Genomic DNA, 46011 nt, shown 5'->3' on the forward strand with positions numbered 1-46011 from the left:
CACGACGACACGGCGGGCGGCGCCCGCCGGCGCACCGGCGCCAGGTATCGACCCGGTCGCGGTGCTCGAAGCACTGCGCAACGACCCGTCGCTGCGATTCACCGAAAGCGGCCGCGGCCTGCTGCGCTGGCTCGGCCTGCACGTCCTGGACGACCGCGTCGTCACCGTACTCATCGAATCGCTCCCGTCGCACTGCGCGGGCGCCGTGGCCGCCATTGCCAGGCACAACACGCGGTTCTGGAGCCTGTTCGGTGACCGGCTCGCCGAGTTGGCCGGTGACCAGGACGCCAGAGGGGATGCCGGCACAGCGAGGGGCACGGCATGCGCCTGCGCGGCGACCCGGTTCTGATCACCGGCGGCTGCGGGTTCATCGGCACCCACCTCGCGGGCCGGCTCGCGGCGCGCGGGATGACGGTGGTCGTCGCCGACCGGGCGGGCTGGACCGGCGCCGACCAGAGGGTGCGCGCGGTGCGGCTGGACGTCGCCGACGCCGACGGTTGCCGCGAACTCGTGCGGTCGGTGCGACCCGCCGTCGTGTACCACCTTGCCGCCGCCGCCACGATCGACGCCGCGTTCGCCGACCCGCACGGCTCGCTGCGGACCAACGTCTGCGGCACCGTCGCCATGCTGGAGGCGACACGGGTGGCGGCACCGGAGGCCCGGTTCGTGCTCGCGTCGACCGACAAGGTCTACGGCGAGCTGCACGGCGACGCGTACACCGAGAGCTCCCCGCTCGCCGCGTGCGGTGTCTACGACGTGGGTAAGCAGTCGGCGGACACGATCACCCGGCTCTACGGCGCCGAACTCGGCCTCTCGGTGGCGATCCTGCGGCTGTGCAATGTCTTCGGCCCCGGAGACCCGCACACGACCAGCCGGGTGGTGCCCCGGTCACTCGACCGGATCTTCGATCCCGGCGGGCCGCTGCCGCCGCTGGTCTACGCGGGGGCGCTCGGCCACGGTCGCGACTACGTGTTCGTCGACGACGTGGTGGCTGCGCTGGCCGCCGTCGGGTTCGACGCGCGTGCCGACGGCGAGGTGTTCAACATGGCCGCCGCCGCGCACCGCACCACCCGCGCGCTGGTCGAGGAGATCGTCGCGCGCAGCAGTGCCGCCTGCCGGGCCACCGACCCGGATCGTGCCGCGGCGATCACCGCCAACGGCTACACGGTCGTCGCCGGCTCGCCCGCCAGAGCGCTGGACCGGCAGCACTGCGACGCCGGCCTGCTGCGCGCCCGGCTCGGCTTCCGGCCCGGCGTCCCACTCGGCGTCGGCCTCGACCGCACGATCGCCGAGGTGATGGCCGCGAGGGCACCCTCGAACGGCGCCGCCCATGGCTACCGTCGGGCCGCCCACACCTGAAAGGAGGCGCGCGTGGACATCGTCGCGGTACGAAGCCGGGCGGAGAAGGCGGCCGACCGAGGGCTCGTCCACCTGTGGGACCGGCAGCGGGAGAACGGGTCCTGGGTGGACCGGCTGTCCTCGTCGACCGTGGCCACCGCGCTCGGCGCGCTGTCGCTGCACCGCGCCGACCAGGAAGGGCACCGGGACCGGATCGCCGCCGCCGTCCGGTGGCTGCACGCCAACCAGCGGGCCGACGGCGGCTGGAGCATGGCCGACGCGGAGCCGCCGAGCAGCCCTGGCATGACGGCGTTCGGCATCGCCGCGCTGCACGAGATCGACCCGGATGGTTCCCGCGCCGCACTGGCTCGCGGCTGGGCGTTCCTCGACGCCAACGACGCCGAGAACGTGATCCCAGGCCTGCGGGGGGAAGCACCCAGGACGTGGCCTGCCGCGCTGCCGACGATCTGGGGGCTGGTCGGGCTGCGCGACCCGCGCGAGCAGCCCGACCAACCGGTCGAGACGGTGCTGCTGCCGCCCCGGCTGCGCAACAAGGTGTCCATCGCGCTGCCGGTGATCCTCGCGCTCGGCGTCATGCAGGCGCGCACGCTGCCGCGTGGACCGCTGCGGCGGCTCACCGGCCGCGTCGCGGAACCGAAGGCGCTCGACTGGCTGCGCGCGGTGTCCGGTGCCAACGGCGGCATCGAGGAGTGCCCGATGATCGCCGGGTTCGTCTACCTCGGACTGGACGCGGCCGGTGTCGGGCGCGACCTGCGGCTCACGTCGCTGCGCTACCTGCTCGGCACTCAGCGCCCCGACGGGTCGTGGGCCATCGACCGCGACCTCGAGATCTCCGTGACCGCCTACGCGGTCATGGCACTCGCCGAGTTCACCGACGTCGCCGAGGTGCCCCAGCTGCACCGCACCCGCGACTGGCTGCTCGACGCCCAGTGGAACCGGCCGTTCACCCCGCTCGGCCTGCCAGCGGGTGGCTGGGCGTGGGCGAACCCGTCGGGCTGGCCGGACACCGAGGACACCGCCGTCGTGCTCGGTGTGCTCGCCGATCTCGGTGTGCCGCGCGGTCATCCCGCCGTCGAGCTCGGCCTCCGGTGGCTGCTGGGCAGGCAGAACCGGGACGGCTCGTGGTCGGAATGGGTACGCGACAGCGCGATCATGAACGACCGGCCGTGCGCCGGGGTCACCGCCCATGCCATCCTCGCACTGCGCCGCTTCGGGGTGTCGGCCTCGCGAGGTTCCGCGATCGCACGTGGACTGTCCTATTTGGACGATCATCGGCAGGTGGACGGCTCGATCGCGTCGGTGTGGTTCCGGGACAACTCCCACGGCACCGCCAGGCTGGTCGAGGCGTTCACCGCGACCGGCAACGCCGAGGAGCCCGCCGCCCGCGCCGCCCTCGGCTGGCTGCTCGCCGCGCAAGCGGACGACGGGGGCTGGCCGCGACACCACGAGCTCCCGCCTGCGGGGACGACGGCCGAGGAGACCGCGTGGGCGTTGTTCGCCCTGCTGCACGCCGGGCACGACCCGGCAGATCCGGCGATCCTGCGCGCGGTCGACTGGCTGGCCGACCGGCAGGACGACCAGGGCACCTGGCGGCCGGGCAACGTCGGCCTGTACTTCGACGACCTCTGCTACACCGACGATCTCATCGCGCACACGTTCGCCCTGCGCGCGCTCGGGCGCTTCCTGCGGGTCACCGACCCGGCCGGTGCGCGATGACCGGCACCACCTCCCGCCGCCGGTCGTGGCGTGCCACGCGCGCCGCCGGGTTGCCACCCGGCCCGCGCTGGCCCGCGCTGGTGCAGACCCTGGTGTGGGTGCTGGCGCCGGTCGAGTTCGGCCGGTTCTGCCTGCGCCGCTACGGGCCGTTGTTCACCGCGCGCATCGTCGGCTACGGCCCCGTGGTGCACGTGTGCGCGCCGGACACCGTGCACCGGGTGCTGAGGACCGAGGCGGACCGCTTCGACGCGACCAAGGCGAACGAGGTCATCCGCTTCGTCGTGGGCGGGCACTCGCTGCTGTTGTCCGCAGGCGCGGCGCACACCGCGCGCCGGCGTGTCCTCATGGGACCGTTGCACGGCGCCAACGTCGCACGCTACGTGGCGCTCATGGAGTCGATCGTCGAGCGCGAGGTGCGTGGCTGGCGGGTCGGTGAGACCGTGCGGCTGCTCGAGTGCTGTCAGCGGATCACCCTCGAGGTGATGATGCGCGCGGTGTTCGGTATCACCGACTCCGCCCGGCTCGCGCGCCTGCGCTTGCTCGTGCCCCGGCTGCTCGACATCAGCCCGCTGGTGATCCTCATGCCCGCCGCGCGGCGACACTTCGGTGGCCACGGCCCGTGGGCGCGGCTGCACGCGCTGATCACCGAGGTCGACGGGATCATCCATGCCGAGCTGGCCGAGCGCAGGGCGACACCGCGCGGCGGCCCCGACGTCGTGTCTGTGCTGCTCTCCAGCGGAGAACCGGTGACCGACGCCGAGCTGCGCGACCATCTGGTGACGTTGCTGGCCGTCGGGCAGGAAACCACCGCCACCCAGCTCGCCTGGCTGTTCGAACGGCTGCTGCGGTGTCCCGGCGCGCTGGGCGCGGTCACCTCGGCCACGCACCGCGGCGACCGGGAGGTCATCGACGCGGCCATCAACGAGGCGGTCAGGGCCAGGCCGACCACGATGGACGTCGGCCGGGTCGCGCTCGAACCGTGGGAGGCCAACGGTTACCGGGTCCCGGCGGGCACACTGTTCGCCGTCTCCCTCGGGTTGCTGCACCGCTCGCCGAGCGCCTACCCCGACCCGGAGCGCTACGACCTCGACCGCTGCCCCGTGCGCGGCCCCGGCTTCCTGCCGTTCGGCGCGGGCAGCCACCGCTGCCTCGGCGCGTCGCTCGCCATGACCGAGATGCGCACGATCGTCGCCGCCGTGCTGCGATCGGTGCGCCTCGAACCGGACCGGCCTGCCGCCGAGTGGGCCCGGCCAAAGGGCCCCATGCTGCTGCCGCACCGTGGTGCCTCGGCCAGGGTCGTCGCCAACCATCTGCTCGACGGGGTGGCGCGGTCGTGCTGACGTTCCCCTTCCCGCCCGCGCCCGCCCTCGACCTCGAGCCGGAGTACCTCCGCCTGCAGCGGGACGAGCCGGTCTGCCGGGTTAGCTTCCCCTACGGCGAACCAGCCTGGCTCGTCACCCGGCACGCCGACGCGCGGACCGTGCTCGCCGACCCGCGGTTCTCCAGGGCCGAGTCACTGGGACGGGACGTACCCCGGGTCACGGAGGTCGACTTCTCGGGCGGCATCGTCGCCATGGACCCGCCGGAGCACACCCGGCTGCGTGCGGCCTGCCTGCACGCGTTCACCGCGCGGGCGGTCGCCAGGCTGCACGACCGTGCGACGGCACTCGCGCGTGAGCTGGTCACCGAGGCCGCCGACCGGGGGACCTTCGACGCCGTCGCCGACCTCGCCGTCCCGTACACGCTGCGGATGATCTGCGCGCTGCTCGGCGTGCCCTACGCCGACAGCGACCGGTTCCGGGGGTGGGCGGCCGCGGGCCTCGCCACGACCGCCATCACCGAGGCCGAACGGCTCGACGCCACCGGGCAGATGTGGGAGTACGTCGCCGACCTGATCGCGCGGCGCAGGGCGGAGCCCGCCGCCGACCTGATCTCGGCCATGCTGGCCGCCGGGGAGCGCGGCCCCCGGGACGACGAGCTCGTGATCATCGTGATGACCGCGCTCGTCGCGGGCTACGAGACCACCTCGACGGAGCTGCCGAACTTCCTCTACGTGCTGCTGTCGGAGCGGGCCAGGTGGGAGGAACTCGTCGCTCGCCCGGAACTCGTCGGCACGGCGGTCGAGGAACTGCTTCGGTTCGCACCGCTGGAGGCCAACGGCGCGTCGCCGCGCTACGCCACGGTCGACGTCGTGCTGAGCGGAACCCGCATCCCCGCCGGCGCACCGGTGGTCGCGGCGACGGTGGCGGCCAACCGGGACCACCGGGTGTTCGCCGAACCGTGGCGGCTCGACCTCGCCCGTGACCCCAACCCGCACCTCGGGCTCGGCCACGGCCCGCACTTCTGCCTCGGCGCACCACTGGCCCGCCTGGAGCTGCGGGTCGCACTCGACGTGCTCGTCGCGACCCTGCCAGGACTGCGGCTCGGCGCCGAGGGCCTTCGGTGGAAGACCGGCATGCTCGTGCGGGGTCCGGCGACCCTTCCGCTGGACGCGGGGAGGCGCCATGACGTCGCGTGAACCCCCGCCGGTGGAACGGTTCCGGCCAACCGATCTCGACCGCGACTGGCCCGCCATGCGCGCCGGGTGCCCGGTGTCGCGGACGGGCGCGGGCGCCTGGCTCGTCAGCCGCTACGCCGATGTCCGCGCGGTCCTCGGGAGCCCGGTGTTCAGCGTGTCACCCGTCGACGGCACGGCCGAGCCGAACGAGTCGATCTTCCAGGACCCGCCGGAGCACACCCGGCTGCGTGGCCTCGTCACCGCGCCGTTCGCCGCCGGCCGGGTCGACCGGTACGCGCGGTCGGTACGGGCCAGGGCCGACACGCTGCTCGCCACGATGATGCGTGCGACCGAGCCGGTCGACGTCATGTCCGCGTTCGCCAAGCCCCTCACCATGAACGTGATCGCGGGCATCGTCGGCATCCCCGAGCCGGACCGGCCGATGGCTCAGCGGCTTTCGGACCAACTGCTGGTGCCACTATCCGATGAACAGGGCGCGGTGGCGCTCGCCGGGTGGCGCCGGTTCAACGACTACGTGCTGGCGCTCGTCGCGGAGCGGCGTGCTCGGCCGGGGCAGGAGGACGACCTCATCGCCCACCTGATCGGTGCCCAGCGCGACGGTGCGGCGCTCACCGACGTCGAACTGGTCACCATGGTGCTCGGTCTGCCGGTCGCGGGGTACGTCAGCACCGCCAACGCCATCGCCGTCGCGTTCCGGCACCTGCTCGACGGTGGCTGGCTCGCCCGGCTCCGCTCCGGTGACGGCGAACCCGTTGCCATCGTCGACCGGTTCGTCGAGGAGGTGCTGCGGGTCCAGTCCGGCGACAACGGCGAGTCGATGCCCCGCTTCGCGACCCGCGACGTGCTGATCGGCGGGCAGATCATCGGCAAGGGGGACATGGTCGTCGCGCCTCTCGTGGCGGCCAACAGGGACACCGACCTGTTCACCGACCCCGACGCGTTCGACCCGGACCGCCTCGACCTCGGCAGGCACCTCGCGTTCGGGTTCGGCATCCACCGGTGTCCCGGCGCGAACCTCGCCCGGCTGGAGCTGCGCTGTGCGGTCGCCGCGATCGTCGGGTCCGGGCTGCGCGCCGCCATGGTCGAGGGCTGGGACGAGGTGCCGTGGCGGGAGAACATGCTCGGCGACCGGTTCCCAGAGCGGCTGCTGATCGCGATCGAGGACGGTGCCGCGTGAACGTGCTGTACGCGTCGATTCCCGCCTGGGGGCACACCTACCCGGTACTGCCCGGCCTCGCGGAACTGAGGAGGCGCGGCCACCGGGTCCGCGTGCTCGCCTCGACGAGCTTCGCGCGGGAGATCGCCCGTTGCGCCGAACCGGTGGGGTACGACTCGCCGATGGACACCCCGGACCATCCCGCCGACCTCGCCGACATGGGCAGGGTCCTGCCGCTCCTGCTCGCCGAGGCGCGGGCGGCGTTCGCGGCGCTGACCGGGGTGGAGCGGCCGAGCGTGGTCGTCGCGGACGTGTTGTCGATGGCGGGCTGGCTGCTCGCCGAGGCCACCGGGCTGCCGCTCGTGCGGGTGTGGCCGGTGTTCGCCTCCAACAGCGAGTTCTCCCTGCACACCGACTACGCGTCGCGGACCGACGACGCCGTCTCGACCGCCGCCTTCCTCGCGGCCGTCACGGACTTCCTTGCCGACGTGGGGTTGCCGTCGGTGTCGCCGGAACGGTTCTTCGACAACGAGGCCGACCACAACATCGCCCTCTACCCACGCGAACTGCAGCCGCACGGGGACAGCTTCGACGAGCGCTTCACGTTCGTCCGGCCGTGCATCCGGCCGCCGGAGGGGTCGGCCGAGCTCGCGTGGCTGCGCGGTGACGGGCCGCTCGCCGCCGTCACCCTCGGGACCGTCTTCACCGGCAACACCGCGTTCTTCCGCACCTGCGTCGCGGGCGTCGACAAGCTCGGCTGGCGTGCCGCGGTGGCCGTCGGACCGACGCTGTCCACTTCGGACCTCGGGCCGGTGTCGGCACGGGTCGTGCTGCGCAGGCGCCTGCCGATGATCGACACCCTGCGCCACGCCAGCGTGCTGGTCTCCCACGGCGGGTTGACCAGCACGGTCGAGGCGCTCGCCCACGGGGTACCGGTGGTCGTCGCGCCGCAGATCGGCGAGCAGTGTGCCGTGGCCGATCAGGTCGAGGCCCTCGGCGTCGGCGTGCGGCTGCGGGAACCGTTCACCCCCGCGGTCGTCGCCGAACAACTGCGGGCGGTCGCGGCCGACCCGCTGCTCGCCACCAGGGTGGCGGAGCTGCGGTCCCGGCTCACCGGCGGCCGCCCCGGTACCGAGTTCGCCGACGCCGTCGAACACGCAGTGACCTGAAGGAGTGCGATGACGACCGAGCAGGCAACCCTGCTGTACTACCCGTTCCTCAGAACGGCCACCCTCGACCCGCCACCCGAGCTCGCCGAGCTGCGGGCCGCGGGGCCCATCCATCGGGTGCGCACGGCGGCCGGTCCGGCGTGGCTCGTGACCCGGCAGGCCGACGTCCGGAATCTGCTGTCCTCACCCGCGTTCGGCACCGGGTACCCCGGCTCGCTGCCGACTGGCGCGGACGACCTGGCCACCGGTTTCATGTTCCTGCACGACCCACCTGAGCACACCCGGCTGCGGCGCAGCGTCGCCCGCGCGTTCACCACCAGGCGGGTCGCCGAGCTGGGGGAGCGGGCGAGGGTGATCGCCGCCGAGCTGGTCGCGGCGATGCGCGATCACGGCCCGGTGCTCGACCTGCAGGCGGAGTTCGCGTTCCCCCTGCCGATCGCGGTCACCGCTGAGCTGCTCGGCATCCCGGAGCCGGACCGGGTCCGGTTCCGCGACTGGGCCGACATCGTGCTGCGTCCCGCCTGCGCCGTCGGTGAGCGTGGTGCCGCCTTCGTCGACCTGCAGCGGTTCGTCGTGGATCTGGTCGACGCCAAACCGGACGGGGCCGACCTGTTGAGCGACCTGGTCCGCGAACCGGACGGCCTGAACCGGTTGGAGATCGCGGCCATGGCGCTCGGCCTGCTGATGGCAGGCTACGTCACCACGGCGTCGGCCATCGTGCACGGGATGCTGCGCCTGTTCACCACGCCCGGCGCGATCCCCGCACTGCGGTCCGGCACCGTCCACACCGGACACGTCGTGGAGGAGCTGCTTCGGCTGCAGGACGAGGAGATCGGCGTCAACCGGGTCGCCCGGTCCGATGTGGACCTGTGCGGCGTGCGGGTCATGGCGGGGGAGACGGTGATCGCGGCTCGCTCCGGCGCGAACCGGGACCCGGCCGTCTACCGCGCCCCGGACGAGTTCGACCCGACCGAGGCACGGGTGCCCCATCTCGCGTTCGGGCACGGCATCCACCACTGTCTCGGCGCCGCCCTCGCCCGCATGGAGCTCGCCGTCGCCATCGACGCGCTGCTCGCCGGGCTGCCCGGCCTGCACCTCGCCGTCCCGCCCGAGGAGGTGCGCTGGAGCGCGCAGGGCATGGACGTCGTCATCGAAACCCTGCCCGTCGCCTGGTGAGAGGAACACCCATGGGATCGACCGTGCCACGACTCGAACAACCCTACGACGCCCGTGAACTGGACGCCGTCGTCAGCGAACGAGGAGTGGTCGTCCTCGCCGGGGCCTACCCGCCCGACCTGTGTGCGACCTTCCTCGCCCAGGTCGAGAGCTACCTCCAGGCGCACCCCGAGGAGACCGAGTACGCCGCCAGGTCGGTGCTCGGCGGCTTCCAGGGCGACACGACGACCACCCTGCACGCCCTGGTCGGCGCCATCGACTGCGCGCCGGACCTGGTGCTGCAACGCGACATCATCGACAGCGCCCGGCGGGTGCTCGCCCCGCTGTCGGACACGATCCTGCTCACGATCGCCGAGTACATGGCCCGCCACCCCGGCGCACCACGCCAGGAGCTGCACCGCGACACGTTCTCCTGGCGGCACGTCCCCGGTGGCAGGCACCCGATCGCGCTCACCGTCATGGCCGCGATGTCGGAGTTCACCGCCGACAACGGCGCGACCTGGGTCGTCCCGGACAGTCACGGCGGCCCGGCCGACGAGCCCGCGCCGGACTGGTCGGCGGCCGTGCAGGTCGAGCTGGACCGAGGGGACGCCCTGCTGTTCCGTGCCGACACCTTCCACGCGGGCGGCGCCAACACCACCGCCGACACGACCCGGCACATCTTCTCGATGGGCTTCCAGGTCGCGTGGCTGCGTCAGGTGGAGAACGGGACGCTCAGCGTCCCACCCGCGGGCGCCGCGGGTCTCGACCCCGAGCTGCTCGAACTGCTTGGCTACTCACACGAGCTCGTGCTCGGGCTCTACAAGGGCGGCCATCCGCGTCATGCCCTGGCCGGCTCGTAGCGGCGCCGCATCAGACCGCGAGCGACCAGCGTCGCCGCGAGGGAGGGGCCGCCGACCAGCAGTGCGACGTCCAGCCTGCCGACGGCAGCCGGGAGGAACGTGCCGAGCACGATCCGCTCCGCGACGACGATCTCGTGCGCGCGCAGGCAGACGGCGCGCGGGATTGGCCGGGACGCGCGGGCCACGAGCGAGACCGCCGCCCAGCTCGCGAGCGCCGCGACGGCGAGGCCCGCGGTGTAGACCGGCGGCGAGATCGAGCCGCCGGCGCCGGGCACCAGCGGCCACAGCGCGGCGAGTGCCACCCAGCACACTCCGAAGCTGACGAGACCACGCACGGTGGCCTCGTCACCGCGGCACACCGGGTAGGTGCGGTAGCCGCCGCGCCGGTCGCCGTCCCGGTCGCCGAGCGCGCCGAGGAGGTTGGAACCCGAGTCGTGCAGCCAGAAGGCCACGGCGAGCGGCACGAGCCGGGGCTCCGGCAGTGGTTGCACGACCATCGAGCCCCACAGCAGGGTGAGCGCGGTCGGCAGCCCCCGCACGACGTTGCCCCACAGGCCGCGTCCCTTGAGGACACTCGCGTAGGCGATGCCGACCAGGCAGGCCACCGCGGCCAGTCCCGCCGTGAGCGGGTTCACCAGCGCGGCGACCAGCCCCCCGAAGCCGATGCCGGCCACCATGATCGCGCGGGCGGTCCCCGCCCCGAGCCGGCCGGACGGGATCGGCCGGTGCGGCTTGGTGAGCCGGTCCAGGTCGCGGTCGAAGTAGTCGCCGCCGTAGATCGAGGCGATCCACGCGAGTGTGGGCACCAGCCAGGCCAGCAGGAGCAGCCGCAGCGGAGTGTCCACATCGGTCAGTACGGCGCCCGACACCCCGACGGTGCCCGCGTAGAACAGGGTGTCCGGCCTGCACGCCTCCATGTGCACCTGGAAGCGGCTCCACAACCACGGCATGTGCGCACGGTAACCCGGTGTGTGCCACCGGCTCGCTGTTCGCGTTCCGAAGGGCCATGCTTGCCCGGTGTCGAGTGTCCACAGTGTCCACAACGCTCGCGCGGGTGGACGGTCGTGATCCACGTCGTCGGTGCGGGTATCGCCGGTCTCGCGAGCGCGCTCGCGCTGCGCGGCGCCGGTCTGCCGGTGCGGGTCGTCGAACGAGCCGCCGGGCCGGGTGTCCGTGGCGGCGGGATCGGTCTGACCCCCAACGGGATGCACGCCCTGCACCGGCTCGGTGTCGGTGCCGAGGTGTGCGGGCGGTCGGTGGTGCAGACCGAGGGCGGGGTGCGAACCCCGAGCGGCCGCTGGCTGGCCCGCAGCGACCTCGGGTTCGTGCGCCGCCGCTACGGCGAGCACGTGCGGGCGCTGCTGCGCCGTGACCTGGTCGCCGTCCTCACGGCGGCCCTGCCGCCCGGAACCGTCCGCTATGGACTCACCGCCGAACTCGTCGCGATCGGCCACGGGGCCTTTCCCGCGTTGCTGCGTGTCGGTACCGACGTCGTACCGAGTGGCCTCGTCGTCGTGGCGGACGGGATCCGCTCCGCGACCCGCGGCACCCTGTTCCCGGACCATCCCGGCCTGCGCGACTGCGGCTCGGCGAGCTGGCGAGCCGTCGTACCTGCGGACGACCTGACCCTGGCCCCCGCCGAAACCTGGGGTGCGGGCCTGCGCCTCTCGATACTGCCCCTGCCCGCCGGGCGCACGCACTTCTCCGCGCTGGCAACGGATGCCGCCCGCGCGGGCGCCCAGCTCGACACCCTGTTCGGCCGCTGGCACGACCCCATCCCGGAACTGCTGGCCCGTGCCGCCGGGGCCGAGGTGCACCTGGACCGCATCGAGGAGCTGGCCGCCCCGCTGCCAGCTCTCCACCGTGGCCGGGTGGTCCTGGTCGGCGACGCGGCGCATCCCATGGCGCCCAACGTGGGCCTCGCCAATGTGGCGCTGGAGGACGCCGTCGAACTGGCACACCGCGTCGACCACACCGCAGACTTCGCGGCTCTGCGCGCGGCACTCGCCGACTACGACCGGGTGCGCCGCCCTCGCGTCGACCGGCTGGCCAGGATCTCCCGCTGGACCGGCCGCGTCGTCGAGTCGGCAGGGCCGGTCGCGGTCGCCGCCCGCAACGCGGGCACCTGGCTCGGCGGGCTGCTGCCCGAGGCGGTGTCCCGCCGGTCGCTCGACACCATGGTCGGCTGGTCACCGCCGGAACCGGTGGGCGTTCGACCCCGCTGACTTGCCCCGCGACGGGGCGGCGGCGTTTCCTGAATGTCCACACCGGACCGCCGATGCCACGGGACGTCAATGGACACCAGGGAACTCGAGCTACGCATAGGCCAGACGATCATCGACGGCTACCGCACCGACACCGGTCGGCCCGCCGTGTTCGAGCTGCTCGGCCGCCAGTGGGATCTGCTGGACGACGTGTGGCCGCCCGCCTACTCGCCGGGCGGTGAGCTGCACGCCGAGCTGATCCCCTTCCCGGCGATGACCTCGTTCCTCGAGATGGGCAGCGGCACGGGGATCATGTCCGTGCTCGCCGCGCTGGCCGGCTGCCCGCGGGTCCTCGCGCTCGACCTCAACCCGGCCGCGGTCGACAACACCATGCGCAACGCCCGCCGGCACGGCGTCGACGACCGGGTCGAGGCCAGGGTCAGCGACCTCTACGCCGCCGTCCCGCCGGGTGAGCGGTTCGACGGGATCTACTGGAACCCGCCGTTCCTCGACGCACCCGCCGAGCGCCTCGACGGCTCGCTGTGGCACGAGACGATGTTCGATCCCGAGTACGCCAAGCTGCGCCGCTTCCTGGTCGGGGGTGCCGGGCTCCTCACCCCGGCCGGGCGCGTCTACCTGTGGTTCGGCGAGGCACTCGGCAATCCGGCCCTGATCGACGAGCTCGCGGCGGTGGCGGGCCTCACGGTGCGCGAACTGCACCGGATGACCATGACCGAGGTGCCATCGGCCCTCGCTCGCGCGCTGCCACCCGAGGTCACCACCGGCGACCAGTACGAGCAATGGCACCTGCATCTGCTGGAGCTCGGGGTCCCGGCATGATCGGGTTGCCCGCCGCCGCCGAGGTGATCGTCGACGAGGTGCTGTTCCCGGCCGCCGCCGAGGTCGACCGCACCGGTCGCGTCCCCGAGAGCCACTTCGCGTTGCTCGCCGCAGAGGGCTTCTACGGGCTCTTCGCCCCTCGCGAGGCAGGCGGGCCGGGTCTCGAGTTCACCGAGGCGCTGCGTGTCGTCGAGACACTGGCCGGCGGCTGCCTCACCACGACGTTCACCTGGCTGCAGCACCACGGGATCGTGATGGGGCTGCTCATGACGCCCAACGAGGACCTGCGTGCCCGGCTGCTCGGCCTGGCCGTGCGGGGCGAGGTGCGGGGTGGCGGTGCGTTCTCCGGGGTCGTGCACACCACGCCTCGGGTGCACGCCACCCGTCGTCCCGGGGGCTGGTCGATCAGCGGCCGGGTGCCCTTCGTCAGTGGCTGGGGCATCGTCGACCTGCTGCACGTGTCCGCCTACGACGAGACCACCGGTGAGGTGGTGAGCGGTCTCGTCGACGTGCACCCCGGTCAGGGGATCGTCGCCGTCGACCCGCTGACGCTGGTGGCAGGCCAGGGCACCAACACCGTCTCGCTGGTTCTGCGCGACATGGTGCTGCCCGACGAGCACGTGACCACCCGGACCGAGCGGTCCGCCTTCCTCGCCGGCCTCGCGGTCGGGCAGCGGGTCGACAGCGCGCTCGCTCTCGGCCTCACCGGCCGGGCCGTGCGCCTGCTGGCCGACGTGGAGCCGTCGGTGGCCGACCTCTTCCTCGGTGAGCAGGACGATCTGCGTGACCGCCTCGACGCCGCCATCGCCGAGCCGGACCGGCTGCCTGCCCTGCGGGCCGCCTGCTCAGCACTCGCCCAGCGCGCCTGTACCGCCCTCGTGGTCGCCGGTGGTGGCGCCGCGCTGCTCGACGGCCATCCGGCACAGCGCCTCGCGCGGGAGGCGCTGTTCACGCTGGTCGTGGCGAGCCGCCCCGAGGTGCGGGCCGCGCTGCTCGGCGAGCTCACCGGACGAGCCGAGCCGGTTCTCGCCTCCCTCGGCGGCCACCGATGAACCGGGTGGACCTCGCCGACGGGCACCTCGCCTACGACGACATCGGCAGCGGCCAACCCGTGGTGCTGCTTCACGACGGCACCCTGGACCGCAGGGTGTGGGGACCGCAGCTGTCCGGCTTGTCCGGCTACCGGCTACTGGTGCTCGACGCACGCGGGCACGGGGACTCCGGCACGCCGACGCTGCCCTACCAGCGGGCCGACGACGTGATCGCCCTGCTCGACCACCTCGAACTGCCCACCGCGTTCCTCGTCGGGCAGTCGATGGGTGGCACCACCGCGCTGGACACCGCCCTCGACCACCCGGACCGGGTGGCGGGAATCGTGGCCAGCGGCTCCGGTACCTCCCAGCAGTACTGGCGCGGCGCGTTCATCGTCGCGCTGCTGCGCGGCCAGTTCGAGGCGGCCATGCGCAGGGACACGGCCGAGTACGTCGAGCTGTTCCTGCGCATGTGGGTCGACGGACCGACCAGGCGGCCGGACGAGACACCCGCCGGGATCAGGGGACTCTGCCGGACCATGGCCATGTCCACCGCCACCCGGCACGCCCGGCCGGATCCCGTCCTGCCCGGCCGCGCCACCGACTCGTGGGCACGCCTGCCCGGCCTCACCGTCCCGCTCCTCCTGCTCACCGGCGAGCTGGACTGCCAGGACATCCACGAGATGGCCGAGCGCGTCGCCATGGCGGTGCCCCACGCCGAGTCCCGCCGCGTGGCGGGGGCAGGCCACATGCTCAACCTCGAACAGCCGGACACGTTCACCGCCGCCGTGCGGCGTTTCCTCGACACCGTTCGGGTGGGATAGCCATGGACCTCGACTCGATCTCGCTGCCCTACGAGCGGCCGTCGCCCTACGCCCCGCCGCCCGCGTTCGCCGATCTGCGCAAGGACGGCCCGCTGGTCCGCACGGTCGACGGTGCGGGCCGCCCGGTGTGGCTGGTGCTCGGCGCCGACCTCGCCCAGCAGGTGCTCACCGACGCCCGCTTCAGCGTGGTCGGGCCGGGCGAGCAGGCCGACGCCAGCTCGCTGCTCTGCGACGGTGCCGCGCACGCCAGGTTGCGCGGGCCGATCTCCCGTGGGTTCGGCGCGCGGGCCATCGACCGGTTGCGCCCACGGATCCGCGACCTCGCCGACGAGCACGTCGCCGACCTCGCCGCCGCCGGGCCACCGGCCGACCTGGTGGCCATCGTCGCCCTGCCACTCGCCCGCGCCGTGATCGCCGACGTGCTCGGGGTCGACATCGCCGACCGGGATCGGTTCGCGGCCTGGGCACAGGCCATCTCCACGGTCGTCGCCGAGCAGGACAGCGCGGCGATCGCGGGCTGGACCGACCTGCTCGCCTTCCTCACCGAGCTCGTCGCCGCCCGCCGCGCCGAACCAAGGGCCGACCTGCTGAGCGGGCTCATCGAGGAAGGCTTCAGCGAGCAGGAACTCGTCTTCGCGGGCGCCGCACTGCTCGCCGGTGGCCAGCTCACCAGCGCCAACGCCCTGTCCATCGGCATGGTCAAGCTGCTCACCACCGGCGGGCTTCGTGGTCTTGACGACCAGACCGCGGCCGACACCGCCGCCGAGGAGATCCTGCGTCACCAGGCGGGCGTGAGCGGGGAGCCGTACCCGCGCTGGGCACTGTCCGATGTGGACATTTCGGAACAGCGTATCGCGGCGGGCGACCGGGTGATCGTCCGGCTGGAGGCGGCCAACAGGGACCCGGCCCGCTTCGCCGATCCCGACCGGTTCGACCGCACCCGCGACCCCAACCGGCACCTGCGGTTCGGTTATGGGCCGCATCATTGCGTCGGCGCCGCGGTCGCCAGGACTCAGCTCGTCGCCGCGATCACCGCACTCGCCACCCGGCTGCCCGGCCTCGCTCTCGCCTGCGCGCCGGAGGACGTGCGGTGGACCGGGGCGCCGTTCGACGACGGACCGGCCGCACTGCCGGTTACGTGGTGACCGCGACCGGAGGAGAGGCGATGCGACGGCAGCCGTTGCGGGTGTGGCTGGTGCAGCAGGGAATCTGGGCCATGTCACTGGAGTCCATGCCACTCGCCGCCGGCTACCTCAAGGCGACCGCGCTCGCCGACCCGCTGATCGCGGCGCGGTCCGAGATCTTCATCCACAACTTCGACGGCGAGGCCACCCTGTTCGGGATGGCCAACGCGCTGTTCGGCGACGGCGCGCCGGACGTGCTGGCGTTCTCGGTACTGGGCTGGAACTACCGGGAGTTCACGGCCATCGCCGAGACGTTCAAACAGCTCAACCCGGCCGGCTGGGTGCTGTTCGGCGGCAACCACGTCTCCGGCCAGGGGGACCGGGTGCTCACCGCCAACCCGGCCGTCGACGTGGTGGTGAACGGCGAGGGGGAGCTCACCTTCCGTGAGTTGCTGCGTGCCAGGCTCGCCGGTGTCGGCCCGCGTGAGCTGCACGAAACGGCGGGCATCACCTTTCGCGGCACGGCAGGCGACATCGTGTCCACAGTGGATCGGCCGAGGATCGAGAACCTCGACGAGATCCCGTCGCCGTTTCTCTCCGGGGTCATCCCCATGACCGACGCGCACGGCCGTTTCCCCTACGACGTCGCGTTGCTGGAGACCAACCGCGGCTGCCCGTACAAGTGCTCGTTCTGCTACTGGGGCGGTGCCGTCGGGCAGAAGGTCCGCGCGTTCTCCCGCGCGCGACTGCGCGCGGAGGTCGAGCTGTTCGCAAGGCACCGGGTGCACACGCTCGTGTTGTGCGACGCCAACTTCGGGATGCTGCCGGGGGACAGGGACTTCGTCGCCGACGTCGTCGCCATTCGCGAGCAGTACGGTTTCCCGCGCAGCATCGAGGCGTCCTGGGCGAAGAACAAGTCCTCGGTGTTCTTCGACATCGTGAAGACCATGAAGGATGTCGGGCTGCACAGCTCGTTCACCCTGGCGCTGCAGACCCTCGACGATGGCACGCTCGACCTCATGAACCGGCGCAACATGAAGGTCAACGACTGGGAGGAACTGGCCGCCTGGCTCAGTTTCGAGGGCCTCGACTGCTACGCGGAGCTCATCTGGGGCGCGCCGGGGGAGACCGTCGAGTCGTTCATGAAGGGTTACGACCGGCTGAGCCAGCACGTCTCCCGGGTCGCCGTCTACCCGATGCTGATACTGCCCAACACCACCTACCACCAGGACAGGTCGAGGTTCGGCATGGTGACAGTGCGCGGCAACACCGACGACTTCGAGCACCTGATCTCGCACGACACGATGTCGCCGGGCGACAACCAGTACATGCACCGGTTCATCTTCGTGTCGAGGCTGGTGGCCGAGAACCCGGTGTTCCGGTACCTGTGGACGCCGCTGCGCGTGCTCGGCGGCATCTCCCAGTCCAGCGCGATCCGCTCGCTCATGGACTGGTTCGCCCAGGACGACGACCAGGCGTGCGAACCGTTCCGCACCGGCATGGTCAACTCGTTCACCGACTCCGACGTGCTGGCCCCGGTGCTCGTCCACGTCTACGGCACCGACGAGGCGAAGGACCTGCTGCGCCGGTGGTGGACCACCTCGCTGCGACCGCTCGTCCCGCCCCGCCATCGCGAGGTGCTCGACGCGGTCGTCGACTACGACCTGCTCACCCTGCCCGCCTACACCGCACCGGTCCGGGCGCCGTCGCGCCGTTACGCGGGCGAGTACCTGCCGGTCGTCGACGTCGACGGCGAGGCGTACCACGTGCTGCGTGACGTGCGGTTCGCGTGCGACGTGCCTGCCATCGTCCGTGCGCTGCGCAGGGGTGAGTCGCACGAACCCGCCGTGCGACCCGTGACCGTCGACCTCTACTACAAGGCAGGCGCGGACCACTTCCTGCCGTCGACCAACCACGAGGAGGTCCTCTACTACATGGGCAGGACCGAGCGGCAGGTCCGGCGGCTGCCCGACCGCGCCATCCCCCAGACGAGGAGCCGAAGCGATGTCCGTTCAGGCGAACGAGGAAGCCCCGTCGGGTGAGGCAGAGCTAGCCGGTCTGATCGCCGACAGCCAGGAACTGACCGGGCTCATCGGCGAGGTGCGGTCCCGGCTCGCCGGGCGATGGGCCGGTGAGCCGTCGCTGTTGGCCAGGATGTGCGCACACGCGCTCACCCCACCCGGCAAGCTGTTCCGGCCGATCCTGCTGCTCGAGTCGGCCCTCGCGGTCGGCGGCGATCCGCGCTGGGCGCTGCCCGCCGCGGTCGGCGCGGAGTCCGGGCACGTCGCGAGCCTGGTGCACGACGACATCATCGACGGCGACGACACCCGCAGAGGGCGGCCCGCCGTGCACGCCGCGTTCGGCGTCGGCGACGCGATCGTCGCGGCCGACGCCCTGATCTTCGATCTGTTCGCCGGGCTGGCCGAGTGCCATGCCGAGGGCGCACCGGCCGAGCGGGTCGTCGCCGCGCTCGCCGTCGTGTCACGCTGCGGCGTCGACCTGTGCCGCGGGCAGAGCCTCGAGACCGAGTTCTGCGCCGGTGGCCGGTTCGATCACGAGACCTACCTGCACATGGTGCGGCTGAAGACGGCGGCGCTGTTCCGCGCGGCATGCGAGTGCGGCGCGCTGCTGGCAGGCGGCGACCTCCGGCACGTCCGCGCGCTCGGCCGCTACGCGGAGCATCTCGGTGTCGCGTTCCAGATCCGCGACGACCTGTTGCCCTACACCGGCTCGGCCGCCGAGGTTGGCAAGCCGGACACGAGCGACGTGCGCAACGGCAGGCTCACCCTGCCGGTGATCATCGCCCACCAGGCGAGCGGCGCCGCCGGCCGCGCGGTGATCGAGGCGGCGCTGTCCGGCAGCGGCGATCCGGCCACGGCACGGGCCGACCTGCTCGACGTACTGCGCGGCACCGGCGCCCTCACCGCGACGGCCGACTGGGCGCGGCGCTACCTGCGGTTCGCGCTCACGGCGTTGCACGCGCTCCCGATCAGCGCCAGCCGCGCGCGGCTGGGTGGATACGCCGAGGCCGCCATCGGCAGGGACCGCTGACGCATCGGTCACTCGAACAGGTGACTCCGGTTTCTGCCGTGCCACGCCTTTGGTAGGAGTTGACGTCTGTCCACGTGGACCGCACGTCTTCCGGGTCGAGGAGTGAGCGCCAATGGCGGCAAGTCCGAACGGTGCGGAACCGGCATGCCGGGACGACGGCGTGATCACCCGCACGGAGTTCGCCCGGCTGCTGTCGGCGGTCGGCAGGCCGTGCGGTGACGTCGACGCCGCGTTCGACGCTCTCGATTCGGACCGAGACGGTCGGATCTCCCGCGCCGAGTACGTTGCCGCGTGGGAGGACTACCTGGTCAGCGACAACCCGGACTCGGCGGGAGCACGGGTGTTCGCCGGCCTGTGACGACCGCCCCTGAGCCTCTCGACCGGCACGCGACCTGGCTCGCGCGACCTCATCGGCACGCGGGTTTCCTGAGCGTTGTCACGCCGGTCAGAACAGCGTCGCGGGCTCGGCCGGTGTCGGCTCGGGCAGTGCGTCGAGGCCGGGCACCAGTGCGCGCACGTCGTCGTGGAACCGGCGGGCGAGTGCCGGTGCTTCGTCGTTGTCGGGGGTGTGCACGAAGACCGTCGGCGACCGGCCCTCGCGCAGCCAGCCTGCGACCACCTCGGTCCACGGCCGCCACCCCGTCACCGTCTCCTCGACCGAGTCCCGGCCAAGGTAGCGGACGATCGGCCGGTCGGTCAGCGCCCGCGTCCGCCTCGGCAGCCTTGGCTTCTTGGTCCAGGCGTCCTGCGCGGCCTCGCTGGCAGGCGGGCTCTGGAAGAAGACCGTGGTGTCGAACGGCACCCACTCGGCGTCCGCGTCGGCGAGTGTCCGCTCCAGCAGCGAGGTCGACCCGGCGTCAGTGAAGAACCCGGGATGGCGCACCTCCACGGCGCGTCGGCGGTCGGCGGGGAGCCTGCGCAGGAAGCGGCCGAGGGCCTCGACGTCCGAGGGGCCGAACGACCCGGGCAACTGGGTCCACAGGACCGCCCGTTCGCCGAGGGGCTCGATCGCGTCGAGGAACGCTCGCATCTGCGCCTCGACACCGGCGAACCGGCGCTCGTGCGTGACGACCTTGGGCAGCTTGACCACGAACCGGAAGCCGGGGCCGGTCTGCCGCGCCCAGGTCGCGACGGTGTCCCGGGCCGGGGTCGCGTAGAAGGTGGTATTGCCCTCGACCGCGTTGCACCAGCCCGCGTAGGCCCGCAGCCGGTCCCTGGCAGGCAGCGGCTGCGGCAGGAACCGGCCGGGCCACGCCTTGTGGGTCCACATCGCGCAGCCGACATGAAGACGTACCACTCCGCCCAGCTCCCTTCCGTCGGAGTGAAACTACTACCCCGGCGGCAGGTCACTCACGGCCCCAGGGGCGGCATCACCGGCCCGGCGGATTTCCACAGCGGGCTTCTGCCCATATTCTGCCGATATGATGCCCAGAAAGTTGTTCGCGACGCTGGCCGCCGCCGCGGCCGGTCTTGTGATTACCTCGGGTCCCGCCGACGCCGCCTCGCCTTACCCGTGCGACAGCATCATCTACAACGCCTGCTTCTATCCCGAGCCCGCGTTCCATGGGGCTGAATACCGGACCGTGATCTATTCGCCCGGTTGCTTCACGCTGCCGCCGTCCCGCTCGTACCACACCAATGTGACCGCGACCGTGTACTCGGCGGACGACTGCACCGGGCAGCACACGGAAATAAGCGGGTACTTCGGTTTCGACATCGGTTTCAGCGCCCTGAGTTACCGCTACCCGGCGGAGTGACGCGGTCCGCCGCCGAGCAGATCCGCCTCGATGAGCCTCGGCGGGGGACGGGTCACGGAATCCTGTTCGTGACCTGCTGGTCGCGTTCGTACCGGGCGATCGAGCGGTAGTCGCCGAACGAGGGGATCGGTTCCCAGTTGGTGTCGACCGGCACGTCGTTGTACTCGACGGTTTCCTGGAAATGCTCGACCTTGTTCTTGATGATCCGTTTCACATAGCCGTCCTCGCGATAGTGGACGGTTTCGTGGGACGAGGAGTCGGAAAGCCGCAGTCCTGGTTCATCATTCGGATACGTCCACAGGTGGACTCGCGTCAGGAAGAGACTTTCCTCGGTTTTCTTCATGAAGGTGTATTCGGTGGCCTTGCGGCCGGAATCGTCCAGAAAAGTCACCACGACGACGCCCGTCTTCCACACCGGGGTGACCAGGACCGGGGATTTCGTTCCCGTCCTTGGCGGCATGACGGCCGTGTACTCCTCGCCGGCGCCGTCCTTGACCTGCGCTTCCTCCTCGGTCAACGACACGCCGGGAACGCCGTCCGCGTAGTTCCATTTGAAGCAGTAGTCGACCATTTCTCCGTACTCACGGTTGTTGGTGCTAGTACGTGTGACCGTTCTCGTCGCGGATTATGATACCCAGGCGCCTGGCCTCGGCAAGTACAGCGGGCGGCACGCCGTTTTGCTGTACCGGTACCTCGAGGACCATGTCCCCGTCCATCGGCAGCCCGATCGCGTCGTCACCGAGATCGCGGCGGTTGGTCGGGGTGTCCGCGACAATGGTGCCCGGTCCGTAGGTATTGGCGAGCTCACGCAGATAGCCGACCGCGGTGCCCTCCTGCACCTCCGACAACTGTGTGTGCTTCCGGCTGACGATTTCCTCGCCGGGCACGTAGGAGTCGACGCGCGGGTACTGGCCCTTGTCGGACCTCGGCTCGACGTGCACCTCGTTCGCGCCGCCCTGCTCCTCGTAGTAGGGCTCGCGGCGCCGGTTGAACTCGTTGCCCTCCTCGATCCGTTGCCGCAGCCACTCCGGACGGCTCGACTGCGTGCCGGAACCCGGGTCGCCGGGCTGTCCCGGCGTGCCGTTGCCCGCGCCGCCCGGCCTGCCCCTGGTGGCGATGTCGGTGGTCGTCCGCTGGGCCGTGGAGACGCTGGACGACGCGTCGACGTTGCCGGACCGCTGGGACGGTCGCCTGCCCGGGCCGTCACCGCCGTCGCCGCCGCCCCCCGGGCGCCTTGGTCGTGGAGTCATGTCGGTGCTATCCGTCCAGCAGCAGGGAGAGGTTGGTGATGCTGTCGACCAGCGACGTCGTGTAGTTGAGGACGCGTCCCGACCACTTGAGCACCGCGGCGGCGATCTGCGACGCGATGACCGGGATGGTCACCACGAGCAGTGCCTCGACGGCCCACACGATCACCCTGGCCACGAGGTCGGCGATCAGGTCGCGGACGAGCTCACGGGTCATCTCGACCAGGCCCCCGGCACCCTCGGTCGCCGCCGCCATCCCGGCCGAGATCGCACCGAGGCCGCCGATCGCGTCCACGTTGTTGACCATCAGGCCGTGATAGGCGTCGGCGGCGCCGCCGGTCCACGCCGGCAGGTCGTCGTTGAGGTGCTTGCCGAGGTCCTGGGACATGGACTGCAACTCGGTGGCCATGTTGGTCCAGGTCGCCGCATGCGACCGGACGACGTCCGGGATACCGGTCAGTTCGTCCAGCGCCTGCCGCAGGGGCTCGAAGTACTCCATGGCCCAGCCAAGACCGTTGGACAGCAAGGCGCTGAACGGGTCCATCACCGTGGCCGCGCCCTCGACCGCCAGCCCGGCCCCCGCGAGCGCGCCGCTGACCCAGTTCTCGCTCTTGATCGAGGTGACCAGATCCTCGATGCCGTCGGCAAGGCTGGACCCGGTCCACGGGTCGCGGGTCGACTCCACCGGTGCGACGAGTGATCCGTCGGTCACAGCTCCACCACTCCGATCTTGGTGATGCGGTCGGCGGCGTCGTTGTCCATGGTGTCGTAGGCGTCCGCGGTCAGCTCAAGCTCCTGGGTGACCATGTCGAGGCTCTCCGCCACGTAGGCGAGCAGCTCGTCCTGTTTCTGGTGCCTGCCCTCCAGCACCCCGGAGATCCACCCGCACAGCAACCCGTACGCCTTGTCGTCCTGCGCGACGTGCGAGCTGGCGCTCTGGACGGCGTCGAAGCGCTGCCGGACCGCCTGCACGTTCTGCGCATGGGTCCGCAGTTGCTGGATGTCGACGTGGAAATGATCTGCCATGCTTCACTCCCGGAACTGGGAATTGATGTCGTAGGCGTCCTCGTCGTCGACCTCGTCCGCCCCCTTGCGGCTCCGCACCGGCGGAGCTTCCGTGGTCTCCTCGGTGAAATCCCGGCGCAGGTGGCGGTCGACGCTCTCCGCGATCGCCCGCCCAGCTGGCGACTCGGTGCCGACGGTGTCGGCGATGATCTCCTTGGACCGGTCGGCGAGCTGGTTCCGCGCCTCACCGAGCGTCGCCATGATCGCCGCCGAGACGACCTCCGGCGCCACCCGCCCGATCCGCTCGGTGAGCTGGAGCCCGACCAGCGCACCGGTCGAGTCGACCGACACCTCCGCCAACCCGTTCGGATCGTTCGCCGTCACCTGCAGTTCCTGCAGGCGCCCACGCATGGCCTCGGTGTTCTCGGCCATCTTCTCGATCCGGCCCTTCCACGCCGCCAGGTGCTCGCGCGCCCCGTCCGGGTCGAGGATTCTGCCGTCCATGACCCAGCAGCCTAGGTGACGGCGGGTGGCCGGTGAGGGGAAATCGGGCCCGCCGACATTTTGTTCACCTTCGAAAACTCGGCCGCCGGGGGAGGCGGTGCCAAGGCGGGACGTTCTTCACCGCCACATTCGACCGGGGACTGGGCCATTGGGCCGCATGCAATCGACCGGTCGCCCCGCCCGCCACCCGCCTCCTGGCCACATTCTTACGGGATTGTCCTTTCGTGACGAGTGAATTCACGGCGCATCCGTAACGACCCGTGTGGACAGCCCCGTCACCACCGTGCGTGCAGGTTTCCGTCCGAGCCGATGACACAGGCCGCGCTGGCGCGGTCGGAGTTCACGAACTCCGTGACGCATCTGCCCAGCTGCCGGTGGCCTCGGGCGTTGGGGTGGAAGGACTCCTGCACCAGGTGCGGTCCGAAGTCGACGCCGATCAGTGACTCCGGGGAGACCGTCAGACGGTTCTGCCATTCCGTTGACGGCCGGTCGCCGCCGCTGCAGGCCTCGCGGCCCTCGGTGGCCCTGGAGAGGTCCAGGAACCTTACGCCGGTGCGGCCCGCCACGTCGCGAAGCGCGGCCGAGAGCTGGGGAACGGCGACGGTGCGGGCGAAGCGGGCGTCCGCCGGTTCGACCGGGCACTCGACCGTGGTGTCCATTCGTTCGGTCAGGGGAGACGCGTAGGACATCAGGACGAGGCTGTAGTCGTCCTTCGCGTAACCGGCCTCGGACATCGCGGTCGCCACGTCGTTGACGGCGTTCTCGACCTTGGGTGCCATCGCGGACAGGCGTCCCGGCCACTCGGCTTCGAGGTCGTCCCGGCAACCCTGGCCGAACGGGATCAGCCATTCGAGGACGCAGGTGATCATCGACTCGGCGAACGCCGGGTCGTCGTCCGCGCCGACCTGGACGACGACCGTCGTGACCCGGTACCGGCCTGCCACGTCGACCAGGCGGCGGGCCTGGGACCGTTCCGTGTGGTGCGTGGTGTCGGCCAGCGAGACGTTGACCGCATCGGCGCCGGAACAGGCCAGGTTGACCTTCCGGTCGGCCACCGAGGTGTGATGGACCAGCGCGTTGGCCGACCGGTGACACCAGTTGCCGTTCTCGCCCCGCGTGCCGGGCTCGTAGTCGCCCGCGCCCTCCCCGGCGGCGGCGCTGTCGCCGAGGGTGACGATCGCGGTCGCGCGGTCGTCCTGTCGCGAGTCCGAGAAGTGCGCGCCGACCGCGAGGATGGCGCCGATCAGTACCGCGGCGAGCGCGAGACCGATGATCCCCGTTCGTCGCATGTCCGTGCCCCCCATCGGATGCCTACTCGCGTTCGGACAGGTCGGTGCTCACCCGGGCGAGGATCGGCCGGGTCGTCCGGTCCGCGAGCAGCAGTGCGAGCACGCCGACCGCGATGAGGCCACCGAAGATGCCGAGGCTGTAGGGATTGAGCAGGCTGGCCGCGCCGAGCGTCAGGCCGCTCGCGAGCCCGGCGACCGCTGCCGTCCCACCGAGCATGGCGGTCGGCAGGACCATCTCGCGACGTTGCGCCGCGATCAGGACCGTCTGCGGGGTGCCTGCCAGGTTGAGGGCGATCAGGGTCTCCCGCTGGTCGAAGATTCGCGCGATCGCACCGATGACCATGGAGGTGAGCGCGACCAGTGCCGCGATCGGCAGCACGAGGAAGCCGATGACGACGCCGTCTCGTACGAGCCACATGGTGGGCAGGTCCTCTGCCATCCTCATCTCCGGGCCCCAGAGACCGGCCTCGGTCATGGCGGTGCGTGCGCGGTCCTGCTCGGTGGGATCGGGCGTGACCAGCGAAAGGGTGGCCCACTTGTCGTCGAGCCACTCCGGCGGCGGGGTCGTCTCGACGTCCGCCCTCACCTCCTCGGCCGCCAGCACCGTGCCTGCCTCGCGGGCGGTGGCGTCGAGGGAGCCGGCGGGCACGACGACCTCGAGCCGGTCCGCGCTCGCCGCGTACTGTCCGACGTTGCCGAGCCCGACCGGGAGGCCCGCGGCGGCGAAGCCGGCGATGAAGGCCGCCAGCGCCATGCCGCCGACCGTCCGCCATGCGCTCCTCGGGTTTTCCGACAGGCGCCGGCCGGCAAGGAACGTCGCGGGCCCGGAGGCACGTCTGGCGATGAACCTGCCGAGCCAGGCGACGAGCCATGGGCCGGTCGACAGGAGGCCCCAGCCCAGGATCACCACGGCGGTGAACCCGGCACTCACGAAGGCGTTGGTGCTCCTGAGCCAGAAGAGGCCCACCGCCGCGCCGATGAAGACGAGGCTCCACCAGCGCGTACGCGCAGGCTCGCGACGGGCCTGGCGGTAGGTGCCCAGCGGGTCGCGCACCGCGGGCAGGAGCCCGGTCAGCGCGCCGAGGGTCATCACGCCCACCACCGCGGCCACCGTGACGACGGTGAGCAGCACGCCGGGCCGCACGTCCGACGGGAACCAGCCACCGCCCTTGATCTGCACCTGGGACGCCAGCGGCACGAGGACACGATGGAGCACGGCACCGCACACCGCCCCGACACCCGTGAGCGTCGCCAGTTCGATGACGGTCAGCCGGGCCACCTGCGACGTGGTGGCGCCGAGCAGCCGAAGGGTGGCGAGCCTCCGCTGCCTGCGTCCCGCCATCAGCCGGGAGGCGAGGCCGCCGAGACCGGCGAGGGGAAGGGCCGTCATGACGACGACGAGCAGAGCCATGTCCCGGTACGTGGTCTGGTAGACATCCGGCGTGGCCGACCAGCCGTCGATCCTCGTCGGTGTCACCGACGCGGTCGCGTTCCACTGGTGGGGTTGGCGGTCCTCGGTCATCGCGGGATCGTCGGGACTCCGGCCGACCACCGCGACGAGCTCGTCGGGACTCTCCAGGGCCGCCTGGCCGAGTTCGGCGGTGACGGGGCCGGGGAACCGGTCGGCGAGCTGGTCCTCTGGCCGGTCCGCGATCAGGTCGGCGAGGGCGGGGGAGACCCACACATCGCCCGGCGCGGGGAACCTGCCCATGCCCGGCACGGCGGGCGGGTTCCCGGTCAGCGCGGCGAGCTCGACGACCGCCAGCGGCCGTTCCTCGAAGTAGCCGGTGAATCCGCCCTGGATCGCCGTCGGCTCGCCGGCCGCCGCGTCCGGGGTGCGCCACGCCGTCCGCTCCGCCCGGTTGTCCAGCCCCTGCTGCAGGCCAAGCAGGAGCAGCAGGACGAAGGTGATGACAACGCCGGCCACGAGGGGCAGACCGACCTCGAGCCGGGCGGATCGCCCGCCGCCGCGCAGCAGGCGCAACCACAGCCCGCGCATCAGGACACACTCCTCGAGTCGGACGCCGTCCGGCCGTCGACCACGCGGACGGTCCGGTCACAGCGGCTCGCGACCCGCTCGTCGTGGGTGACGAGGACCAGCGACGCCTGCCGGTCCCGCACGGTCGACACCAGCAGGGTCATGACGTCCTCGCCGGTCTCCGTGTCGAGTGCGCCGGTCGGTTCGTCGGCGAACACCACCGCGGGTTCGAGGATCAGTGCGCGAGCTATCGCGACCCGCTGTGCCTGACCTCCGGACAGCTCGCCGGGGCGCCGGCCCTCGAGACCGTCGAGGCCGAGTGCGGGGAACAGCTCCCGCGCCCGCGAGATCGCACCGCGGCGGCTGGTGCCCGCGAGCATCAGCGGAAGCGCCACGTTCTCGTCGGCGAGCAGCTCCGGGAGCAGCCCAGGGAACTGGAAGACGAAGCCGAAGTCGGACCGCCGCAGCTCGGCTCGCCGGGCGTCCGGGAGCGTGCTGACACAGACATCGTTGAAGAACACGTCCCCGCTGTCGGGTGTCATGACGCCCGACAGGCAGTAGAGCAGCGTTGACTTACCCGACCCACTCGGTCCCATGACGGCGACCGACTCGCCGCGACCGACCGTGATCGAGGCTTCGTGCAGGACGGTGTTGTGGCCGTAGTCCTTCGTGAGCCCCGCGCCGGACAACACGGGCCGACGGTGCGGCACATCCTGATCGATTAGCGACATAGGGCAAACTTAGTCGCCATGCAACTAAGCGACAATCCGGGAAAACCCTGATTCACCCTCAGGCACCACATCAGGGTCGGCGGAGAACAACGGCGGTCTGGAAGCCGCCGAAGCCGCTGCCCACGCTCAGCACGACCTCCATTTCGTGGTTCCGCGCGGTCACCGGCACGTAGTCCAGGTCGCATTCGGGGTCGGCGTTGTGCAGGTTCGCGGTCGGGGGCACGATCTGACGATCAAGGGCGAGGGCACACGCGGCTATCTCGAGCGAGCCGATCGCGCCGAGGGAATGGCCGACCATGGATTTGATCGAGCTGACCGGAATCTCGTAGGCACGTGCACCGAGGCCGCGTTTGAACGCCGCCGTCTCGTGCCGGTCGTTCTGCTTCGTGCCCGATCCGTGCGCATTGATGTAGTCGATATCCGATGGCACCACCTCCGCCCGCCTCATGGCGACCGTGATCGCCTCGGCCATCTCCCTGCCGTCCGGTTTCAGGCCGGTCATGTGAAAGGCATTGCTGCGGCTCGCGAAGCCGGCGATCTCGGCATAGATCCGCGCGCCGCGGCGGCGTGCCGAGGTGGCTTCCTCCAGCACCATCACCGCGGCGCCTTCCCCGAGCACGAACCCGTCGCGGTCGGCGTCGAACGGCCGGGACGCGTGCGCGGGATCGTCGTTGTTCGGTGACGTGGCCTTGATCGCGTCGAAGCAGGCGGAGGAGATCGGTGAGATGGGTGCGTCGGTGGCACCCGCGAGCACCACATCCGCCGAGCCGTCCCTGATGAGCGCCGCTCCGTGCCCGATCGCGTCCAGCCCGGACGTGCAGCCGGTGGAGATCAACGCCGTCGGTCCCTCCGCGGCGACCTCCCAGGCCACCTCGACCGCCAGCGTGCTCGGCACCATGTAGCCGTACAGGTGCGGTACCCCGTAGGTGTGGTCGACGAGCCAGCGCCGTCCATCGTCGGCGAGCACGGTGTACTCCTCCTCGAGGCCCATGGTGCATCCCACGGCACTGCCGATGCTCACGGCCACCCGCTCCGGGTCATGCGAAGCGGGGTCGAGTCCGCTGTCGGCGACGGCCTCCCTTGCACCGACGACGGCGAACTGGGCGGCCCGGTCCATCCGCCGGATCTGTTGTGCGGAAAGCCCTTCGGCCCCCGGGTCGAAGTCGACCTCCGCGGCGATCCGCGAGCGGAACCCGCTCGGGTCGAACAAGGTGATCCGCCGGGTCGCGGTGCGGCCCTCGGTGAGCGTCGCCCAGAACGACTCCCTGCCGACCCCGCCAGGGGCCACCACGCCGATCCCCGTGATGACGGCACTTCTGCTCACCGAGCGCTCCCGACGTCCGGGTTCGGGGCGCCGGGTTCGGCCGGTTGCTCGGTGTCGACGTGACCGAGGTCCGGCCGGGGCGCGAGCGGGGACAGATGGAACACCACGTGCGCGCGCTCGTTCCCGATGTTGACCAGGCGGTGACGTACACCGATCGGCACGATCAGGGAGTCGTCCGGTGCGAGCCGGACCGGCACGCCGTCCATGGTCATCTCCAGCTCGCCCGCGATGACGTGGAGGAACTCCTCGGAGTACGGGTGGTAGTGCTCGGTGACCACCTCGCCGGGTGCCAGCCACAGCACACCACCGAAGCCGGAGGTCGAGCCGACGGTCCTGGGACTGAGCGTGACCCGGATGTCCCCGCCACGGCGGCGGTTGGGCTCGACGTCCGAGGCGTTCACCTTGCTCCGCGCCGTCGTGGTCATCGCACCCGTCCTTCCTCGGCGGTCCACACGTAGAACGGTGTGGCCATGGCGTCCTTGGGTTCGGACCAGTCGGGGTCGTACGGCGAGACCAGCTCGGCCAGCCTGGCATTCAGTTCCTGGTACAGGGGATGGCTGCGTGCCTGGTAGAGGCTCGGTGAGATGTCCTGGTCGGCTTCGACAAGATGGAAATACAGGTCGTGGAAGCCGAACAGGGTGCGCCGCGAAACGCCGATCATGCGCGGCAGCTCCGTTTCATCGGACTTCGCGAAGGCGTCGGCGATATCGGCCGGAGTGTCCGTGGCCAGTTTCGCGACGATCAGGGTGCGATGCACTGTCGAGCCTCCCGTGTTCGGTCGCTACAGGGTTTCGACATACTCACCACGCTCGATGGGAACTCACTCGAAGAGGGGTCAGAGTTCCTCCTGCCCGGAACGCCAGGAGATCTCGAGCATGCCTCGGTACTGACACGGGTATGGAAGACGTCATCAGTCTGCGCGGTATGCCCCGCTGGTATGTGACGCTGTTCTTCAGCGACGCGCTGGAAAGGTTCGGCTTCTACGGGCTGCAGGCGATTCTCGTGTTGTACGCGTCGGCGCCGGAGTCCCTCGGCGGCCTCGGCCTGCCCACCATGGACGCGGCTTCTCTCTTCGGCGCGTGGATCGGTTTCATGTTCGTGCTTTCACTCGCCGGCGGCTGGGTGGGCGACCGCGTGCTGGGGAACCGGCGAGCACTGATGGTGGGTTGTCTGGTGAGCGCCGCCGGATATCTGTGTCTCACGGTGTCCTCTGGCTGGGCGGCCGCCGTCGGGTTGGTGCTGCTGGCCGTGGGCGGAGCGGTGTTCAAGCCGAACCATCAGACGATGATCAACAGGATGTTCGGCGGGAGCGCGGCCCGCGAGACGGGGATCTCGCTGATGTACGTCGCGACGCAGGTGTCCGCGCTGCTCGCTCCGCTGGTGGTCGGGTACCTGGGGGAGCGGGTCAGCTGGGCGCTCGCTTTCGCCGTGGCCGCAACGGTCATGGTCCTCACCGGGGTACAGCTCGGGTTGACCTCGGGGCAGTTCGGCGGCGTCGGGGACCGGCCCGTCCACCCGCTGACTCCCGCGCAACGCCGGTCCGCGACACGGAGGACGGGGTTCGCGGCCGCCGTGGCGGTCGCGCTGATCGTGTTGGGGCTGAACGGTTTCCTTGGTGCGCGGACCACGATCATGCTGGTCGGGATCCTCACCGTGCTCACCCCGATCGTCTGTTACGTCCTGCTGTATCGCAACGCCGCACTCGGCGACGGCGACCGGCGACGGCTGCGGGCCTATCTCGTGGTGTGTCTGGCCGCGGCGTTGTTCTGGATGGTCATCGCGCACGCGGCCTCTCTGCTGAACCTGTTCGCGAGGGATCACGTTGACCGGCAGGTGTTCGGCATGGTGATCCCGGCCAGCTGGCTGCAGGCCGCGACTCCCGTGTTCATCCTCGCGCTGGCGCCGGTGATCGCCTTCGTGCTGCCTGCGGTGAGCGGGCGCCACCACGTCGCGGTGCAGCTCGCCACCGGTCTTCTGCTGGTGGGTAGCGGTTTCCTGGTCATGTCCGTGGCCGCAGAGCTCGCCGGGAGCGGGGCGAAGATCTCCCCGCTGTGGCTGGTGGTGGTCTACCTGACCCACGCCAGCGGGGAGGTGATCGTCGCCGCGGTCACGATCTCGGCCGCCGCCGAGATCCTCCCTCCCGGTTTCATGGGACGCACGCTCGGCATGTTGTGGTTGTTCGCTGGGCTCGGCGGGGGCCTTGGCAGCGGCGTGGTGCGGCTCGCCGACGTGGTCCCGGAACCCGTCTACTACCTGGGGCTGGGTTCGGTCGCCGCCCTGTGTGGCCTTGTCCTGTTTGCCGGACGCGGCGCGTTGACAAGAGGTCTGACCGTCGTTCCCGAGATGAAAGTGGACCATCGATAGTGGACACCGAACTGGCTAGGGATGTTGGCGTCGCGGGCCCTGTGGTGACCGGGATCGGGATCGTGGCGCCGACCGGCGTCGGGATCGAGCAGCACTGGCAGGCCGTGCTGGCGGGAAAGTCGGGAATCAGCCGGATCAGCCGGTTCGATCCATCCGGTTACCCGGTGCGGTTCGCGGGCCAGGTGTCCGGGTTCGACGTCGGGGAGCGGGTGCCGAGCAGGCTGATCCCGCAGACGGATCACTGGACCCACATGGGTTTGGCCGCGACGGAGGCGGCACTGGCCGACGCGGGGGTGCGACCGGCCGAACTGCCGGAGTACGGGATGGGGGTCGTCACCGCGAGCTCGTCCGGTGGGACCGAGTTCGGCCAGCACGAGATGGAACGCCTGTACCTCAACGGGCCGTCCTGGGTCGGTGCGTACCAGTCGATTGCCTGGTTCTACGCCGCGACAACGGGTCAGGTGTCGATCAGGCACGGCATGCGTGGTCCCTGCGGCGTGCTGTGCAGTGAGCAGGCAGGCGGGCTGGACGCACTCGGCCAGGCACGCAGGCTGATCCGCCAGGGCACGCGACTGGTGATCAGCGGCGGCACCGACGCGTCCCTGTGTCCCTACGGCCTGGTGGCGCAGCTGTCCAGTCATCTTCTGTCCACATCGGACGACAAGGACAGGGCGTACCTCCCGTTCGACGTGGCCGCCTCCGGTTATCTTCCCGGCGAAGGCGGTGCCATGCTGGTCGTGGAGGACGCCGGTGCGGCGCGAGGGCGTGGTTACGGGTCCATCGCCGGCTACGCGGCGGGTTTCGACCCGCCACCGGGCTCGTCCCGCCCGCCCGCGCTGCGCCGCACCATCGAGCGCGCTCTCGCCGACGCGGACGTTCGTCCGTCCGATGTGGACGTCGTGTTCGCGGACGCTTCCGGGGTACCGGAACACGATCTGGCCGAGGCCGAGGCGATCAGTGCCGTGTTCGGGCCGGGGGCGGTGCCGGTGACCGCGCCGAAGACGTTGACCGGGCGGCTCTACGGCGGTGGCGCGGCGCTCGATGTCGCCACCGCGTTGCTGGCCATGCGGGACGGCGTGCTGCCACCGACCGCCGGGCCGATCCGGCTGGCGCCCGGCTGCGACATAGATCTGGTGCTGGGACAACCGCGCGACGGCGTGCTGGCGACGGCGGTCGTGCTTGCCAGGGGATATCAGGGCTTCAACGCCGCGCTCGTCCTCCAACGATCCGTTGCCGAATGACAGAAACTGGAGAGTGACGATGAGTTTCACCGTGAAGGGCAAGAAGGCACTGGTGACCGGCGGTACCCGAGGTGTGGGCCGGGGGATCGTGCTGGCGCTCGCGCGCGAGGGCGTCGACGTGATCACGTGCTACCGGCAGGACGGCGAACTGGCCGGCTCGCTCGAACGTGAGCTGAAGGAGATCGGCGGGCAGCACGCGGTGGTGCGTGCCGACCTGACCGACAGCGAACAGGTCACCGCACTGCTCGGTGAGTGCGAGAGCCGGTTCGGCCGGCTCGACCTCGTGGTGAACAACGCGGCCGCGATCAGCCACATCCCGTACGGCGAGTTGCCGATCGAGGAGTGGCGCCGGGTCGTGGACACGAACCTGACCTCGGTGCACCTGGTGATCCAGGGGGCACTGCCGCTGCTCGGTGCCGGCAGTTCGGTGGTGAGTATCAGTTCGAAGTCCATCGAGGTCGGGATTCCGCTGCGGGCGCACTACACGGCGACCAAAGCCGCTCTGCTCGGTCTGAACAAGTCACTGGCCAAGGAGTTCGGGGCCCGCGGCATCCGGTTCAACGTGCTGTCCCTCGGCATGATCTACACCGAGGCCTTCGACGCGATGCCTGCCAAGCAGCGGGAGCAGATGGTCGAGCGGTACAGCGGGATGATCTCACTCGGGCGGCTGGGCAGTCCGGACGAGGTGGCGGGCGCGGTGCTGTGGCTCGCCGGTGACCTGTCCCGCTACGTCACCGGAGCCGTGGTGCCGGTGGACGGCGGTATCTCGTGATGGCGCGGGACAGCGGCGCCGTGTTCCGGGTGATGCTGCGGATGCTGATCAAGCCGGGGATGGCCGCCGAGTTCGAGCGGGTGTGGCTGGAGATCGGCGACTCGATCACCTCCCACCCGGCCAACCTCGGGCAGTGGCTGGCCCGCGCCTCGAACGAGGACGGGGCCGAAGACCGGGTCTACTACATCGTCAGCGACTGGGTGAACGAGTCGAGGTTCCGCGAGTTCGAGACCAGCGACCGTCATCTGGAGCACCGGAAGAAGCTGCACCCGTACCGGTCGGGAGGCTCGATGAGCACCATGCGTGTCATCGCGCACCTGCCGGGTGTCGCGAGCCCGGCGACCCACCGGCAGTGGGAGGAGGCCAGATGACCGGCGTGCGCGTGCTCCTCTACCACACGACCGACGACGTGGCAGGCATCGAGGCGGCGTACCACCGCGCGAGCGAGCACCTGGCCGGGGTGCCCGGCCTGCTCGGGAACGAGTTGCTGCGGTCGATACCCGACCCGCGCGGGTTCGTGGTGCTGAGCTCCTGGCGTGCCGTCGCGGACTTCGAGGCGTGGGAGCGGGGACCCGACCACAAGCGCCAGACCGCGCCGCTCCGGCCGTTCCGCGACACCACGATGAGCAGGCCGTTCGGGATCTACCGGGTGACGGCAACCTACTGACCAGGGGGCGGATCACGATGCGGCAACCGACACCGGAGGAGGAGCGACGCCTGCGAGAACGTTGGCGTCGCGTGGGAAGGGCACTGTTCGCCGCGCTGGCCGCGGTCGGCGCGACGTGGACCGGACACCCGTACCGGTACCGGCCGCCGGGCACGAGGGAACGCGAGGACTGAGCACCCCCGGCGTCAGCCCTCGGCGAGATCGGCGAGATCGGCGAGATCGCGCTGGACGCGGTCGGCGTCACTGGCGCGATGCTGTGCCCGGTACAGCGTCAGTGCCGCCCGCCACGCGTCGCCTGCCCGCTCGTGCTGGCCGAGCGCGAGGTACGGATGGCCCAGCCAGCCGAGGGTGTCGGCCTCCTCATGGGCGTTGCCGAGGTCACGGAACAGGGCGAGAGCCTGCCGGAAGAGGTCGATGGCGCGGTCGTGGTCGCCGGCGTGGTACGCGATGTAGCCGAGGCTGTCCAGGGTGTACGCCTCACCGTCCCGGCTGCGATGCTGCCGGTGCAGGGCGAGCGCGGCCTCTCCGAATTCGCGGGCCTCGTCGTACTTTCCCAGCCTCGCGGTGCACCAGCCCATCTCGCTGAGCGCACTGGCCTCCCAGTCCGGGCTCTCGGTGGCCTGGTAGGCACGCAGCGCGTGTGACGCGTGCTCCAGCGACCGTTCGTCGTCACCCCGGCGTCCCCAGACCCACGCGAGGATCCGGTGGGCGTGCGCCTGGTCGGCCAGGCTGCCCCTCTCCTCCGCCATCGTTCTGGCGCGGTGCAGGTGATCGAGTGCCGCACTGTGCTGGTCGCTGACGGCCTGAGAGCGGCCGAGCATGATGTGGGCGATGGTCTGTGTCGCGGCATCCTCGAGCGCCTCGGCCGCGTGGACCGCCGCCGACCATGCGGTGAGCTGGTCGGGGAGGAGTTCCCGCCGGTGGTGGTGGAAGGTGTGCACGGTCCAGGCAACCTGCCACACGGCCTGGTGCCAGCCGTGTGTCACGGCGGCCCGCTGCGTGGCCATCAGGTTCGCGTGCTCGGCGTCGAACCATGCGATGGCCGATGCCGGGTCGGACAGGGGCTGGGGATGGCAGCCGGGTGGCAGCGGGTCCAGCTGGACCGGCCTGCTCCTGGGGTTCAGGAGCTGTTCCGCGGCGAACGCGGTGTGGAGATAGAAGCTGATCACCCGCCGCAGCGCGCCGTCCTGGTCGGCCTCCGGCAGGCGGAGCGCCTGTTCGGCGGCGTACAGGCGAACCAGGTCGTGCATGCGGTAACGGCCGGGCTGGTACTGCTGAACGAGGTTGGCGTTCTCCAGGTTTCGCAGCAGCATGGCGGCCGCGCCTGCGGGTGCGGCGATGAGAACGGCGGCGGCTGGCAGGCTGATGTCCGATCCCGGGGCGAGGCCGAGCAGCCCGAACACCTCGGCGGTGGGGCCGTCCAGCGCGCGGTAGGAGGACGTGAACACCGCACGGAGGTTCGTGGCCAATTCGCCGGCGTCCAGGGCGTTCAACCGCGTGGAGGCGGCGTCGAGCTCGCCTGCCAGTGCCCGCAGCGGGAAGCCGGGGTGCGCGCCGGCACGGGCGGCGATGATCCCCAGTGCCAGGGGGAGGCCGGCGCAGCGGTCCAGCAGCGCGGCCACGGCGTCGGGCTCTGCGGCGATCCGGTCGTGGCCGAGGTTCCCGGTCAGCAACGTCACCGCCTCGGCTCTGCTGAGGACGTCCAGATCGATCGCGCGTGCCGCGTGCGACGTGACCAGGGTGCTGAGCCGCTGGCGGCTGGTGACCAGCACCGTGCACGAGGGATCCCCTGGCAGCAGCGGTGCGACCTGTTCGGTGTTGTGCGCGTTGTCCAGCAGTACCAGCATGCGTTTGCCCGCCATCAGGCTTCGGTACAGCCCCGTCTGTGTGTCCGGCTCCACCGGAATCGCGGTGGGCGTCATCCCGAGCGCGGCGAGGAAGCCACGCAGCGCCGCCGTGGCGGGCATCGGCGCCTCGGCCGGGTCGAAGCCACGGAGGTTCACATACAGCTGCCCGTCGGGGAAACGCTGTGCGTTGCGGTGCGCCCACCGCAGGGCCAGCGCGGTCTTGCCGATTCCGCCAGCACCAACGATCTTGAAGATCGCCACGGAGTTTCCCGGCGAGCCGGATCCGGTGTCGAACGCCGTGTCCAGCCGCGCGAGCTCGGCCGCCCGGCCGGTGAAGTGTCCAGGCGGCGGCGGAAGCTGCCGCGGCACCGGGGCACCGCCGGTTTCCTGCGTGCCGGCCGGTGCGCGGCCGTTGTCGAGAATCCGCTGGTGCAGCTTCCGAAGCGGGGGACCGGGGTCGCTGCCGAGCTCGTCGCGCAGCTGCCGGGAGATCCGCGTGTAGGTGAGCAGTGCGTCGGCCTGCCGTCCGCTGCGGTGCTGCGCGAGCATCAGTTGCCTGGTGAGCCGCTCGTCCAGCGGATAGGCCGCGCTGTCGGCCGCCAGCGACGGCAGCACGGCCGCGTGGCGGCCGAGCCGGAGCTCGATGTCGTACCTGTCGAGGCTCGCGGACAGGCGCTCCGCTTCGAGCAGGGTCCGCAGCTCGTCGAGCCAGTCGCTGTGCAGCCCTTCGAACGCCTCACCCCGCCACAGGCGCAGCGCCTGGCCGAACAACTCCGACGCCGCCTGGTCGTCCGCGCTGGCTCGTCCCCGCTCGACCAGTGCGCGGAAGTCCTGGATGTCGATCGTCGCGTACTCGGCGCGCAGGACGTACCCCGATGACGTCCGGTCGATCTCGACGCCGGTGCCCTTGAACACGTCCCGCAGGCGGGACAGATAGACGCGCAGCGTGCCGGCGACACTGTATGGGGCATGGTCACCCCAAACCCGGTACACGAGCCGGTCCGGCGGCACCGCGCGACCGGCGTCCATCAACAGCGCCGCCAGTACACACCGCTGCCGGGCAGGCCCGAGGAGAACCTCGCGGCCCTCGATCGTCGCTGTGGTCTCACCGAGCAACCCGAACTCGACCCACACGTCTCCCGGACTCCGTCCCTCGGCATCGATACAACCGTCGTCCTGCGGATTCAACGATTATGCAACGTGGGCACAACGAGCGCCGACAACTGTGGTGACATCGCGGTCACCACGCCAACGGGCACCGCGAACATGAGTCGGACGTGACCGCACGCGCTGGGGGGAACGGCGGTCACGTCCGACTCGTCGTCCGAGCCGGTCCTCGTCCTGAGCACGCCTCGACGTCTCTTCGACCCCGGCCTGGGAACTTGACGGCATGCTCACCAACGACCTCAGGAAGACCGCTGAGCCGGTACTACGTGAGATCATCGACAACCCCTTCTGGGCCGGTCTGCGGGACGGTTCGCTGCCGGGGACCGCACTGACGCGTTTCGTCGGTCAGGACACCGGTCACCTGCTTCCCGCGCTGGGCAGGGCGTTCGCGGGATGCGCATCGGCCGCGCAAGACGACGGCCACGCCGCGCGGCTCGGGCTCTGCGCCCACGCCACCATCGAATCGGGGCCCCGCCTGCGCGAGGCGTTCGCGAACCTGGCCCCGTCGCTCGGGATCGAGCCCGCGAACGGGCGGGAGCCCGCCGATCCCACCACCTTCGCCTACTGCTCGTTCCTGCGAGCCGCCTCGGCCACCTCGTTCACCTCGGGGATCGGCGCGGTACTGCCGATGATGTGGTTCCACATGGAGGTGTGCGAGGACCTGTCGGCCAGAAGCCTGCCCGGCTCCCGTTACCTGCCATGGCTGGACGTGTACAACCCGGGGGAACAGGCGTGGCCGACGACCCGTGAGTTTCTCGGCATGGTCGACGAGATCGGCGAGCTGGCCTCGGCGGACGGCCGAGGTCAGCTCACCGAACACTTCTCCGTCGGCATCCGCTACGAGCTGGCGTTCGCGGATTCGGGACTGGCGCCACTGGGGCACGAAACGCGCTCAGGCGCGTAAGCCGACGCTGAGCCCCAGTTCGGGCACCAGCGCGGCGGGCGGCGGGCTGTCGTGCATCTCCTGCCGGATCCGGTGCGCCGCCGCGCGGTGCGAGCCGTCACCGAGCAGGCGTTCGGTCTCCGCCCGTAACCGCGACGGTTCCGCCTGCGCCGAGGTGAGCACCTCGGCGGCGCCACTGTCCGCCACCCTGCCTGCGTGCCCGGAGTGGTCCGGGAGCTGCGGGACCAGCAGCAGTGGCACTCCGTGGTGCAGTGCGGTCAGTGTGGTGCCCGCGCCGCCGTGCGCGATGACCAGGTCGCAGCCGGGCAGCAGGTGGTGCAGCGGCGCGTCGACGAACACCCGGGCGGCAGGCGGGCGCCTGCCGAGCAGCGGCACCTGCGCGGCCGACACGGCGGCGACGACCTCGACGTCGAGGTCGCTCACCGCGCGGATCACCGACGGCAACAGGAACCTGGCCGGGTCGGCGCCTGCGATCGTGTGCCCCCAGGTGACGCAGATCCTCGGTCGCCTGCCGGGCTCCGGTAACGGGTCCGGCAGCGTGCTCGGGCCGTTGAACGGCGTGTACCGCATCCGGAGGCGGTCGTAGTCGGCGGGCGGCTGGAGGCTGTCCGGGGTGGGGTCGATGGTGCCGAGCCCGAACGGGTCGAACTCGCCGACCCCGTGCTCCGCCGCCAGCGGCGCCAGTGCGGCAGGCAGCAGAGGTCTGGCCCGCAGTAACAGATCCGGTCCGTACAGGTGGCGCATCGCGGGCACGCCGACCGCGGCGGCGGCCATCGGCCCGGCCAGCGTCGTGGTCTCGTACACCACGACGTCAGGGCGCCACCGTCGCGCGAGCCCGATCAGGCCGCCCAGCATCGACTCCGTGAGGGCCAGCAACATCCGCATGGCACGCGGTCCCCCAGCCGTCCGGCCGTCCTCCGAGGCAGGCGACAGGTAGCCACGTACGAGGCCCATCGCGTCGATGTCCTGCCCTACACCGGCCGAGGGCAGTCCGGTCCGGACGATCTCGTCGACGAGACCGGGCTGGCTCGCCACGAGCACCTCGTGGCCCGCGGCACGGCAGGCCCACGCGAACGGCACCATGGCGTACAGGTGCGACCGCCATGCCCATGTCGTGAACAGCACTCGCATCGCAGAGCTCCTTCCACCGTGCTCGTCACGAAACCGGCTCGCATCCGGGGCGCAGTTCGTCGCGGGTTCCGTTGGTGTCCTGCTGCGCGGGGAAGTTCATCCCCACGCGGGGCGGCCGGTGGTCGTCCGCGTCCGGGGGCAGCTGGCGCCCCACCGCGCGCAGGATGGGCAGGATCCGGTAGCGCAGCAGGTCCGGCAGGTCACCGGTGTCGACGTGGAGGAACTGGAAGTCCGCCAGGTCGTCGAGCAGGGCCTCCGCGCGGGGTTCCGTCGTATGCAACACACGTGCGGCCAGCGTCGGCGAGAACGAGGTGGTGTCCATCGCGCACAGCACCCGGAAGGCCATCCGCACGTCGGACGGCATCAGCCGGTAGGTCCGCATGAGGCTGGCGTGCAGGTTGAACGCGTCGTGTCCCGGCGTGACCGGACGGGCGATCTCCGAGCTGATCCATTTGACCAGCTTGGAGAGCTTCCAGTGCGGCCGGACCTGAAGCCTGGCCGCCGAGGTGTGCAGTGCGGACGGCAGGCCGTCGCACATCCGGATCAGTTCCCACACCGTCGCGTGCTCCTTGGCGACCCGGTGCTCGCCGAGTATGTCGGTGAGCAGCCCGGCACTGTCCTGCATGCTGAGCGGGCACAGCTGGATGGTCGCGGTGATCGCCGGGGCGGCCATCCTGCGTCTGCCGGTGACCAGCAGGCCACAGCCGCCGCTGGAGGGCAGCAGGGGAAGCAACTGACCCATGCCGACGACGTCGTCGAGCGTGACCAGTATCCGCTTGTCGGCCGTACAGGTCCTGAACAGCCTGCAGCGCTCGCCCGTCGACTCGGGCACCTGGTCGTCCGGCACGTCGATCGAGCGCAGGAACTCGCCGAGCACGTCACGGGGGTCGGCCGGTCGTCCGTTGCCGTCGATCAGCCTGGCGTAGAGCTGGCCGTCCGGATACTGGGCGCTTGCCAGATGGCCGACCCGCGTGCAGAGCGCGGACTTCCCGGAACCAGGCGGCCCGACGACGAGGACCACCGGCGGGGCGTTGTGCCTGCCCACCGGCAGCGCCCGGAGCGTCGCCGACAGTTCGACATCCCTGCCGACCAGCGACGGCCCGTCTGGTGGCAGCTGACGTGGCAGCAGCGGCCGCTTGGTGACCAGGACCGTCTCCGGTGACGGGGGCGAGTCGAGACTCCGGTCCGCCGTCAGCACGGCGCGGTGCATCTGTTGCAGGTCGCTGGACGGATCGACGCCAAGCTCCGTCGCCAGTGCGGTTCGCGCGCGGTGATAGATCCTCAGTGCTTCGGAACGTCGCCCCGCGCGGTACAGCGCCAGCATCAGCCGTGCCTGAATACCCTCATGGGTTGGTTGCTGGGCGGCAAGGCTGGTGAGCTCGCCGAGCAGTTCGTGGTGCCGCCCCAACTGGAGATCGGCCTCGATCCGCCACTCGAGCGTGTTCTTGTGCATTTCGTCGAGACGCAGGATCTCGGTCTTGAGAGCCGGGCCACGGCCGACGTCCACCAGCGCGGGACCGCGCCACAGTCGCAGGGCCGAGGAGAACGACTCGGCCGCGGCGCGGGCGTCGCCCGACTCGAGCTCCGACCGGCCCCGATGGGCGAGCCGCTCGAACCGCAGTGAGTCGAGCGCCTCCTCGGCAAGGTCCAGCACGTAGCCGTACGGGGAGGTGCGCAGTGCGAGGTTCGCACCGCCGTTGTCATCGGAATGCCTTTTGTCCGACGCGACAGCGACCTGCAGGACCTTCCGAAGTTGATATATATAGGTTTGAAGAGTTGTGGTGACGCTGGTCGGCGGGTTGTGTTCCCAGAGTTCGTCGATGATCTGATCGGTACGGACGACGTTGTTCGCCTGAACGACGAGCAGGCTGAACATCGTTCGAAGTTTCGGCGCCGACGGGGTCAGGACGTCTCCGTCGCGGCGTATCTCCAACGGGCCTAGTAGATTGACCTCCACTGCACAGCTCCTCGGCTCAAGGCGTTGGTACATCGGAGTCTGCGGCGTACCGCAAGCACGGTCGCGCCTCGAGGCTCGAGAAGACTGGCCCCCCAGTGAACGCCGCCTTGCGCTTTAGGCGTGTGCTCGTTTGCCAACGGACTTCGAACCGACCGTAACAGCTCTCCTACCTGTCGTCTTGGAATTCGCTGGTGTGGCGGTCAAGAAGCGCCGGGAACAAGGACCTTGAACCCGATCCAGCCGTGACACGCGGACGTGTCACGGCTGGATTTCGAAAGATCATTCGGATTCGGTGACGTGATCAAATTTTCTCGGCACCGCGAGAGAGGCCAGGAAAGCCAGCGCGACGGCGATTACCGCCATCCACAGCGCATGGTCGTAACCTGTCGTGGCGTCGTGGGGGTCGTTCGATCCACGCACGATCAACTGTGCCGCGATGGTGATGCCGAGGGACACGCCGAGCCCGAACGCCGTCGAGTTGATGCCGGGCAGCACCCCACGATTTCGTTTCGGCGCGAGGAGCACGCTCAACCCGTTGGCCGCGGTGAGCGCCATGCCGTTGAACACGCCGAGCAGGGCCATCATGGCGACGGCAAGCCACTCCACGCGGGCGTCCACCGCCAGCGTCAGCGCGATCAGCACGGGCACGGCGCCGATCAGCGAGAATCGCAGCAGGCGGCTCCACCCGATCCTGGGTGCCAGATTCCCGGACAGCGGTGACGCGACCAGGGTGACGAGCGCGATCGGGACGAGGAAAAGGAGGGAGGAGACGATCGCCGAGTGCCCGTAGCCGCCGTCGGAATCCTGGCTGAGCACCGGCATGGTGTAGTTGATGACGCTCAGAATTCCGGTGAACGTGAGCGCGGAGGTCGCCACCACGGGCCATGCATCGCGGGAACGCAGGTACTCGACCGGGATCAGGGGAGCGGACTTCCGCTTCTCCACGATCCAGAACACGGCGAAGAGGGCCAGCCCGACGGCCACGAGTGAAATGGCGGCGACCGCACCGGCGTTCTCCGCCATGCCGACGCCCATCTGGATCGCGGTCAGGCTCAGGCACAACAGGATCGTGCCGGCGCGGTCCATCCTGCCCGACTGGGTCGGCGGCAGCTTCGGCAGCGCCATGGGCACGACCACGATGGTGACGAGGGTGAACACGGTCATGAAACCAAGCACGGCACGGAAACCGAAGGAGTCGGTGAGCCAGCCGGCGAGCACGACGTCGATGCTGGTCGCTCCGGCATAGGCGGCTGTGACAATGCCCATCCCGCGGCCGAACCGGTGATCGGGCTGAGTTTCCCGCAGAATGCGCAGCGCGAGTGGAAAGAAGGCACCGGACGCGGCCTGTAGCAGGCGCCCGAGCGCCAGTACGGTGATGTTGGGTGCGACCGTACTGATGGCAAGCCCGGTACAGGTCACGACAAGGCAGATCATGACGAGCTTGCGCCGGTCGACGTGGTCGCTGTAGCTGGCGGCCGCGATGGATACCAGCCCGGACACCATGAAGAAGAGACCGTGGATCACGCCCACCAGGTCGGTGGTGGTGTTCAGCCTCGTGGCCATGTCCGGCAGTGCGGGACTCAGCATCGTGTTGCACAGTTGAACGACGATCACGACCAGAACCAGCGCGGTGAGCACGACACCCGGTCTGGTGCCGGAACCAGATGTCGCCCTCACTTCTTTTTTCGCGCCTATCGATGGCATGTCGTACTCCCCAGAGATCGACTGTCACGAGCAAGATCGGAATCCTGCGGTGATGAATCTACGCGACTTACCGTACTCGGCGAAGTACGTTCAGCATCAGGGCGCACCCTGAATGTCGCCCTGATATCCATGGTCGACGCCGGATAATTCGTGAGAAGAATCCCGTCACGACCAGGTGACCGGTAGCAGGTGCAGGCCGTAGAAGACCATGTCCTCGTCACCGCGCCGAACCTGCTCGGCAGGCACCGCGAGACGAAGGCCGGGGATTCTTTGCAGCAGTGTGCCGATGGCAATCCTGATTTCGGCCCTGGCCAGATGTGCACCGAGGCAGTGGTGTGAGCCATAACCGAGGGCGAGATGGGTGGCCTCGTTCCGGTGCAGATCGAGCCGGTCCGGTTCGGTGTACGCGGCGGGGTCGCGGTTGGCGGCCGCCAGTGACGCGATCACGATCTCACCCGCGTGGACGCGCTGCCCCGCGACGTCGAAGTCCTCGCGTGCGACCCTGGTCAGTCCGAACTGGACAATGGTGAGGTAGCGGAAGAGCTCCTCGACAGCACTGCCGATCAGGTCCGGGTCGGCGCGCAGCGCGGCGAGCGCGTCCGGGTGTTCCAGCAATGCGAAGGTGCCGAGGGAGATCATGTGCGAGCTGGTCTCGAGCCCGGCGAGTAGGAGGAACGCCGCCATGTTGACGATTTCCTCGTCGGTGAGTCCCTGCCCGGCGTGCACGAGCTCACTGACGAGATCGGGACCGGGATCGGAGTGCCGGGCCGCGACGAGGTCGCCGAGGCCCTGGTAGATCCGCGTGTGTGCCGGCCGCAGCTGATCGGGCGACGAGTCGAGCGAGAACATCGTCATGACCGCGGCCTGAAAACCTGCCCTGGTCTCCTGAGGCAGGCCGAGGAGCTCGGAGACCATGGTGAGTGCCAGTGGCTTGGCGTACTGGCTGACCAGATCCGCCGGTGGGCCACTGTCGAGGATCCCGGCCAGCAGCCCGTCCACGATCTGCCGGATTCTTGGCGCGCGCTGCTCGACCCGTTTCGGGGTGAACCATGGCGCGATCAGCTTGCGGTACCTGGTGTGCTCCGGCTGGTCCATCGCCGCGAACGTGCCGGGCGGCACCTCCAGTTCCTCCTCCGGCAGTGGTAGTTCGGTGGCCGGGGTGACCTGGACCAGGTGCGGGGTGAGGCTGGTGTTGGCCAGCATGGTGCGGATGTCCTCGTAGCGGGTGACCAGCCACCCGGTACGCCCGCCGGGCAGTCGCACGGAGGTGATCGGGCGTTCCTCGCGGAGACGCGCGTACTCCTCGGGGGGATCGAACGGGCACCGTCGCCGGAAGGGGATGGTCACCGGGTCGGGCAGGATCTCGGTCATGTCGGCTGCTCCTGATCGGCTCGTCTGGCAGGGATGCCGGGACGTTGCGGCCCAGCGCTGGTGGCGCGGCGGAGATACGGTCCGGGACCCGCGAGTCCACGGTTCGGAACCCGCGAGTCCACGGTTCGGAACCCGCGAGTCTGGGGTTGGGGACCCGCGAGTCTTCGGTTCGGGACCCGCGAGTCCACGGTTGGGGACTCGCGAGTCTTCGGTTCGGGACCCGTGAGTCCGCGGCGGTCAGCTCGCCCGATCCCGTTGGGGTGTCCAGGACCGGTGTTCCCGCTCACGCAGCCGCTCCTCGGCGGTGTACTCCACCCGGCGCATGGCCAGTCGCAGCACCGGTGGTGCCATCACCGAGGTGACGATCGCGACGAGCAGGATGATCGTGTAGCTCGCCACGTTCAGCACGCCGAGCCGCAGACCGGCCATGGCGACGACGACCTCCACGACGCCGCGTGCGTTCATCCCGGCGCCAAGGGCCAGCCCTTCCCACGAGCTGAGCCTGCTGGCACGCGCACCGAGGTAGGCACCCGCGAACTTGCCGAGGATCGCGACGGCGAGCACCACCACGGCCGCGAACAGCACGCTCGGTTCGCCGAGCGCGGTCAGGTCCATCCGAAGTCCTGCGCTGGCAAGGAAGATCGGTGCCAGCACGGACAGGACGATGGTACGCAGCGGTGCGAGCCGTGCGGCGTACGCGGGCCCGATCACGATGCCGGCGACGAAGGCACCGAAGATCGGTTCCATCCCGAGCGAGTGTGTGGCCGCCGCGCCGAGCAGCATGATCACCACCGTCAGCGCGATCGTGGGGGAGGACCCGTCCGTGCGGGAGGTCATCCGCAGCGACAGCCGCACCAGCGGCCTGGCCACCAGCAGCGACGCCATGACGAACACGACGAGGACGGCGATGGACAGCACCACCTTGTCCGCACGCAGTCCGATCGTCGCCATCGCGGACACGACCGACAGCAACAACCAGCCCACCGCGTCGTCGATCATCCCGGCGGCGAGCGTCAGCTGGCCGACCTCGCGGTGCATCAGGTTCATGTCGCTCAACGTCTTCGCGATGACCGGGATGGCGCTGACGCACATCGCGACGCCGAGGAAGAGCGCGAACACCGGTCGCGCCGAGTTCTCGGCAAGCAGCGACGCCGGAAGCAGGTAGCCGAGCCCGATGCCGAACCCGAGCGGGATCACCAGGCCGCAGATGCTGATCCTGGCCGCGGTGCCCGCCCGCCTACGCACCATCCTGGTGTCCAGTTGTGCCCCCGTGATGCCGACCAGCAGGAGCACACCGAACTGGCCGACTGCGTCCAGCAGGTGTACCTGGGCGGGTCGGGCGGGCAGTAGCCAGCCGGTGAGGCCCGGCGTCAGCTGTCCGAGCAGGGACGGCCCGAGGAGCACGCCGGTGAGCAGTTCACCGACGATCACGGGCATGCCCAGCCGGGCCGCCAGGCGACCGAGGCACAGCGCGAGCAGGAGCAGGATGGCCAGCTGCAACAGGAAAACGAGCAGTGAGTGGGCCGCCAGCGGCGGAGTGGGCGCGGGTGATGACACGAAGCAGGATGCTTCACCGGCCTGATCCAGCCGGGTTCGAACGGCACTCGACCCCGGGAGCGTGGCTCCCGGGGTCGATTCTCGAGCTGTCCGTGCCCAGGTTTCGAGACGGCCGGAACCGCCCGGCTACGCCAGCAGGAGGTCGGCAAAGTCCTTTCCGCTGTCAGTGAAGCAATTCGATGCCATGAAAGACGCAGGGACATGGCCGGAAGGGCGCTTTCGGGACGTTGTGCCTGAGTCCCACCGGTGTTCTTCTTGGTTATCTGGTCGTGCGGTGGGTGTCGGCCTGGTCAAGCCCGCTTCGCGGGTCGGGCGCGCAGCGCCCGCCCCCAGCGGCGTTCTGTCAGAGGTGGCGGACAGGCGCGATGTCCCGAAAGACATCCCAGGAGCGTAGATGTCAAGCAGCGGCTGGCTCGGTGTGATGAGTCCAGGCGGTTGTCTCGTTGTAGTGGGTGCGGCTGCGGAGACAGCCGTGGAGGATGCC

Annotated in this window: 42 protein-coding genes and 1 pseudogene; 24 read left to right on the plus strand and 19 right to left on the minus strand. The window is 70.5% G+C overall.

Going from position 1 to position 46011, the window contains the following annotated elements:
- The 9 genes and pseudogenes from WBA97_RS27775 to WBA97_RS27815 form a co-directional block, all read left to right on the plus strand.
- A pseudogene (locus tag WBA97_RS27775) lies at positions 1-349 on the plus strand (hypothetical protein); the annotation flags it as partial.
- Complete coding sequence (locus WBA97_RS27780; RefSeq protein WP_424233888.1) at positions 322-1359, plus strand: NAD-dependent epimerase/dehydratase family protein; 1038 nt, start codon at positions 322-324, stop codon at positions 1357-1359. The pseudogene WBA97_RS27775 and the gene WBA97_RS27780, both read left to right, overlap by 28 nt.
- A 12-nt stretch (positions 1360-1371) precedes the next feature.
- Complete coding sequence (locus tag WBA97_RS27785) at positions 1372-3075, plus strand: hypothetical protein (RefSeq protein WP_424233889.1); 1704 nt, start codon at positions 1372-1374, stop codon at positions 3073-3075.
- Positions 3072-4415 (plus strand): cytochrome P450, encoded by a 1344-nt coding sequence (locus WBA97_RS27790; protein WP_424233890.1) that lies wholly within the window; start codon positions 3072-3074, stop codon positions 4413-4415. The genes WBA97_RS27785 and WBA97_RS27790 overlap by 4 nt, the downstream gene beginning before the upstream one ends.
- Positions 4409-5593 (plus strand): cytochrome P450, encoded by a 1185-nt coding sequence (locus WBA97_RS27795; protein WP_424233891.1) that lies wholly within the window; start codon positions 4409-4411, stop codon positions 5591-5593. The genes WBA97_RS27790 and WBA97_RS27795 overlap by 7 nt, the downstream gene beginning before the upstream one ends.
- Positions 5580-6770 carry a cytochrome P450 gene (locus WBA97_RS27800; RefSeq protein WP_424233892.1) on the plus strand — a complete coding sequence of 397 codons (1191 nt, stop codon included), beginning with the start codon at positions 5580-5582 and terminating at the stop codon, positions 6768-6770. Before WBA97_RS27795 ends, WBA97_RS27800 begins: the two co-directional genes overlap by 14 nt.
- On the plus strand, positions 6767-7918 hold the full coding sequence (locus tag WBA97_RS27805) for a nucleotide disphospho-sugar-binding domain-containing protein (RefSeq protein ID WP_424233893.1): 1152 nt from the start codon (positions 6767-6769) through the stop codon (positions 7916-7918). The genes WBA97_RS27800 and WBA97_RS27805 overlap by 4 nt, the downstream gene beginning before the upstream one ends.
- A 9-nt stretch (positions 7919-7927) precedes the next feature.
- A complete protein-coding gene (locus tag WBA97_RS27810; protein WP_424233894.1) occupies positions 7928-9094 on the plus strand; it encodes a cytochrome P450 in 1167 nt (388 codons plus the stop codon).
- Positions 9095-9105: 11 nt separating this feature from the next.
- The gene (locus tag WBA97_RS27815) at positions 9106-9936 is read left to right on the plus strand and encodes a phytanoyl-CoA dioxygenase family protein (protein WP_424233895.1); all 831 of its coding nucleotides are present in this window, start codon (positions 9106-9108) and stop codon (positions 9934-9936) included.
- On the opposite strand, the gene WBA97_RS27820 is transcribed toward WBA97_RS27815, so the two are convergent.
- Positions 9915-10886, minus strand: coding sequence for a UbiA family prenyltransferase (locus WBA97_RS27820; RefSeq protein WP_424233896.1), 972 nt, complete (start codon positions 10884-10886; stop codon positions 9915-9917). The genes WBA97_RS27815 and WBA97_RS27820 overlap by 22 nt on opposite strands.
- Positions 10887-11000: 114 nt before the next feature.
- Here WBA97_RS27820 and WBA97_RS27825 point away from each other — a divergent pair, with 114 nt between their 5' ends.
- The 8 genes from WBA97_RS27825 to WBA97_RS27860 all read left to right on the plus strand — a co-directional run bounded on the left by WBA97_RS27825 (position 11001) and on the right by WBA97_RS27860 (position 19368).
- On the plus strand, positions 11001-12161 hold the full coding sequence (locus WBA97_RS27825) for an FAD-dependent oxidoreductase (protein ID WP_424233897.1): 1161 nt from the start codon (positions 11001-11003) through the stop codon (positions 12159-12161).
- Positions 12162-12230: 69 nt separating this feature from the next.
- Positions 12231-12980 carry a methyltransferase gene (locus tag WBA97_RS27830; protein ID WP_424233898.1) on the plus strand — a complete coding sequence of 250 codons (750 nt, stop codon included), beginning with the start codon at positions 12231-12233 and terminating at the stop codon, positions 12978-12980.
- The gene (locus WBA97_RS27835; RefSeq protein ID WP_424233899.1) at positions 12977-14032 is read left to right on the plus strand and encodes an acyl-CoA dehydrogenase family protein; all 1056 of its coding nucleotides are present in this window, start codon (positions 12977-12979) and stop codon (positions 14030-14032) included. Before WBA97_RS27830 ends, WBA97_RS27835 begins: the two co-directional genes overlap by 4 nt.
- Positions 14029-14835 carry an alpha/beta fold hydrolase gene (locus tag WBA97_RS27840; RefSeq protein WP_424233900.1) on the plus strand — a complete coding sequence of 269 codons (807 nt, stop codon included), beginning with the start codon at positions 14029-14031 and terminating at the stop codon, positions 14833-14835. Before WBA97_RS27835 ends, WBA97_RS27840 begins: the two co-directional genes overlap by 4 nt.
- Positions 14836-14837: 2 nt before the next feature.
- Positions 14838-15980 (plus strand): cytochrome P450, encoded by a 1143-nt coding sequence (locus tag WBA97_RS27845; RefSeq protein ID WP_424233901.1) that lies wholly within the window; start codon positions 14838-14840, stop codon positions 15978-15980.
- A gap of 20 nt (positions 15981-16000) precedes the next feature.
- Positions 16001-18001, plus strand: a complete 2001-nt coding sequence (locus tag WBA97_RS27850) for a KedN5 family methylcobalamin-dependent radical SAM C-methyltransferase (protein WP_424233902.1) — start codon at positions 16001-16003, stop codon at positions 17999-18001.
- Positions 17964-19010 (plus strand): polyprenyl synthetase family protein, encoded by a 1047-nt coding sequence (locus WBA97_RS27855; protein ID WP_424233903.1) that lies wholly within the window; start codon positions 17964-17966, stop codon positions 19008-19010. Before WBA97_RS27850 ends, WBA97_RS27855 begins: the two co-directional genes overlap by 38 nt.
- 112 nt (positions 19011-19122) lie before the next feature.
- Positions 19123-19368 (plus strand): EF-hand domain-containing protein, encoded by a 246-nt coding sequence (locus WBA97_RS27860; protein ID WP_424233904.1) that lies wholly within the window; start codon positions 19123-19125, stop codon positions 19366-19368.
- Between the two features lie 87 nt (positions 19369-19455).
- Here WBA97_RS27860 and WBA97_RS27865 read toward each other — a convergent pair whose 3' ends face one another.
- On the minus strand, positions 19456-20280 hold the full coding sequence (locus WBA97_RS27865; protein ID WP_424233929.1) for a DUF72 domain-containing protein: 825 nt from the start codon (positions 20278-20280) through the stop codon (positions 19456-19458).
- Between the two features lie 151 nt (positions 20281-20431).
- On the opposite strand from WBA97_RS27865, the gene WBA97_RS27870 reads away from it, so the two are divergent.
- Positions 20432-20767, plus strand: coding sequence for a hypothetical protein (locus WBA97_RS27870; RefSeq protein WP_424233905.1), 336 nt, complete (start codon positions 20432-20434; stop codon positions 20765-20767).
- Between the two features lie 52 nt (positions 20768-20819).
- Here the strand turns inward: WBA97_RS27870 and WBA97_RS27875 are convergent, their stop codons facing one another.
- The 11 genes from WBA97_RS27875 to WBA97_RS27925 form a co-directional block, all read right to left on the minus strand.
- The gene (locus WBA97_RS27875; RefSeq protein ID WP_424233906.1) at positions 20820-21338 is read right to left on the minus strand and encodes a hypothetical protein; all 519 of its coding nucleotides are present in this window, start codon (positions 21336-21338) and stop codon (positions 20820-20822) included.
- 25 nt (positions 21339-21363) lie between these two features.
- On the minus strand, positions 21364-22017 hold the full coding sequence (locus WBA97_RS27880) for a hypothetical protein (RefSeq protein ID WP_424233907.1): 654 nt from the start codon (positions 22015-22017) through the stop codon (positions 21364-21366).
- Between the two features lie 7 nt (positions 22018-22024).
- Positions 22025-22726, minus strand: a complete 702-nt coding sequence (locus tag WBA97_RS27885) for a WXG100 family type VII secretion target (RefSeq protein ID WP_424233908.1) — start codon at positions 22724-22726, stop codon at positions 22025-22027.
- Positions 22723-23040: a type VII secretion target gene (locus tag WBA97_RS27890; RefSeq protein ID WP_424233909.1), complete on the minus strand. Its 318-nt coding sequence runs from the start codon at positions 23038-23040 to the stop codon at positions 22723-22725. Before WBA97_RS27890 ends, WBA97_RS27885 begins: the two co-directional genes overlap by 4 nt.
- Positions 23041-23043: 3 nt before the next feature.
- Positions 23044-23523 (minus strand): YbaB/EbfC family nucleoid-associated protein, encoded by a 480-nt coding sequence (locus WBA97_RS27895; protein WP_424233910.1) that lies wholly within the window; start codon positions 23521-23523, stop codon positions 23044-23046.
- A gap of 275 nt (positions 23524-23798) precedes the next feature.
- Complete coding sequence (locus tag WBA97_RS27900) at positions 23799-24812, minus strand: GDSL-type esterase/lipase family protein (protein WP_424233911.1); 1014 nt, start codon at positions 24810-24812, stop codon at positions 23799-23801.
- A gap of 22 nt (positions 24813-24834) precedes the next feature.
- A complete protein-coding gene (locus WBA97_RS27905) occupies positions 24835-26811 on the minus strand; it encodes an FtsX-like permease family protein (protein ID WP_424233912.1) in 1977 nt (658 codons plus the stop codon).
- Positions 26811-27521: an ABC transporter ATP-binding protein gene (locus WBA97_RS27910; protein ID WP_424233913.1), complete on the minus strand. Its 711-nt coding sequence runs from the start codon at positions 27519-27521 to the stop codon at positions 26811-26813. Before WBA97_RS27910 ends, WBA97_RS27905 begins: the two co-directional genes overlap by 1 nt.
- 70 nt (positions 27522-27591) lie before the next feature.
- Positions 27592-28845, minus strand: a complete 1254-nt coding sequence (locus WBA97_RS27915; protein ID WP_424233914.1) for a beta-ketoacyl-[acyl-carrier-protein] synthase family protein — start codon at positions 28843-28845, stop codon at positions 27592-27594.
- Positions 28842-29270: a cupin domain-containing protein gene (locus WBA97_RS27920; RefSeq protein WP_424233915.1), complete on the minus strand. Its 429-nt coding sequence runs from the start codon at positions 29268-29270 to the stop codon at positions 28842-28844. Before WBA97_RS27920 ends, WBA97_RS27915 begins: the two co-directional genes overlap by 4 nt.
- Positions 29267-29602 carry a TcmI family type II polyketide cyclase gene (locus WBA97_RS27925; RefSeq protein ID WP_424233916.1) on the minus strand — a complete coding sequence of 112 codons (336 nt, stop codon included), beginning with the start codon at positions 29600-29602 and terminating at the stop codon, positions 29267-29269. The genes WBA97_RS27920 and WBA97_RS27925 overlap by 4 nt, the downstream gene beginning before the upstream one ends.
- Positions 29603-29742: 140 nt before the next feature.
- Here WBA97_RS27925 and WBA97_RS27930 point away from each other — a divergent pair, with 140 nt between their 5' ends.
- The 5 genes from WBA97_RS27930 to WBA97_RS27950 are packed head-to-tail and all read left to right on the plus strand — an operon-like array spanning position 29743 to position 33889.
- On the plus strand, positions 29743-31209 hold the full coding sequence (locus WBA97_RS27930) for a peptide MFS transporter (RefSeq protein ID WP_424233917.1): 1467 nt from the start codon (positions 29743-29745) through the stop codon (positions 31207-31209).
- Between the two features lie 44 nt (positions 31210-31253).
- Positions 31254-32450 carry a ketosynthase chain-length factor gene (locus tag WBA97_RS27935; RefSeq protein ID WP_424233918.1) on the plus strand — a complete coding sequence of 399 codons (1197 nt, stop codon included), beginning with the start codon at positions 31254-31256 and terminating at the stop codon, positions 32448-32450.
- 19 nt (positions 32451-32469) lie between these two features.
- Positions 32470-33222 (plus strand): SDR family NAD(P)-dependent oxidoreductase, encoded by a 753-nt coding sequence (locus tag WBA97_RS27940; RefSeq protein WP_424233919.1) that lies wholly within the window; start codon positions 32470-32472, stop codon positions 33220-33222.
- Complete coding sequence (locus WBA97_RS27945; RefSeq protein WP_424233920.1) at positions 33222-33593, plus strand: antibiotic biosynthesis monooxygenase family protein; 372 nt, start codon at positions 33222-33224, stop codon at positions 33591-33593. The genes WBA97_RS27940 and WBA97_RS27945 overlap by 1 nt, the downstream gene beginning before the upstream one ends.
- The gene (locus tag WBA97_RS27950; RefSeq protein WP_424233921.1) at positions 33590-33889 is read left to right on the plus strand and encodes an antibiotic biosynthesis monooxygenase family protein; all 300 of its coding nucleotides are present in this window, start codon (positions 33590-33592) and stop codon (positions 33887-33889) included. The genes WBA97_RS27945 and WBA97_RS27950 overlap by 4 nt, the downstream gene beginning before the upstream one ends.
- Positions 33890-34074: 185 nt before the next feature.
- On the opposite strand, the gene WBA97_RS27955 is transcribed toward WBA97_RS27950, so the two are convergent.
- Positions 34075-36870, minus strand: coding sequence for a BTAD domain-containing putative transcriptional regulator (locus tag WBA97_RS27955; protein ID WP_424233922.1), 2796 nt, complete (start codon positions 36868-36870; stop codon positions 34075-34077).
- Between the two features lie 256 nt (positions 36871-37126).
- Between WBA97_RS27955 and WBA97_RS27960 the strand changes: the two genes are divergently transcribed.
- Positions 37127-37807 carry a TenA family protein gene (locus WBA97_RS27960; RefSeq protein WP_424233923.1) on the plus strand — a complete coding sequence of 227 codons (681 nt, stop codon included), beginning with the start codon at positions 37127-37129 and terminating at the stop codon, positions 37805-37807.
- Here WBA97_RS27960 and WBA97_RS27965 read toward each other — a convergent pair.
- The 5 genes from WBA97_RS27965 to WBA97_RS27985 all read right to left on the minus strand — a co-directional run bounded on the left by WBA97_RS27965 (position 37796) and on the right by WBA97_RS27985 (position 45527).
- Positions 37796-38938, minus strand: a complete 1143-nt coding sequence (locus WBA97_RS27965; RefSeq protein WP_424233924.1) for a nucleotide disphospho-sugar-binding domain-containing protein — start codon at positions 38936-38938, stop codon at positions 37796-37798. The two genes, WBA97_RS27960 and WBA97_RS27965, sit on opposite strands and share 12 nt — an antisense overlap.
- Before the next feature lie 25 nt (positions 38939-38963).
- Positions 38964-40928, minus strand: a complete 1965-nt coding sequence (locus tag WBA97_RS27970; protein WP_424233925.1) for a BTAD domain-containing putative transcriptional regulator — start codon at positions 40926-40928, stop codon at positions 38964-38966.
- Positions 40929-41174: 246 nt separating this feature from the next.
- Positions 41175-42533: an MFS transporter gene (locus tag WBA97_RS27975; protein WP_424233926.1), complete on the minus strand. Its 1359-nt coding sequence runs from the start codon at positions 42531-42533 to the stop codon at positions 41175-41177.
- 231 nt (positions 42534-42764) lie between these two features.
- Positions 42765-43970 carry a cytochrome P450 gene (locus WBA97_RS27980; protein WP_424233927.1) on the minus strand — a complete coding sequence of 402 codons (1206 nt, stop codon included), beginning with the start codon at positions 43968-43970 and terminating at the stop codon, positions 42765-42767.
- 237 nt (positions 43971-44207) lie between these two features.
- Positions 44208-45527, minus strand: coding sequence for a cation:proton antiporter (locus WBA97_RS27985; protein ID WP_424233928.1), 1320 nt, complete (start codon positions 45525-45527; stop codon positions 44208-44210).
- Between the last annotated feature and the right edge of the window lie 484 nt (positions 45528-46011).

This window comes from Actinophytocola sp. (genome assembly GCF_049647105.1).
In the GTDB taxonomy this organism is placed as follows: Bacteria; Actinomycetota; Actinomycetes; order Mycobacteriales; family Pseudonocardiaceae; genus Actinophytocola.

What these genes read in the sequence shown, in the direction of transcription:
- WBA97_RS27780 (WP_424233888.1), top strand. Translation starts at nt 322, where the DNA reads ATGCGCCTGCGCGGCGACCCGGTTCTGATCACCGGCGGCTGCGGGTTC.
- WBA97_RS27790 (WP_424233890.1), top strand. Translation starts at nt 3,072, where the DNA reads ATGACCGGCACCACCTCCCGCCGCCGGTCGTGGCGTGCCACGCGCGCC.
- WBA97_RS27800 (WP_424233892.1), top strand. Translation starts at nt 5,580, where the DNA reads ATGACGTCGCGTGAACCCCCGCCGGTGGAACGGTTCCGGCCAACCGAT.
- WBA97_RS27810 (WP_424233894.1), top strand. Translation starts at nt 7,928, where the DNA reads ATGACGACCGAGCAGGCAACCCTGCTGTACTACCCGTTCCTCAGAACG.
- WBA97_RS27815 (WP_424233895.1), top strand. Translation starts at nt 9,106, where the DNA reads ATGGGATCGACCGTGCCACGACTCGAACAACCCTACGACGCCCGTGAA.
- WBA97_RS27820 (WP_424233896.1), bottom strand. Translation starts at nt 10,886, where the DNA reads ATGCCGTGGTTGTGGAGCCGCTTCCAGGTGCACATGGAGGCGTGCAGG.
- WBA97_RS27830 (WP_424233898.1), top strand. Translation starts at nt 12,231, where the DNA reads ATGGACACCAGGGAACTCGAGCTACGCATAGGCCAGACGATCATCGAC.
- WBA97_RS27835 (WP_424233899.1), top strand. Translation starts at nt 12,977, where the DNA reads ATGATCGGGTTGCCCGCCGCCGCCGAGGTGATCGTCGACGAGGTGCTG.
- WBA97_RS27840 (WP_424233900.1), top strand. Translation starts at nt 14,029, where the DNA reads ATGAACCGGGTGGACCTCGCCGACGGGCACCTCGCCTACGACGACATC.
- WBA97_RS27845 (WP_424233901.1), top strand. Translation starts at nt 14,838, where the DNA reads ATGGACCTCGACTCGATCTCGCTGCCCTACGAGCGGCCGTCGCCCTAC.
- WBA97_RS27850 (WP_424233902.1), top strand. Translation starts at nt 16,001, where the DNA reads ATGCGACGGCAGCCGTTGCGGGTGTGGCTGGTGCAGCAGGGAATCTGG.
- WBA97_RS27855 (WP_424233903.1), top strand. Translation starts at nt 17,964, where the DNA reads ATGTCCGTTCAGGCGAACGAGGAAGCCCCGTCGGGTGAGGCAGAGCTA.
- WBA97_RS27860 (WP_424233904.1), top strand. Translation starts at nt 19,123, where the DNA reads ATGGCGGCAAGTCCGAACGGTGCGGAACCGGCATGCCGGGACGACGGC.
- WBA97_RS27865 (WP_424233929.1), bottom strand. Translation starts at nt 20,280, where the DNA reads ATGTGGACCCACAAGGCGTGGCCCGGCCGGTTCCTGCCGCAGCCGCTG.
- WBA97_RS27870 (WP_424233905.1), top strand. Translation starts at nt 20,432, where the DNA reads ATGATGCCCAGAAAGTTGTTCGCGACGCTGGCCGCCGCCGCGGCCGGT.
- WBA97_RS27875 (WP_424233906.1), bottom strand. Translation starts at nt 21,338, where the DNA reads ATGGTCGACTACTGCTTCAAATGGAACTACGCGGACGGCGTTCCCGGC.
- WBA97_RS27880 (WP_424233907.1), bottom strand. Translation starts at nt 22,017, where the DNA reads ATGACTCCACGACCAAGGCGCCCGGGGGGCGGCGGCGACGGCGGTGAC.
- WBA97_RS27890 (WP_424233909.1), bottom strand. Translation starts at nt 23,040, where the DNA reads ATGGCAGATCATTTCCACGTCGACATCCAGCAACTGCGGACCCATGCG.
- WBA97_RS27895 (WP_424233910.1), bottom strand. Translation starts at nt 23,523, where the DNA reads ATGGACGGCAGAATCCTCGACCCGGACGGGGCGCGCGAGCACCTGGCG.
- WBA97_RS27900 (WP_424233911.1), bottom strand. Translation starts at nt 24,812, where the DNA reads ATGCGACGAACGGGGATCATCGGTCTCGCGCTCGCCGCGGTACTGATC.
- WBA97_RS27905 (WP_424233912.1), bottom strand. Translation starts at nt 26,811, where the DNA reads ATGCGCGGGCTGTGGTTGCGCCTGCTGCGCGGCGGCGGGCGATCCGCC.
- WBA97_RS27910 (WP_424233913.1), bottom strand. Translation starts at nt 27,521, where the DNA reads ATGTCGCTAATCGATCAGGATGTGCCGCACCGTCGGCCCGTGTTGTCC.
- WBA97_RS27920 (WP_424233915.1), bottom strand. Translation starts at nt 29,270, where the DNA reads ATGACCACGACGGCGCGGAGCAAGGTGAACGCCTCGGACGTCGAGCCC.
- WBA97_RS27930 (WP_424233917.1), top strand. Translation starts at nt 29,743, where the DNA reads ATGGAAGACGTCATCAGTCTGCGCGGTATGCCCCGCTGGTATGTGACG.
- WBA97_RS27940 (WP_424233919.1), top strand. Translation starts at nt 32,470, where the DNA reads ATGAGTTTCACCGTGAAGGGCAAGAAGGCACTGGTGACCGGCGGTACC.
- WBA97_RS27945 (WP_424233920.1), top strand. Translation starts at nt 33,222, where the DNA reads ATGGCGCGGGACAGCGGCGCCGTGTTCCGGGTGATGCTGCGGATGCTG.
- WBA97_RS27950 (WP_424233921.1), top strand. Translation starts at nt 33,590, where the DNA reads ATGACCGGCGTGCGCGTGCTCCTCTACCACACGACCGACGACGTGGCA.
- WBA97_RS27960 (WP_424233923.1), top strand. Translation starts at nt 37,127, where the DNA reads ATGCTCACCAACGACCTCAGGAAGACCGCTGAGCCGGTACTACGTGAG.
- WBA97_RS27965 (WP_424233924.1), bottom strand. Translation starts at nt 38,938, where the DNA reads ATGCGAGTGCTGTTCACGACATGGGCATGGCGGTCGCACCTGTACGCC.
- WBA97_RS27970 (WP_424233925.1), bottom strand. Translation starts at nt 40,928, where the DNA reads ATGTACCAACGCCTTGAGCCGAGGAGCTGTGCAGTGGAGGTCAATCTA.
- WBA97_RS27980 (WP_424233927.1), bottom strand. Translation starts at nt 43,970, where the DNA reads ATGACCGAGATCCTGCCCGACCCGGTGACCATCCCCTTCCGGCGACGG.